The sequence below is a fragment of the Nonomuraea sp. NPDC050663 genome (genome assembly GCF_044456985.1).
GTDB lineage: Bacteria > Actinomycetota > Actinomycetes > Streptosporangiales > Streptosporangiaceae > Nonomuraea.
The window spans coordinates 56,088-112,670 of record NZ_JBITGL010000011.1 but is presented as its reverse complement, the minus strand read 5'-3'; the positions used below and the strand labels follow the sequence as shown (position 1 = coordinate 112,670).

The 56,583-nt window shown below is 71.3% G+C and carries 52 protein-coding genes (2 of these 52 running past the window's edge); 14 read left to right on the top strand and 38 right to left on the bottom strand.

The window, feature by feature from the left end; translation table 11 throughout:
* The 8 genes from ACIBH1_RS31025 to ACIBH1_RS30990 form a co-directional block, all read right to left on the bottom strand.
* On the bottom strand, positions 1-270 hold the 5' portion of the coding sequence (locus ACIBH1_RS31025; protein WP_397317504.1) for an ABC transporter permease. 576 nt of this gene lie to the left of the window's left edge; the window shows 270 of its 846 coding nt (coding positions 1-270); the start codon lies at positions 268-270; the stop codon falls past the left edge of the window.
* Positions 267-1,271, bottom strand: coding sequence for an ABC transporter permease (locus ACIBH1_RS31020; protein WP_397317503.1), 1,005 nt, complete (start codon positions 1,269-1,271; stop codon positions 267-269). The genes ACIBH1_RS31025 and ACIBH1_RS31020 overlap by 4 nt, the downstream gene beginning before the upstream one ends.
* A complete protein-coding gene (locus ACIBH1_RS31015) occupies positions 1,272-2,969 on the bottom strand; it encodes an ABC transporter substrate-binding protein (RefSeq protein WP_397317502.1) in 1,698 nt (565 codons plus the stop codon).
* Between the two features lie 29 nt (positions 2,970-2,998).
* Positions 2,999-4,174, bottom strand: a complete 1,176-nt coding sequence (locus ACIBH1_RS31010) for a Gfo/Idh/MocA family protein (RefSeq protein WP_397317501.1) — start codon at positions 4,172-4,174, stop codon at positions 2,999-3,001.
* Between the two features lie 20 nt (positions 4,175-4,194).
* Positions 4,195-5,811 carry a hypothetical protein gene (locus tag ACIBH1_RS31005; protein ID WP_397317500.1) on the bottom strand — a complete coding sequence of 539 codons (1,617 nt, stop codon included), beginning with the start codon at positions 5,809-5,811 and terminating at the stop codon, positions 4,195-4,197.
* A 56-nt stretch (positions 5,812-5,867) separates the two neighbouring features.
* A complete protein-coding gene (locus ACIBH1_RS31000) occupies positions 5,868-6,749 on the bottom strand; it encodes a carbohydrate ABC transporter permease (protein WP_397317499.1) in 882 nt (293 codons plus the stop codon).
* Entirely contained in the window at positions 6,746-7,630 is an 885-nt protein-coding gene (locus ACIBH1_RS30995) for an ABC transporter permease (protein ID WP_397317498.1), read from the bottom strand. Before ACIBH1_RS30995 ends, ACIBH1_RS31000 begins: the two co-directional genes overlap by 4 nt.
* A gap of 189 nt (positions 7,631-7,819) precedes the next feature.
* Positions 7,820-8,974 carry an ROK family protein gene (locus ACIBH1_RS30990; RefSeq protein ID WP_397317497.1) on the bottom strand — a complete coding sequence of 385 codons (1,155 nt, stop codon included), beginning with the start codon at positions 8,972-8,974 and terminating at the stop codon, positions 7,820-7,822.
* Positions 8,975-9,096: 122 nt separating this feature from the next.
* Here ACIBH1_RS30990 and tdh point away from each other — a divergent pair, with 122 nt between their 5' ends.
* Together tdh and ACIBH1_RS30980 are read left to right on the top strand one after the other, a co-directional pair.
* A complete protein-coding gene (tdh, locus tag ACIBH1_RS30985; protein WP_397317496.1) occupies positions 9,097-10,125 on the top strand; it encodes an L-threonine 3-dehydrogenase in 1,029 nt (342 codons plus the stop codon).
* Complete coding sequence (locus ACIBH1_RS30980) at positions 10,125-11,303, top strand: glycine C-acetyltransferase (protein ID WP_397317495.1); 1,179 nt, start codon at positions 10,125-10,127, stop codon at positions 11,301-11,303. Before tdh ends, ACIBH1_RS30980 begins: the two co-directional genes overlap by 1 nt.
* Here ACIBH1_RS30980 and ACIBH1_RS30975 read toward each other — a convergent pair.
* A complete protein-coding gene (locus ACIBH1_RS30975) occupies positions 11,297-11,611 on the bottom strand; it encodes an antibiotic biosynthesis monooxygenase family protein (protein ID WP_397317494.1) in 315 nt (104 codons plus the stop codon). The genes ACIBH1_RS30980 and ACIBH1_RS30975 overlap by 7 nt on opposite strands.
* A 97-nt stretch (positions 11,612-11,708) precedes the next feature.
* On the opposite strand from ACIBH1_RS30975, the gene ACIBH1_RS30970 reads away from it, so the two are divergent.
* Together ACIBH1_RS30970 and ACIBH1_RS30965 are read left to right on the top strand one after the other, a co-directional pair.
* A complete protein-coding gene (locus tag ACIBH1_RS30970; protein WP_397317493.1) occupies positions 11,709-12,620 on the top strand; it encodes a LysR family transcriptional regulator in 912 nt (303 codons plus the stop codon).
* A gap of 10 nt (positions 12,621-12,630) precedes the next feature.
* Positions 12,631-13,512, top strand: a complete 882-nt coding sequence (locus ACIBH1_RS30965; protein WP_397317492.1) for a LysR family transcriptional regulator — start codon at positions 12,631-12,633, stop codon at positions 13,510-13,512.
* Here ACIBH1_RS30965 and ACIBH1_RS30960 read toward each other — a convergent pair.
* From ACIBH1_RS30960 to ACIBH1_RS30945, 4 genes are read right to left on the bottom strand one after another with little or no spacing between them, the layout of a single operon-like run.
* Positions 13,472-14,683: an MFS transporter gene (locus tag ACIBH1_RS30960; protein WP_397317491.1), complete on the bottom strand. Its 1,212-nt coding sequence runs from the start codon at positions 14,681-14,683 to the stop codon at positions 13,472-13,474. The genes ACIBH1_RS30965 and ACIBH1_RS30960 overlap by 41 nt on opposite strands.
* Complete coding sequence (locus ACIBH1_RS30955; RefSeq protein ID WP_397317490.1) at positions 14,664-15,215, bottom strand: helix-turn-helix domain-containing protein; 552 nt, start codon at positions 15,213-15,215, stop codon at positions 14,664-14,666. Before ACIBH1_RS30955 ends, ACIBH1_RS30960 begins: the two co-directional genes overlap by 20 nt.
* A 53-nt stretch (positions 15,216-15,268) precedes the next feature.
* Positions 15,269-15,631 (bottom strand): hypothetical protein, encoded by a 363-nt coding sequence (locus tag ACIBH1_RS30950; protein ID WP_397317489.1) that lies wholly within the window; start codon positions 15,629-15,631, stop codon positions 15,269-15,271.
* Entirely contained in the window at positions 15,628-16,233 is a 606-nt protein-coding gene (locus ACIBH1_RS30945; RefSeq protein WP_397317488.1) for a hypothetical protein, read from the bottom strand. The genes ACIBH1_RS30950 and ACIBH1_RS30945 overlap by 4 nt, the downstream gene beginning before the upstream one ends.
* Positions 16,234-16,411: 178 nt before the next feature.
* Here ACIBH1_RS30945 and ACIBH1_RS30940 point away from each other — a divergent pair, with 178 nt between their 5' ends.
* The 3 genes from ACIBH1_RS30940 (at position 16,412) to ACIBH1_RS30930 (ending at position 21,008) form a co-directional block, all read left to right on the top strand.
* On the top strand, positions 16,412-18,430 hold the full coding sequence (locus ACIBH1_RS30940; RefSeq protein WP_397317487.1) for a sensor histidine kinase: 2,019 nt from the start codon (positions 16,412-16,414) through the stop codon (positions 18,428-18,430).
* Positions 18,427-19,092: a response regulator gene (locus ACIBH1_RS30935; protein ID WP_397317486.1), complete on the top strand. Its 666-nt coding sequence runs from the start codon at positions 18,427-18,429 to the stop codon at positions 19,090-19,092. Before ACIBH1_RS30940 ends, ACIBH1_RS30935 begins: the two co-directional genes overlap by 4 nt.
* Before the next feature lie 119 nt (positions 19,093-19,211).
* On the top strand, positions 19,212-21,008 hold the full coding sequence (locus ACIBH1_RS30930) for a hypothetical protein (protein ID WP_397317485.1): 1,797 nt from the start codon (positions 19,212-19,214) through the stop codon (positions 21,006-21,008).
* Here ACIBH1_RS30930 and ACIBH1_RS30925 read toward each other — a convergent pair.
* The 7 genes from ACIBH1_RS30925 to ACIBH1_RS30895 are packed head-to-tail and all read right to left on the bottom strand — an operon-like array spanning position 21,005 to position 29,423.
* Positions 21,005-22,681, bottom strand: a complete 1,677-nt coding sequence (locus ACIBH1_RS30925; protein WP_397317484.1) for a GTPase — start codon at positions 22,679-22,681, stop codon at positions 21,005-21,007. The two genes, ACIBH1_RS30930 and ACIBH1_RS30925, sit on opposite strands and share 4 nt — an antisense overlap.
* Positions 22,678-24,498 (bottom strand): ABC transporter, encoded by a 1,821-nt coding sequence (locus ACIBH1_RS30920; RefSeq protein ID WP_397317483.1) that lies wholly within the window; start codon positions 24,496-24,498, stop codon positions 22,678-22,680. Before ACIBH1_RS30920 ends, ACIBH1_RS30925 begins: the two co-directional genes overlap by 4 nt.
* 9 nt (positions 24,499-24,507) lie before the next feature.
* Positions 24,508-25,179, bottom strand: a complete 672-nt coding sequence (locus ACIBH1_RS30915; RefSeq protein ID WP_397317482.1) for a response regulator transcription factor — start codon at positions 25,177-25,179, stop codon at positions 24,508-24,510.
* A 41-nt stretch (positions 25,180-25,220) separates the two neighbouring features.
* Positions 25,221-26,609, bottom strand: a complete 1,389-nt coding sequence (locus ACIBH1_RS30910) for a sensor histidine kinase (RefSeq protein WP_397317481.1) — start codon at positions 26,607-26,609, stop codon at positions 25,221-25,223.
* A complete protein-coding gene (locus ACIBH1_RS30905) occupies positions 26,609-27,301 on the bottom strand; it encodes a response regulator transcription factor (RefSeq protein ID WP_181614047.1) in 693 nt (230 codons plus the stop codon). The genes ACIBH1_RS30910 and ACIBH1_RS30905 overlap by 1 nt, the downstream gene beginning before the upstream one ends.
* A gap of 17 nt (positions 27,302-27,318) precedes the next feature.
* Complete coding sequence (gene lhgO / locus ACIBH1_RS30900) at positions 27,319-28,467, bottom strand: L-2-hydroxyglutarate oxidase (RefSeq protein ID WP_397317480.1); 1,149 nt, start codon at positions 28,465-28,467, stop codon at positions 27,319-27,321.
* Positions 28,464-29,423, bottom strand: a complete 960-nt coding sequence (locus ACIBH1_RS30895; protein ID WP_397317479.1) for an NAD-dependent epimerase/dehydratase family protein — start codon at positions 29,421-29,423, stop codon at positions 28,464-28,466. The genes lhgO and ACIBH1_RS30895 overlap by 4 nt, the downstream gene beginning before the upstream one ends.
* 59 nt (positions 29,424-29,482) lie before the next feature.
* Between ACIBH1_RS30895 and ACIBH1_RS30890 the strand changes: the two genes are divergently transcribed.
* A complete protein-coding gene (locus ACIBH1_RS30890) occupies positions 29,483-29,857 on the top strand; it encodes a hypothetical protein (protein ID WP_397317478.1) in 375 nt (124 codons plus the stop codon).
* Here the strand turns inward: ACIBH1_RS30890 and ACIBH1_RS30885 are convergent.
* The 9 genes from ACIBH1_RS30885 to ACIBH1_RS30845 all read right to left on the bottom strand — a co-directional run bounded on the left by ACIBH1_RS30885 (position 29,829) and on the right by ACIBH1_RS30845 (position 39,784).
* A complete protein-coding gene (locus tag ACIBH1_RS30885; RefSeq protein ID WP_397317477.1) occupies positions 29,829-32,723 on the bottom strand; it encodes an SCO7613 C-terminal domain-containing membrane protein in 2,895 nt (964 codons plus the stop codon). The two genes, ACIBH1_RS30890 and ACIBH1_RS30885, sit on opposite strands and share 29 nt — an antisense overlap.
* A 109-nt stretch (positions 32,724-32,832) precedes the next feature.
* The gene (locus ACIBH1_RS30880) at positions 32,833-33,858 is read right to left on the bottom strand and encodes a hypothetical protein (RefSeq protein ID WP_397317648.1); all 1,026 of its coding nucleotides are present in this window, start codon (positions 33,856-33,858) and stop codon (positions 32,833-32,835) included.
* Between the two features lie 502 nt (positions 33,859-34,360).
* Positions 34,361-34,966, bottom strand: a complete 606-nt coding sequence (locus ACIBH1_RS30875; RefSeq protein WP_397317476.1) for a response regulator transcription factor — start codon at positions 34,964-34,966, stop codon at positions 34,361-34,363.
* Entirely contained in the window at positions 34,963-36,024 is a 1,062-nt protein-coding gene (locus ACIBH1_RS30870) for a sensor histidine kinase (RefSeq protein WP_397317475.1), read from the bottom strand. Before ACIBH1_RS30870 ends, ACIBH1_RS30875 begins: the two co-directional genes overlap by 4 nt.
* Entirely contained in the window at positions 36,024-36,737 is a 714-nt protein-coding gene (locus ACIBH1_RS30865; RefSeq protein ID WP_397317474.1) for an ABC transporter permease, read from the bottom strand. Before ACIBH1_RS30865 ends, ACIBH1_RS30870 begins: the two co-directional genes overlap by 1 nt.
* Positions 36,737-37,609, bottom strand: a complete 873-nt coding sequence (locus ACIBH1_RS30860) for an ABC transporter ATP-binding protein (protein WP_397317473.1) — start codon at positions 37,607-37,609, stop codon at positions 36,737-36,739. Before ACIBH1_RS30860 ends, ACIBH1_RS30865 begins: the two co-directional genes overlap by 1 nt.
* A gap of 71 nt (positions 37,610-37,680) precedes the next feature.
* Positions 37,681-38,382 (bottom strand): ABC transporter permease, encoded by a 702-nt coding sequence (locus tag ACIBH1_RS30855; RefSeq protein WP_397317472.1) that lies wholly within the window; start codon positions 38,380-38,382, stop codon positions 37,681-37,683.
* Positions 38,379-39,053, bottom strand: a complete 675-nt coding sequence (locus ACIBH1_RS30850; RefSeq protein WP_397317471.1) for an ABC transporter permease — start codon at positions 39,051-39,053, stop codon at positions 38,379-38,381. Before ACIBH1_RS30850 ends, ACIBH1_RS30855 begins: the two co-directional genes overlap by 4 nt.
* A 5-nt stretch (positions 39,054-39,058) precedes the next feature.
* Entirely contained in the window at positions 39,059-39,784 is a 726-nt protein-coding gene (locus tag ACIBH1_RS30845) for an ABC transporter ATP-binding protein (RefSeq protein ID WP_397317470.1), read from the bottom strand.
* A 109-nt stretch (positions 39,785-39,893) separates the two neighbouring features.
* On the opposite strand from ACIBH1_RS30845, the gene ACIBH1_RS30840 reads away from it, so the two are divergent.
* Positions 39,894-41,174: a sensor histidine kinase gene (locus tag ACIBH1_RS30840; protein WP_397317469.1), complete on the top strand. Its 1,281-nt coding sequence runs from the start codon at positions 39,894-39,896 to the stop codon at positions 41,172-41,174.
* Between the two features lie 4 nt (positions 41,175-41,178).
* Here the strand turns inward: ACIBH1_RS30840 and ACIBH1_RS30835 are convergent, their stop codons facing one another.
* Together ACIBH1_RS30835 and ACIBH1_RS30830 are read right to left on the bottom strand one after the other, a co-directional pair.
* Positions 41,179-41,832, bottom strand: coding sequence for a response regulator (locus tag ACIBH1_RS30835; protein WP_397317468.1), 654 nt, complete (start codon positions 41,830-41,832; stop codon positions 41,179-41,181).
* 397 nt (positions 41,833-42,229) lie between these two features.
* Entirely contained in the window at positions 42,230-43,543 is a 1,314-nt protein-coding gene (locus tag ACIBH1_RS30830; RefSeq protein ID WP_397317467.1) for an MATE family efflux transporter, read from the bottom strand.
* Positions 43,544-43,619: 76 nt separating this feature from the next.
* Between ACIBH1_RS30830 and ACIBH1_RS30825 the strand changes: the two genes are divergently transcribed.
* Positions 43,620-44,588 (top strand): aldo/keto reductase, encoded by a 969-nt coding sequence (locus ACIBH1_RS30825; RefSeq protein WP_397317466.1) that lies wholly within the window; start codon positions 43,620-43,622, stop codon positions 44,586-44,588.
* A gap of 240 nt (positions 44,589-44,828) precedes the next feature.
* Here the strand turns inward: ACIBH1_RS30825 and thpR are convergent, their stop codons facing one another.
* From thpR to ACIBH1_RS30810, 3 genes are read right to left on the bottom strand one after another with little or no spacing between them, the layout of a single operon-like run.
* The gene (gene thpR / locus ACIBH1_RS30820; protein WP_397317465.1) at positions 44,829-45,371 is read right to left on the bottom strand and encodes an RNA 2',3'-cyclic phosphodiesterase; all 543 of its coding nucleotides are present in this window, start codon (positions 45,369-45,371) and stop codon (positions 44,829-44,831) included.
* A gap of 30 nt (positions 45,372-45,401) precedes the next feature.
* Positions 45,402-46,631: an MFS transporter gene (locus tag ACIBH1_RS30815; protein ID WP_397317464.1), complete on the bottom strand. Its 1,230-nt coding sequence runs from the start codon at positions 46,629-46,631 to the stop codon at positions 45,402-45,404.
* A 20-nt stretch (positions 46,632-46,651) separates the two neighbouring features.
* Positions 46,652-47,101, bottom strand: coding sequence for a MarR family winged helix-turn-helix transcriptional regulator (locus ACIBH1_RS30810; RefSeq protein WP_397317463.1), 450 nt, complete (start codon positions 47,099-47,101; stop codon positions 46,652-46,654).
* Positions 47,102-47,252: 151 nt separating this feature from the next.
* Between ACIBH1_RS30810 and ACIBH1_RS30805 the strand changes: the two genes are divergently transcribed.
* Positions 47,253-47,765, top strand: coding sequence for a DM13 domain-containing protein (locus ACIBH1_RS30805; RefSeq protein WP_397317462.1), 513 nt, complete (start codon positions 47,253-47,255; stop codon positions 47,763-47,765).
* Here ACIBH1_RS30805 and ACIBH1_RS30800 read toward each other — a convergent pair.
* The gene (locus ACIBH1_RS30800; protein WP_397317461.1) at positions 47,755-48,771 is read right to left on the bottom strand and encodes a fatty acid desaturase family protein; all 1,017 of its coding nucleotides are present in this window, start codon (positions 48,769-48,771) and stop codon (positions 47,755-47,757) included. The two genes, ACIBH1_RS30805 and ACIBH1_RS30800, sit on opposite strands and share 11 nt — an antisense overlap.
* A 70-nt stretch (positions 48,772-48,841) precedes the next feature.
* The gene (locus ACIBH1_RS30795) at positions 48,842-50,314 is read right to left on the bottom strand and encodes an NCS2 family permease (RefSeq protein WP_397317460.1); all 1,473 of its coding nucleotides are present in this window, start codon (positions 50,312-50,314) and stop codon (positions 48,842-48,844) included.
* Between the two features lie 69 nt (positions 50,315-50,383).
* On the opposite strand from ACIBH1_RS30795, the gene ACIBH1_RS30790 reads away from it, so the two are divergent.
* Both ACIBH1_RS30790 and ACIBH1_RS30785 read left to right on the top strand, forming a co-directional pair.
* A complete protein-coding gene (locus ACIBH1_RS30790) occupies positions 50,384-50,596 on the top strand; it encodes a DUF2530 domain-containing protein (RefSeq protein WP_397317459.1) in 213 nt (70 codons plus the stop codon).
* 69 nt (positions 50,597-50,665) lie between these two features.
* On the top strand, positions 50,666-52,135 hold the full coding sequence (locus tag ACIBH1_RS30785) for an alpha/beta fold hydrolase (RefSeq protein ID WP_397317458.1): 1,470 nt from the start codon (positions 50,666-50,668) through the stop codon (positions 52,133-52,135).
* 127 nt (positions 52,136-52,262) lie between these two features.
* Here the strand turns inward: ACIBH1_RS30785 and ACIBH1_RS30780 are convergent, their stop codons facing one another.
* Together ACIBH1_RS30780 and ACIBH1_RS30775 are read right to left on the bottom strand one after the other, a co-directional pair.
* Positions 52,263-55,304 (bottom strand): sacsin N-terminal ATP-binding-like domain-containing protein, encoded by a 3,042-nt coding sequence (locus tag ACIBH1_RS30780; RefSeq protein ID WP_397317457.1) that lies wholly within the window; start codon positions 55,302-55,304, stop codon positions 52,263-52,265.
* 31 nt (positions 55,305-55,335) lie between these two features.
* On the bottom strand, positions 55,336-56,130 hold the full coding sequence (locus ACIBH1_RS30775; protein ID WP_397317647.1) for a DUF3027 domain-containing protein: 795 nt from the start codon (positions 56,128-56,130) through the stop codon (positions 55,336-55,338).
* Positions 56,131-56,186: 56 nt separating this feature from the next.
* Between ACIBH1_RS30775 and ACIBH1_RS30770 the strand changes: the two genes are divergently transcribed.
* Positions 56,187-56,583: the 5' portion of an MFS transporter gene (locus ACIBH1_RS30770; RefSeq protein ID WP_397317456.1), read on the top strand. Its footprint extends 1,157 nt past the window's final position; 397 of the gene's 1,554 nt are visible here — the first part of the coding sequence; it begins with the start codon at positions 56,187-56,189; its stop codon lies off the right edge, out of view.

Genomic DNA, 56,583 nt, shown 5'->3' with positions numbered 1-56,583 from the left:
GGTGACGCCGACCACGACCGCCAGCACCACGCCGATGACCGCCGCCACCGAACCGACGACCATCGAGTTGCGGGTCCCGGCGATCATCTGCGCGAGCACGTCGGTGCCCTGGCTCGTGGTGCCGAGCAGGTGGTCGCCGCTGGGCGCCTGGCTGATCGCGTCGTAGTCGATCTTCCACGGTCCGATGCCCAGCAGGTCGTTGAGCCACGGCCCGACGATGGCGATCACGGCGAAGAAGGCGATGATGCCGATGCCGATGCGGACCTTCATCGGCCTGCCTCCCTCGTGCGGGGGTCGATCATCACGTAGACGGAGTCGGCCACGAAGTTGGCCAGCAGCACGGTGAGCGTCGTCAGCAGGAAGACGCCCTGCATGAGCGGGTAGTCACGCTTGCTGACCGCGTCGTAGAGCAGGTAGCCGATCCCGGGATAGGAGAAGACGATCTCGGTCAGCAACGCCCCGCCGAGCACGCCGCCGACCGCCATGGCGAACCCGGTGACGCTGGGCAGCAGGGCGTTGCGGGCGGCGTACCTGAACATCACGCGTCCTGACGACAGGCCCTTGGCCTTGCCGAGCAGCACGTAGTCCTCGCTGACCGTGGTGATCATCATGTTGCGCATGCCGAGCAGCCAGCCGCCGAAGGCGGAGAAGACGATGGTCGCGGCGGGCATGACCAGGTATTCCAGGACGCTGCCCAGGAAGCCCGGCCGGCCGTACAGGTCGGGGTCGTAACCGCCGCCCAGAGGGAACCAGCCGAGCACCAGCCCGAAGACGTACAGGGCGATCAGCGCGACCCAGAAGTACGGCAACGCGGACAGGAAGGTCGACAGCGGCGACAGGATCCCGTCGAGCCGCCCGCCCGGCTTCCACCCGGCGGCGATGCCCAGCCCGGTCCCGATGGCGAACGCCAGCAGCGTGGTCGTGCCCACCAGCAGCAGCGTCCACGGCAGTCCCGCCCCGAGCAGCTCCCCGACCGGGGTCGGGAAGCGGCTGATGGACAGGCCGAAGTCCAGGCGGGCGACGCTGCCGAGGTAGTCCCAGTACTGCTGGAGCAGCCCCGCGCGGGGATCACCGAACAGCTTCTGGATCGCCGCGACCGCCTCGGGCGGGATCGACTCGCCCGACTGCTTCTGCAACTGCCTGACGATGACCGAGGTGGGATCCCCCGGCATGAGCCGGGGGATGAGGAAGTTCAACGTGATGGCCGACCAGGCGGTGGCCACGTAGAAGGCCACCCTCCTGGTCAGGAACCGCCCCTTGCCCTGCTTCATCTACTGGCCCGCGGGCTTGAGGCCCTTGAGGGTGAGGACGAAGTCCGGGCCGAGCGCGCTGTGCGGCACGTGCGAGGCGGCGTCCGCCTCCGGCCAGCCGGTCCAGCGGGCGTTGTTCATCTCGATGAACCAGTCGGCGGTGAACATCGGGGAGAAGGGCACCTGCTCGAGCAGGATCCTCTGAAGCCGGTGACCCGCCTCCTTCTGCTTGGCGGGGTCGCCGACGTTGGTGCGGATCGTGTCGAGGAGCGGAGCGGTCGACTGGTCCTTCCACCGGCCCTGGTTCTGGTACTGCGCGTCCTTGCCGACCGGCACGTAGGTCTCGGGGTCGAGCTGGTCGGTGAAGACCGAGTAGAGGCCGTTGGAGCCGCCGGTCCAGTAGAGGGCCATGTCGAAGTCGCCCTCGTTGAGCTGCGGGTCGTAGTTCTCCTCGGGAGTCGCCACGACCTTCACGTCCAGGCCCAGGTTGGTCTTCCACTGATCCTGCATGCCCTTGCCCCAGGCCATCCAGTTGGAGTACTCCTGCACGACCTTGACGCTCAGCGGGTAGGTCTTGCCGCCCTTGGCGAGCTGGCCGCCCTCGACGCTCCAGCCGCCGTCGGCCAGCGCCTTCTTGGCGCCCTCGACGTCGAGAGCCTGCGGCTTGCACTCGGGGGCCATGAAGTCGGCGTAGACCTGCGGCTCCAGGCCACACGCGTTGGCGGGCTCCTGGCCGGTCGGCGCGAGTTTGAGCAGGGAGGAACGATCCACACTCATCGCCAGCGCCTTGCGGACACCCGCGTCGGCGAAGGGCTCCTTGTCCAGGTTGAACAGCAGCGACTCCTCGCCGCCGGTGTGGAAGGTCCGGTAGACGTTGGCCTCGGGGTTGCGGGCCATGTACTCCTGCTCGGCGTTCGGCCAGGACATGGTCGCGAAGTCGAGGTCACCCTTGAGCAGGCGGGCCTTGGTCTGGTCGTCACCGCCCGCCGCGACGATCTTGATCGCCTTCATGGGGAACCGGCCGCCCCAGTAGTCGGCGCGGGTCTCCAGCGTGAACTGCTGCGGGGTGAACTGGGTGAGCTTGCCCACGCCCGTGCCGACCGGGTCGGGGTTGGTCCAGGTCTTCAGATCCTGGTCCTTCCACAGGTGCTCGGGCACGATCCGGGGCGCGTTGCTGGTGGCGCCGAGGGCGAAGCGGTAGAAGTCGAGCTGGCCGGGCTTCTTCCAGGTGACGACCACGGTGTGCTCGTCGGTGGCCTCGGCCGAGACGTAGGTCTGGCCGCCGGTGTTGAGCTCCGGGTACTTCAGCGGGATGTTCAGCGTGAACGCGACGTCCTTGCCGGTCATCGGCGTGCCGTCGGAGAACTTCACGTCGGTGCGGAGCTTGATGGTGACCTTCTTGTCACCGTCGCTCCACTCCCACGACTCCGCCAGCCACGGCTCCAGCTGGCCGCCCTTGAACACGTTGCGCCGCACCAGCGGCTCGTAGATCAGGCTGGCCTGGGGCGCGATGTCGGTGGAGGGCGAGTAGATGTTGAAGTTACGCGAGTACGTGGTGGCGTTGTTGACCCGCAGGCTGATCGCGTCGGACACGCCGGCGGCGCCGCCACCGGCCGTGCCCGTCTGCTGGGAGCCGCCCGCGGTGCCCGGCGAGCAGGCCGTCAGCAACAACGCCAGCCCCATCGTGCCGACCGCGGCGGATTGCCTGACCTTCTTCATGAGGGGACGTTCCTTTCAGATACGGCTGTTCAGATGCTTCGCTGGCCGCCGTCGAAGTAGGCCACCAGGTCCGGGTCCAGGACGGGAACGTCGTACGGCGTGCCGCCGTCGCGCAGCGACATCGTGGCCATGTAGCCGGCGGCCACGCTCATCCGCGCCGCGACCGGCGAGGTGTCGGTGACCCCGCCCTCGCGTACGAAGCGGAAGAACTCGCCGAGGATGCCGGAGTCTGCGCCGCCGTGCCCGCCCTTGGCGTCGGGCACCCGGTAGGCGATGTCGCAGTCGGAGCGGTAACCCGTGGGCCCGGTGTTCCACACCTTGACGGTGTCGCCGGGACCGTCGCCGAAGTTCTCCAGCCGGCCCTCGCTGCCGATCACCGTGTAGTTGCGGATGTAGTCGGGCGAGAAGTGGCACTGCTGGTAGGCGGCGATGACGCCGTTGTCGAGGCGCATGTTCATCACCGACACGTCCTCGACGTCGATGCTGTGGTGCAGGTCCTTGCGCGCCGTCGGCGGCCAGTCGAACTCGCGCAGCCAGCCGTCGGGCCGGGGCGTTCCCGCCTCGCGGCGCGGCAGGTCGCCGTAGAGCATCAGGTCGCCCATGGCGTTGACCCTGGTGGTGTAGCCGCCCGCGAGCCAGTGGATCACGTCGAGGTCGTGGGCGGCCTTCTGCAGCAGCAACCCCGTGGTCCGGTCGCGCTCGGCGTGCCAGTCCTTGAAGTAGTAGTCGCCGCCGTAGGAGACGAAGTGGCGCACCCACACGGTCTTGGGCTCGCCGATGTCGCCGCGCTGGATGATGTCGCGCATGGTGCGGACCACGCCCATGTGGCGCATGTTGTGCCCCACGTAGAGGCGGGTGCCGGTCCGCTTGGCCGTACGAAGGATGTTGTCGCAGCCCTCGACGGTGATGTGCATGGGCTTTTCCAGGTAGACGGCCTTGCCCGCCTCCAGGCAGTCGACCGCGATGCGCTCGTGCGTGTCATCGGGGGTCATGATGATGATCGCGTCGAGGTCGTCACGGTCGAGCAGTTCGCGATAGTCCTCGGTCAGGAACGGGTCGTCGAACCGTTCGGCGCGCTTCTTGAGCACCTCCGGGTCGGAGTCGCAGATCGCGGCCACCACGGCGCCCCTGCCCGGCCGGTGCGCGTCCAGGGCGAGGTTGAGCCGAAGGCCGAGGCCCAGGACTCCGATACGCAGGTCTTCCACTAGCTTTCCTTCCGGTTCTTTCAGCCCTTGGCGAGAGAGGCTTCGTACTCCGCCTTCATCGCGGCGCCGCCCTTGGCCATCCACGACTTCACGAACTCCGGCCACTCGGACATGGACTTACGGCCCGAAACGATGTCGACGATCATCTCCGAGCCCATCGTGGACAGCTCGCCGCCCTTCTCCGTGTTGGTGTCGGAGAAGTGGCCGGTGGTGACACGCTGCTGCACCATCGGCGCGGCCTTGGTCTGGAAGTCGTGGATGAGCTTGGTGCGCTCGGGCTGGCCGGGCAGGAACAGCGCCGACGGCGAGCCGATGACGAACGAGATGGGCTGCCACGTGGTCGGCACCTCGGTCTCGCCCTTGGAGGTGTAGACGAGGTCGCTGCCGGACCTGGTGAAGTGGGTGCCCTCGACGCCGTAGTTGATGAGCTGGTTCTCCTCGGTGCCGAACGGCGCGGCCATGAAGTTGAGGACGTTCAGCAGCATCTCGATGCGGGCCTTGTCGACCTTGTTGCTGATGGCGGTGAAGCCGACGGAGCCGAGCGCCATGTTGAAGACGGGCTTGGAGCTGGGGGTGGCGGCGAAGGGGACGATCACGCCGAGGTTGTACTTCTGGCGGCGGGAGTCGTTGAGGAAACCCGGGAAGGACTCGACGTAGGCGCCGATCTGGCCGTTGGCGGCCTTGTCCTTGACCGTGGCCAGCGTCGCGTCGGGCCAGAAGAGGTCGGCCTTGAACGCCTTGACCGCGAACTCGATCGCGGCCTGGTACTCAGCCGTTTCGTACTGGTGGGTTAGCTTGCCGTTCTCCAGCTTCCAGGTGTTCGGCGCGCCGTGCCACTGGCTGAACATGTGAACCATGTTCACGTAGGCGGGTTCGAGCGGATACTTGTTCTTGCTCTTGTCGACGAGCGAAGAGGCCTTCTGCAGGAAGTCGTCGGCGCTGGTGAACGTGGTGCCGCCGACGGGCTTCCAGAAGTCCTCGTTGGTGAGCATGACCTGGCCGAAGCGGCTGTAGGCCACGGCGACGCCGTAGATCTTGCCGTTGGTGACGGCCGACTTCCAGGCCACGTCGCCGAGGTTGGCCAGGTTCGGGTACTTCTTGACCGCGTCGCCGCTGAGGTAGGGGGTCAGGTCGTGGAACTTGGCGGCCAGCAGTTCCGGCACCCGCTGCAGGCCCTGGTTCGGCGGGAACCACACCAGGTCGGGCAGGTCGTCGGAGGCGATGATGGCGTTGAACTTGTCGGGGTAGCCGTCGCCGACGACGATGTTCATCTCCCACTGGGCGTTGAGCGACTTGTTGAGCGCCTGCAGGTAGGCGCTGTCGGCGGTGGCCGGCGGGGCGACGTCCCAGGTCTGGGTGAGCGAGGTGATCTTGCTGCCGTCGCCGGGCGGGGTGGCGACCGACTTGACCAGGGTGTCCGGGTACTTCAGGTAGGCGGGGTCCTGGCCGGCGTCGATGGGCAGGTCGGGGGTGGGGATCTTGGCCGCGGTGAAGGTGGGGAGCAGGAGCTTCTTGGACAGGTCCGCGCCGCCCTTCTTGACGGCGCCTGCCGTACCGCCTTCGCCGCTGCACGCGGCGAGCCCGGCGACGGTGACTCCGGCGGCGACGAGCCCGAGGAAACCACGACGAGAAAGCACTGGTTCTCCAATAAACACAGCATCCCTTGGGATGACAGTCCGACGAAGGAGGGCTGTTAGCCCTTAATGGCGCCGGTCAGGACGCCCTTGGTGAAGTACTTCTGGAGGAAGGGGTAGACGATGATGATCGGGATCAGCGCGATGATCAGGACCGCCATCTGCACCGAGGCCGCCGGCAGGTTGCTGATCACGGCGATGTCGGCGCCGGCCTGGGCGTTGCCCCGGAAGATGTACTGGCGCAGCACCACCTGGATCGGGTGCTTGGCCTGGTCGTTGAGGTAGAGGATCGCGTTGAAGAAGGTGTTCCAGTAGGAGACCGCGTAGAACAGCCCGACCACCGCGATGACGGCCTTCGACAGCGGCAGCGCGATGCGCCACAACATGCGCCACTCGCCCGCGCCGTCCATGCGGGCGGCCTCGAACAGCTCCTCGGGCAGGTTCTGGAAGAACGCCCTGACCACGACCACGTTGAAGGCGTTGACCAGCACCGGCACGATCAGCGCCTGGTAGGTGTCGATCATCCCGAGTTCCTTGACCATCAGGTAGCTCGGGATCATGCCGGGGGTGAACAGGAAGGTGGCCAGCACCATCAGCAGGATCGGCTTGCCGAACAACATGCCGCGGCGCGACAGGGCGTAGCCGAGGAAGACGGTGCAGAGCAGGCTGGCCGCGGTGCCGATGACGGTGATGCTGATGCTGATCAGCACCGCCCGGGTGACCGCGCCGCCCGACAGCACGACCTTGTAGGCCTCCAGCGTGGGGTGGAGCGGCAGGAGCACGTAGCTGCCGCCGTTGGCGATGCTCTCTTCGCGGCCGGTCAGGCTGGTGCCCAGGGCCAGGCCGAAGGGGTACAGCACGGCCAGCGTGATCGCGGTGAGCACGACGAACTTGAGGGTGCGCCCGGCGATCGTGGGGCGCTCCATCCATGGCGGCCTCATCGGTAGATCCCCTGCTCTCCGAACTTGTGGGCGAGCTTGTTGGCCGCGTAGATGAGGGCCGCGCCGATGACGCCCTTCATCAGTCCGGCCGCGGTGCTCGCGCCCCAGTCGCCGTTGATCACGCCGTGGTAGTAGACGTAGGTGTCGATGACCTCGGACGCCGCGGCCCCGACGGCGTCGCGTTGCAGCACCATCTGCTCGAAGCCGACGCTGAGGATGTCGCCCAGGCGCAGGATGAGCAGCATGAGGACGACCGGGCGGATGCCGGGCAGCGTCACGTGCCACAGGCGGCGCTTCCAGTCGGCGCCGTCGATGGCCGCGGCCTCGTACTGGTTCATGTCGATGGCGGTGATCGCGGCCAGGAAGATGATCGTTCCCCAGCCGCAGTCCTTCCAGATGACCTGGGCGGTGGCCAGGAGCTTGAAGGTGTCCGGGTTCGACATCAGGTTGCCGATGGTGATCCCGTGCGAGTTGAGGAAGTTGGAGACGGTGCCCGCGCCGCCGATGACCTGCTGGAACATGGCCACCACGACCACCCACGACAGGAAGTGCGGCAGGTAGACCACGCTCTGGATGAAGCGCTTGATGCGGTGGCCGACCAGGGAGTTCAGCAGCAGGGCCAGCGCGATCGGCGCCGGAAAGAAGAGCACGAGCTGCAGCGCGGTGATCTGCAGGGTGTTGCCCACCGCGGTCCAGAACTCCGGTTCCGCCAGCAGCATCGTGAAGTTGTCGAGCCCGACCCATGGGCTCTCGTTGATGCCGAGGAAGGGCGCGTAGTCCTTGAAGGCGATCACGTTCCCCAGGACGGGGACGTAGAAGAAGATCGCGAAGTACAGCACGCCCGGCAGGCAGAGCGCGAGTAGGGTCCAGTCCCGTCTCAAGCGCTCTCGCAGGCTCCCGCGCTGAGGACGGACCTCGGTCTCGACCTCCAGCGGCGGCGGTGCCGTCGTTGCAACCACGTCCACCTCCAGTGCTATGGCAGTGGCTGGAGGCTAATGCTCATTTATGAAAACAACTAGTGTTAATCGAGCAGAATCTACCGATTCGTGATGACTCTGTGACAGATCTAGCTAGGAAAACAGCAGCTTGTCTGCGTTATTCAGCGCCAGCTTGAGCGCTCCGACCACGATCGACTCCACCCCGAGCCGCGAGGCGACGACCTCGGGCGGGTAGAGGCAGACGCGGTTCAGGTAGGCCTGGATCGGCCCGGTCAGCAGCTCGCCACCGCGCGACAACGCGCCGCCGATCACCACCATCTCGGGGTCGAGCGGGTTGACCACGGTCACCAGACCCTCGGCCAGGCCCGTGGCGAACGCCTCGACCGTCTTGACCGCCCTCGGGTCGCCCTCCAGGGCACGCGTGAAGGCGAACTCCGCCGCCTGGCCCGGGGAGCGCAGCTCGCCGGGCTCCACGGACATGGCGTAGTCGACGACGTGGCTCCAGACCTTCCACAACCCGCCCGGCTGCTCGCCGAGCTCGCCCGAGGCGCCGTGGGAGCCCCTGTACGGCACGCCGTCGATGAGCAGGCCCAGCGACATGCGGTTGCCCGTGAACAGGTAGACGACGTCACGACGGTCGACCGCCACGCCGCGCCAGTGCTCGGCCAGGACGGCCAGGCGCATGTCGTTCTCGACCAGGACCGGGGCGGGGATCATGCGGGAGAGCTCGGCCTGCAGTTCGAGGCCGGTCCAGCCGGGCAGGGCGATGCTCTTGACCACGCGGCCGCGGGCGTCGACCACGCCCGTGGTGCCGACGCCGACCGCGGCGAACCGCCCGGCCCCGCGCTCGGCGAGGGCGTCCGCGTCACCGAGGGCGGCGGCGGCCTCCTCCACCAGCCCCACGATGGCGGCCATGCGCTCGTCGGCCGGCATCTCCGGGTAGACCGCCATCCGGTGCGTGGCCACGACCTGGCCACCGAGGTCGGCCACCATCGCGAACAGCCGGTAGGCGCCGACGCTCACCCCCACCACGTGACCGGCGGAGGCGCGGAAGCGGAAACGTTTGGCCGGGCGGCCGCGCTGGCGCTCGGCGCTGTCCTCGCCGCACTCCTCGGCCCAGCCCTCGGCCAGCAGCTCCTCGACGACCGCCTCGGCCGTCGGGCGCGAGACCCGGGCGGCCTTGGCCAGCTCGGCGAAGGTCGCGCTCTCCGCGCCACGCAGGTGGCGGAGGATGGCGGCGGTGTTCAGCCGCCGCAGGAGGGAGGCGTCGCCGCTCTGCTGTCGCACGCAAACATCCTACTTATTCAAGCAAGTTACGAAATCTGTCGGCGGCGTGAAGCTGCGCTGTGGGGGCACTTAAGAAACCCTCGATGGACACCGGGTGAGGGTCCTGGAGGAAGATGGTTGGCATGAAAGCGCTGGTCAAGGAGCGAGCCGAAGCGGGACTGTGGCTGGTCGACGTACCCGAGCCCACGGTCGGACCGGGTGAGGTCAAGATCAGGGTGCTGCGCACCGGCATCTGCGGCACCGACCTCCACATCCGGAAATTCGATGACTGGGCGAAGAACACCCTGAAGCTTCCGCTCATCGTCGGCCACGAGTTCAGCGGCGAGGTCGTCGAGGTCGCCCCCGGCGTCGACGACATCAAGCCCGGCGACCTGGTCAGCGGCGAGGGCCACCTGGTCTGCGGCAAGTGCCGCAACTGCATGGCCGGCCGCCGCCACCTGTGCATCAACACCGTCGGCCTGGGCGTCAACCGCGACGGCGCCTTCGCCGAATACGTCACGCTGCCCGCGAGCAACGTCTGGGTGCACCGCGTGCCCGTCGACCCCGACATCGCCGCGATCTTCGACCCGTTCGGCAACGCCGTCCACACCGCGCTGTCCTTCCCCATGGTCGGCGAGGACGTCCTGGTCACCGGCGCCGGGCCCATCGGGCTCATGGCCGCCGCCGTCGCCACGCACGTCGGCGCCCGCAACGTCGTCATCACCGACGTCAGCCCCGAGCGCCTCGACCTGGCGGGCAAGCTCGGCGTCAGCCTCGCGCTGAACGTCGCCACCAGCGACCTGCGCGAGGGCATGGGCCAGCTCGGCATGAAGGAGGGCTTCGACGTCGGCCTGGAGATGTCGGGCAACCCGCAGGCCATGCGCTCGATGATCGCCCACATGACCCACGGCGGGCGCATCGCCATGCTCGGCCTGCCCGCCGAGGAGTTCGCGATCGACTGGGCGACCGTCGTCACCTCGATGATCACCATCAAGGGCATCTACGGCCGCGAGATGTACGAAACCTGGTACAACATGTCGGTCCTGCTGGAGAAGGGCCTCGACCTCTCCCCCGTGATCACCGACCGCTTCTCGTACCGAGACTTCGACGCCGCCTTCGACACCGCCGCGAGCGGGCGCACGGGCAAGGTCATCATGGACTGGAGCAATTGATGTTCGACAACGTACGCGGCCAGCTGCGCGAGACGCTCTCCGAGATCACCCAGGCGGGCCTGCTCAAGCCCGAGCGCGTCATCAGCACCCCGCAGAGCGCGTCGGTCGAGGTCGTCGGCCGACGCGTCCTCAACTTCTGCGCCAACAACTACCTCGGCCTGGCCGACAACCCCGAGGTGATCGAGGCGGCCAAGGAGGCGCTCGACCGCTGGGGCTACGGCATGGCCTCGGTGCGCTTCATCTGCGGCACCCAGGACGTCCACAAGGAGCTCGAGCAGCGCCTGTCCGGATTCCTCGGCCAGGAGGACACGGTCCTCTACAGCTCGTGCTTCGACGCCAACGGCGGCGTCTTCGAGACCCTGCTCGACGCCCAGGACGCGGTCATCTCCGACGCGCTCAACCACGCGAGCATCATCGACGGCATCCGCCTGTCGAAGGCCCAGCGTCTCCGCTACGCCAACCGCGACATGGCCGAGCTCGAAGCCCGGTTGAAGGAAGCGGGTACGGCACGCCGCAGGCTGATCGTCACCGACGGCGTCTTCTCCATGGACGGCTACGTCGCCCCGCTGCGCGAGATCTGCGACCTGGCCGAGCAGTATGACGCCATGGTCATGGTCGACGACTCCCACGCCGTGGGCTTCGTCGGCCCCACCGGCCGCGGCACCCCCGAGCTCCACGGCGTGATGGACCGCGTCGACATCATCACCGGCACGCTCGGCAAGGCGCTCGGCGGCGCGTCGGGAGGCTACGTGGCCGCCCGCAAGGAGATCTGCGACCTGCTCCGCCAGCGCAGCAGGCCCTACCTCTTCTCCAACTCCCTGGCCCCGGTGATCGCCGCCTCCTCTCTGAAGGTCCTCGACCTGCTGCAGACCACGAGCGAGGCGCGCGAGCAGCTCAAGGCCAACACGGCCAGGTTCCGGGCGAAGATGACGGAGGCGGGCTTCGACATCCTGCCCGGCGACCACCCGATCGCCCCGGTCATGATCGGCGACGCCGCCCAGGCCGCCGCCATGGCCGACCGCCTGCTCGAGCTGGGCATCTACGTGATCGGATTCTCCTACCCCGTGGTGCCGCAGGGCCAGGCCCGCATCCGGGTCCAGCTGAGCGCGGCCCACTCCACACAGGACGTCGACCAGGCGGTGGAGGCCTTCATCCAGACGCGTGGCGCGGCTCAGTAGGCGTCGATGACCTGGGCGATCCTGGTGGCGTACTGATCGAACCACCGGGATCGGCCCAGCGACTTGGCCTGCTCGTGGGTGCGGTGGCGGCGCCACTCGTCGATCGCCTCCAGCGATCGCCAGTACGACACGGCCATCGCGAAGCCGGGCTGGGCGCAGACCTCGATGCCGTGGAACCCGTCCAGCCCGCTCGCCGCCCGCATGGCGGCGTCGGCCATCCGGCCGTGTCCGGCCAGGTCGTGGCGGAGCACGGCGGGCGCGATGACGGCGTAGTACGGCGGTGACGGCAGGGTGACGATGCTGGACAAGGTGCCTCCTCGTTGGGTTCCAGGCGACAGTACGATCGCCACCGGATAAGCCGGAAGCGGGTATCCGCCGCGATCCCCATAAGCAAGACTTATGCCTATGGAGAACCTCCAGCGGCTGAGAGTCCTGCGGGCCGTCTCCCACCACGGTTCCTTCACGGCGGCCGCCGCCGCGCTGGGCATGACCCAGCCCGCCGTCTCCCAGCAGGTCACCGCGCTGGAGCGGGAGGTCGGCACGCTCCTTGTCCAGCGCACGACCACCGGCGCCACGCTGACGCCCGAGGGCGAGGTGGTCCTCCGGCACGCCAGGCGCATCCTGGCCTCCTGCGACGACGCGAGACGCGAGCTCGACCAGATCCGCTCGGGCGAGCTGGCGGCGATCCGGGTGGCCGCCTTCCCCACGGCCTGCAGCGCCCTGCTGCCTCGGGCGGCGGCGTTGTGGCGGCGGCGCTACCCCACGCGCCCGTTCGAGTTCACCGAGTGCGACTCCTCCCAGGCGCTGGAGCTGGTCCGCCACGGCAAGGCCGACCTGGCCATCGCCTACGACTACGCCGCTCACCCCATCGAGCTGCGCCCGCTGACGGTCCAGGTGCTCCCCGACGACCCCCTGCTGCTCGTCGTGCCCACCGCGCATCCCGTCGCGTCGCAGCCCGTGGCGGAGCTCGCCGCGCTGGCCGGCGAACCGTGGATCAGCGGCACGTCGTTCGCGTGCGCGGAATCGCTGCGCGCCATCTGCGGCGTCGCCGGCTTCACCCCGAGGGTCGCGCTCGACTCCAACCACTACACGACCACGCTGGCCCTGGTCGGCGCCGGGCACGGCCTGGCCCTGGTGCCCGTCTCGGCCCTGGCCGGGCTGCCCCGCGACGTGGTGGCGCGCCCGCTCCGGCCCGGCCCGCCGCCCCGACGGCTCTGGTCCGCCACGTACGGTACGGCCGACGAGGCCCTCGGCCACCTGACCGACTGCCTCGTGGCCACCGCGCACCGATACGCCGACGCCGCGGGCGGCGGCTAAGCTCGGCCGCGTGATAGACACGCGCCGCCTGCGGACCCTGCGCGCGGTGGCCGACCACGGCACGGTGACGGCGGCCGCCGCGGCGCTGCACCTCACCCCGAGCGCCGTCTCCCAGCAGCTGGCCGCGCTGGAGCACGAGGTGGGACACCGGCTGCTGACGCGCGACGGCCGCGGGGTGCGGCTGACCGCGGTCGGCAGGATCCTGCTGGAGCACACCAACGAGGTGCTCGCCCAGCTCGAACGCGCCCAGGCCGAGGTGGCCGCCTACGCCTCCGGGCAGGAGGGCGAGATCACGGTGGCGTCGTTCGCCACCGCCATCAGCGTGGTCCTGGCCCCGGCGATCAGGGAGCTGCGCGACAAGGCGCCCGACATCACGATCAAGGTGCGCGACGCCGAGGGCGACCAGGCGCTGACGCTGCTCCTCGACGAGGAGGCCGACATCGCGATCGCCGTGGAGTATCGCGGCGCGCCCGCCTCTGGCGACCCCCGGCTCACCAGGATCCCACTCTACGCCGAGCCGTTCGACCTGGTGCTGCCGCACGACCACGCGCCGGTCACGCGGCTGGCGGACCTCAAGGACGAGCCCTGGATCGGGCCCTATCCCGGCAATCCGGTGCACGACCTGCTGACGGTGGCGTGCGAGCGCGAGGGGTTCACGCCCGCCTTCACGCACTACTCCGACGACTTCCGGGCGGTGGTGGCGCTGATCGGGGCGGGCGCCGGGGTGGCGCTGGTGCCGCGGCTGGCGCTGCGGCACCTCGACCTGTCGCTGGTGACCGTACGAGCGGCTCCCGGGCCCGAGCGGCGTGTGTTCGCCGCCGTCAGGCGGGGGGCCGAGCACCATCCGCTGCTCACGCCACTGATTGAGGCTCTCGCGACCCGGACCCCATGATCTCGGGTACGGCAGGCGTCCGGATCAGCATGCCCGCGCAGCTGGAGAGCGTGGCAGCCGCGACGACGCCGAACATGATCCGCCAGTCGACGAACCCGATCAGCGCCGCCCCCACCGCGTTGGAGACGGTCTGGGCGCCGTTGACCAGCATGCCGGAGGCCGCCGCGACCCTGCCCTGGAGGCGGGCGGGCGCGTAGAGCTGCTGTGCCGTACCAAGGGCGACGAAGACCAGGGGCAGGCCCGCGCCGAACAGGACGGTTCCCAGGGTGTACAGCGGCCAGAGCGGCACCTGGAAGAGCAGCACGCCGATGCCGGCGACGAGGAAGCCGAGCGCGGCGGTCCTGGCCTCGCCCAGCCGTTTGACGAGCGTGCCCGACCCCAGCCCGCCGACGATCGAGCCGGCGCCCTGGATGATCATGAGCACGCTGAAGTAGGCGGCCTCGTAGCCCAGGCCCTGCTCGATGGCGGCGAAGGTGCCCGACTCCAGGAGTCCCGCCCCGGCCACGAAGAGCACGCACATCAGGCTGAGCCTGCCGAGCAGCGGCACCTGCCGCAGGTGGCGCAGTCCGGCGGTGAGCGACCGGCGGAAGGGCTCGGCCGGTTCCGGCTCGGATTCGACGACCTTGACGGAGGCGACGCAGGCGATGGCCACCACGAAGGTCAGCGCGTCGGCGACGGCCAGGACCCAGCCGCCGAAGGCCAGGTAGATGCCCGCTCCCGCCGCGGGCGAGACGATCCTGAGCCCCTGGTGCACGGTGACCAGCAGGCCGCGGGCGGCGGCGGCGTTCTCCTCGGGGAGCAGGTCCTTGAGCAGCGCGCTGAAGGCGGGGGTGGAGAAGAGCACGCCGTAGCAGAAGGCGACCAGGTAGATGATCCACACGTCGTGGGCGGTGCGCACCAGCAGCAGCGCCAGCACGATCACCGCCATCGCCGCCATCATGCCCATGAAGAGCTTCTTGCGGCTGACCCGGTCGACGATGTGGCCGAGCAGGGGCGAGAGTAAGCCGGGCGCGTTGATGAACAGGAAGACCAGCCCGGCGGCGGCGTCGGAGCCGGTCAGGTCCTTGGCCCAGACGGCCAGCGACAGAAAGAGCATGCTGTCGCCGAAGCTGGAGACCGCGTCGCCGAGGAGGATGCGCCGGAAGCGGGCGTCACGGAGCAAGAGGTTCATTGGGCGCTCCGTGCATGAAGACCCGGACGGCCTTGGCGCCCTCCGGGATCAGCGAGTGGTCCTTGATGCGGGCGAAGTACGGCGCGAGCAGTTCCCAGAGCTGCCCGCCGACCTGTTCGAGCTCCTGCGGGGTCATCGCCGCGGTCACGCCGCCGACGAACGCCGCCTTCTGCCATTCCTCGGGCGCCGTGGTCCTGATGTCGGACCAGGCGGCCATGCGGGCGGCCTCGCGCTCGATGAAGACCTTCTCCAGCTCCAGCGCGGCCGGGTCGCCGTCTGCGCTCGACCACTGTTGCTCGTGGTCGGTGACCTGCCACAGGCGCTCGCGTTTGTCCTGCGACGGTTCGGCCTCCTCCACGTAGCCGTACTTGGCCAGCTGGCGCAGGTGGAAGGAGCAGGAGGCCTGCGAGGTGTCGAGGTGCCTGGCGCAGGTGGCCGCGGTGGCGGGTCCGATGCGGCCGAGCAGGTCGAGCAGGTCGATACGCAGGGGGTGGGCCATGGCCCGCAAGGCCTTGGGGTCGGTGATGCGCACGAAGCCAAAGATAGCTTTGACATCTTCGGAATGTCAAAGACTTCTTTGGCTTCTCAGCCCTTCAGGACCGCCCAGGGCAGCACGCCCGAGACCGTCAGACCGCCTCCCGCCACGCCGTTGACCGACACGCGCCCGCCCGCCCGGCGGAAGGCCTCCTTCACCGCCTTCAGCCGGTCGACCGGCCACGACTCCCCCACGTCGTCGTGGCTCACGGTCAGGCGTGCCCCCCTGACGCCCGTCGTGAGCGCGACGCAGACCACCGGCGGCGGCGCGCCCTCCTCCACCGCCGCCAGGATCGCGCCCAGCGCCTCCCCCATGCCGTCGGTGCCCAGCTCCCCGGCCAGCGGGGTCCAGACCTCGACGGCTATCCCCGTACGCTCGCTCCAGTCGGCGAGCAGCGTCTGCGCGGTCGTCATGCCTGGACGCTAGGCCGGCCCGTGTTGAGGTCCTGTTGAGTCGGCGTTGACAGGGCCAGGCGCACGCCGATGACCGCGTAGGTGCCGATCAGCCAGGCCGCGCTGACGTAGGTCGACGCCGTCGCGCCGGCGACGATCGTCGTGAGCATGGTGACCGGGAACCACATCCCTGCCACCAGCGGTAGCCAGCGCAGCATGCCCTGGAAGCGGCCGGTGACGGCGATCGCGATCCCCAGCACCAGCGTGCCGAGCTGGCTGAGCGGCCAGCAGGCGTCGAGGATCAGCAGCCACATCGGGAAGTCGTCGTAGGTCACGTAGCCGAACGACAGCGCGTTGACCAGGAAGGCGCCCGGCAGCAGGACCAGCAGGCCGAGCGGGACGATCCTGCCGATGCGCGTGCCCGTGGCACCCGCGGCGTACACGCGCCACACGAAGGCCCACAGGCCGGTCACGTACATCATGCCGGTGATGGTGTCGAGGGTCTGGATGCCGAGCAGGACGTCCTCGCCCACGATGATGGTGGCCACGCCCCAGGCGGTCGCGCCGAGGGCGAGCAGGACCCCGGCGATCCGGTCGGCCGGGCTGGACAGGCTCTGTGCCATGAATGTCTCCTTCGTCGAGAGTGCGCGTCCACGGTCTCCGCCACGGGTCCCGGGCCACCAGGGAGCGCCGCCACGGTCCGGGCTCGACGAGGTCCCGGGCAGTCCGGGACAGGTGTCCCGGACACGATCGGGATACCGGTCACCTGCGACGACAAGCCGGACATGTCACCCTGGAGTCGTGTTCCGGTACCACCCGCGCCCCCACGCCCGGCCCGCCGCCGTCGTGGCGGTGCTGACCGTCGTCACCGCGCTGACCTCCACCTGGCTCGACCTCTCCTCCGGCTCCGCCGCCCGGCCGGAGCCGCTCGACTGGGCGATCTGGTCGTCCACGGTGCCCGCCCTCGCGCTGGCCGCCGCCGGATACGTGCTGTCGACCCGCCTGCCGCGCCACCTGATGACCTGGCTCCTGCTCGGCAGCGGAGCCGTCGCCGCGGCCAACGGCCTGGGCGCCGCCTACGCCGTGTGGTCGCTGGAGGCGCACGGCGGCACGCTCCCGCTGACCGCCGCCGCGCTGTTCGTCGGCGCGCGGCTCGGACCGCTGCTCAACCTGGTCACGCCGCTGGTCCTGCTCTACTTCCCCGACGGCAGGCTGCCCGGCCGCGGCTGGCGCGTGCCCGCCGCGCTGACGCTGGCCGCCGCGGGGGTGAGCGTCGCCGTGTTCATGACCATGCCGTGGCGGCTGCTGTCCGAGCACGGCACCACATGGCCCGGCGTCGACCTGCCCCTCCCCGACCTGCCCGACTCGTTGTGGCTGGGCGTCATGCCCGCCCTGCCCGTGCTCCTGGCCGCCGGTACGGCGCTGCCGGTCGTGGCGTTCGTCAGCCGCTTCCGCGGCTCCACCGGGGCGTTGCGCGCCCAGCTGCGGTGGATGGCGCTGGCCGCGGTGATCAACGGCCTGCTCATCCTGCTCCCGCTGGCCTGGGACGGGCTGCCGCAGGACCTGACCTTCGTGCTGTCGCTGGTGGCCATCGCCGCCGCCGTCCTCATCGCCGTGGGACGCTACCGGCTCTACGACATCGACCCGCTGCTCGGCTGGACCCTCCTGTACGGCGGGCTGGCCCTCGTGGTCGTCGCCATCGACGTGCCCATCTTCGTGGGGCTCGGCGCCCTCATCGACGAACCGGCCGCCGCCGTGCTCGCCGCCGTGGCGGTCGCCGTGATCTACACGCCGGTGCGGGAGCGGGCCAGGCGATGGGTCAACCGGGTGGTGACGGGCCGCGCCGAGCCGTACGAGGTGGTGTCGGCGCTGGCCAGAAGGCTGGAGGAGGCCACCAGCCCCGACGGGCCCCTGCACGAGACGGCGCGCGCGGTCTCCCTCGCCTACGGCTCGTCGTACGCCAGGGTCGAGCTCGACACCGCCGGCGGCGCCACGCTGGCCGCCGAGTGCGGCGTCCCCCGCGACGACGCCGTCGTGCTGCCCATCACCTACCGCGGCGAGTCCATCGGCCGGCTGTCGCTGGTGCCGCGCGGCCGGCTCGCCGAGGCCGACCAGCGGCTGCTCGCCGACGTCGTACGGCAGACGGCCGCGGCCGTCAGGGCGATCGCGCTCACCGAGGAACTCCAGTCCAGCAGGGCCAGGCTCGTCTCGGGCATCGCCGAGGAGCGGCGCAGGCTGCGGCGCGACCTGCACGACGGCCTGGGACCCTCGCTGGCCGCCTCCGCGCTGAAGGTCGAAGCCGCCTCCAACCTGCTCGGCCGCGACCCCGCCACCGCCCAGGAGGTGCTCGGCCAGATCCGCTCCGACCTCGGATCGGTCATCGACGACGTACGCCGACTGGTGCACGACCTGCGACCGCCCGCGCTCGACCGCTGGGGGCTCGTCGAGGCCGTGCGCCAGGAGGCCGCCAGGTTCGGCGGCGGAGGGCTGGAGGTGCGCGTCCACGCGCGCGGCGAGGCCGCGGGACTGCCCGCCGCCGCCGAGGTCGCCGCCTACCGGATCGTGTGCGAGGCTCTGGTGAACGTCGTCAGGCACGCGGACGCCGCGACGTGCGAGGTGCGCCTCGCCATGACGGGCATGAGGCTGGAGGTCGAGGTGATCGACGACGGCCGCGGCATCACGCCGGGGTCGGCGCCGGGCGTGGGGCTCATCGCGATGCGCGAGCGGGCACGCGAGCTGGGCGGCGACTGCGTCATCGCGCGCCGCGCCGACGGCGGCACCCGCGTTCACGCCACGCTGCCGCTGGGGGTGACGGTGTGAGTGCGGGCTCCATCCCCAGGGTGCTGCTGGCCGACGACCACCCCGTCTACCGCGACGGCCTGCGCCTGATGCTTTCCTCCACCGGCCAGGTCGAGGTCGTCGGCACCGCCGCCGACGGCCACGAAGCCGTCGCCCGCGCGCTCGACCTGCGCCCCGACGTGGTCGTGCTCGACCTGCAGATGCCCGGCCTCGACGGCCTCAGCGCGACGGAACGCATCCTGGCCGACGCCCCCGACACCGGCGTCCTCGTCCTGAGCATGCACGAGGACGACGACACCGTGCTCGCCGCCATGCGCGCCGGCGCCCGCGGCTACCTCCTCAAGGGCGCCGACCAGACCGAGATCCTGCGCGCCATCACCGCCGTCGCCGGCGGCGAGATCATCTTCGGCCAGGCCCTCGCGACCCGCGTCAGCGGCTACTTCTCCCGCCTGGCCCACGGCGGCCTCACCCACGGCGAGCCGTTCCCGCAGCTGACCCCGCGCGAACGCGAGGTCCTGGAGCTGATCGCCGCCGGGCTGAGCAACTCCGAGATCGCCGAGCGGCTGTTCCTGTCGCCCAAGACCGTGCGCAACAACGTCTCCAACGTCTTCGCCAAGCTGCAGGTCAACGACCGGGCCCAGGCGATCGTCCAGGCGCGGGAAGCCGGGCTCGGCAGGCGCTGAGCCCCCAGGCTGTCCCTGGCGGCACGGGACACCGAACGGGTCAGCGTGCCCTGGTGACCCGGGACCCGCTGCCCCGATCGTGGGTGTCCCGATCATCGCCTACCAGGAGGAACATCCCCGTGAAGAGGACAGCGTTGCTGCTGAGCGCCATGCTCATCGGCGGCCTGCTGGCCGCGCCGCCCCCGGCGTCCGCCGCCCCCGCCAAACCCGCCGTGGCGAAGGTCAGGGCCGCCCCCGCCCGCTACGCCGGCGCCTGCCCCGTCACCGTGGGCTTCTCGGCGACCGTCGCCGCCCGCGGCACCGTGCGGTACCGCTGGGTGCGGGAGGACGGAAGCAGGAGCGCCATCAAGACCGTGCGGCCGGGCGCGTCGGGGAAGGCCGTGGTCAGGGACCGGCGCACGTTCGAGAGCTCCGCCTCGGGCTGGCAGGCCGTCCAGATCGTCGGGCGCAAGGGCCTGTCGGCCAAGGCGCGCTTCACGGTGGCGTGCGAGGGAGCGCCCGTCGTCTACACCACGGCCAGCCCGCTGCCCGCCGACACCGCCGGTCCCGTGGTGGCCGCCGCCGACGTCCAGGTGAGCCACGGCGGTACGGCCTGCCCGGTCACGCTGACCTTCACCGGCACCCTGCAGGTCTCGCGCACCCCGGCGCGGGTCTCCTACCGGTGGGTCGACAGCTCGTACGGCGAGAGCGGCGTGCGTCACCTGGACTTCCCGTCGGGAGGGCCACGGGTGCGCACCGTCACGCTGCCGATGACGGTGGAGACGTCGCGGAGCGGGTGGAAGGCCATCGACATCGTGGGCGCCGGGCACGATTCGCGCCGCGCCGTCTACGCGGTGACCTGCGGCCCCACCACACCGGCGCCCACGCCCTCCTCGACCCCGTCGCCTTCGGGAAGCCCGACGCCCTCGGGAAGCCCGACGCCTTCGGCAAGCCCGTCGCCGTCTGGAAGCCCGACGACATCGCCCACACCCACCCCCGGCGCCGCGATCCAGGTCAACACCAGCCTGTGGACACCGGGCGGCGACGCCAACCTCTGCCCGGTCGGCGGCATCACCGCCTACGCCGACCTCGTCTCGGACCGGCCCGCGACCGTCACCTACCGCTGGCTCGTCAACGGCGAGGCGCGCCCCGCCCAGACCGCCGCCTTCGGCGAACCCGGCAGGCGCACCGCCACCATCGGACCCCTGAGCGTCGACCGGACCACCGAGGTCACCGTCGAGCTCCAGGTCCTCGACCACAACCGGCCACGCTCGTCCATCACGAGGCAGGTCACGTGCTACGACGCCGTCGCGACCGGGATGGCGATCTCCCCGCAGAACTACGAGGGCGACTGCACGACCGACGCCGGCAAGCGGATCCGGATGAGCGCCGAGATCGCCGCCCGTGGCCGTACGGTCCGCTACCAGTGGCGCACCCGCGACGGCGCGGTCCTCGACGGCAAGACCCACGAGGTGAGCGTCAACGGCGCGACCACCGTCTCCGTCGTCGCAGAGCCCGGCCCGTCGAGCAACGGCTACCGGCTGCACATCGTGGAACCGGCCGCCGCCAAGGACTCGGCGACGGTCGACTTCGTGCACGACTGCTGGAACTCCACCGTCGCCTCCGTCCGCGCGACGAAGACCGGCGGCGGCTGGCCCGACTGCGGGCGCAAGCCCGTGGAGTACACGCTGTCGGCGCGTTTCCACACCAACCGGGCGGCTCCGACCCGCTACCGGTGGCTGCGCTCCAGCGACGCCACCGCAGGCCGCTGGGTCGCCGAGCCGTGGCAGCGGCTGACACCCGGGCACGGCGCCTCCACGCTGGTCGAATACCGCTGGAAGTCGTACCGGAGCGAGTCAGGCTCCTGGTACCTGGAGATCGACCGGCCGTACGCCAAGGTGACGGAGCCGGTGACGTTCGCCCACACCTGTCCCTAGCCGCGGGCGGTCTTCAGCGCCTCCTCGAAGGCGCCGAAGCGCGCCAGCTCCTCCGCGACGGGTTCGAGCACGTAGGCCGCGGACACCTCACCGACCGCGGCCTGCAGCGACCTGGCCGCCCGGCTCGCGCGCCGTCTCCCGCCGAGCCAGGCGGCCAGCCGCGACAGCAGGGCGACCAGCAGCCCCGCGACCGCGCCGCCGAGCAGCAGGACGGTCGGCCAGGGCAACTCGCCCACGGTCGGCGTGGGCGGCTCGGGCAGCTGCAGGTAGCCCATGGCGAACAGCACGCCCAGCCACACCACGCCCGCCACCATGGTCGCGAAGATCAGCCACTGCAGCAGGCCCACCGCCTTCCACCAGCGGGGGCGGCGCGCGGCCTCGACGGAGGTCTTGGCCACCGCCTTGTCGAGGGCGGCGGGCAACTCGCCCGCCCTGCTCGCCGCCGCCCGTCGCACCGCCGCGCCCCAGGCCACGGGCAGGCCCTCGCCCGCCTGGCCCGCGACGTCGCGGATCGCGGTGTCGACCTGCGCGGTCTGTACGGCGGAGGCGGCCGGGATCGAGCTGCGGCCGCCTCCCTCGACCCGCAACCGCCGCAGCGGATCGGGACGGAAGCGGCGCAACCACCGCGTGACGGGCCAGCCGGTGGCGGCGATAGCACGGTGCGTGTGGGCCTTGGCCACGGCGTTGACGACGAGAGGGACACCGGCGGCGTCGGACAGGGCGCGGGTGAGGCGCCTGTCGAGCCCGGCCGTGCGCTTGTCGAGGGCGGAGGTCGCCCGCTTGTCGGGAACCGCGGTCGTGCGCTTGTCGAGGGCCGCGGTGCTCTTGTCGCCCGCCTCCCCGCCGGAGGCCGTCACCGGGGCGAGGGTGTCGGCCGAGGCGGCGAGGGCGTCGGCGGCGGTGACCGTGTCGGCGGCGAGGCGCTCCGACCAGGCGCGGCGCTGCACCGTCCGGTCGGCGAGCAACGTGCGCAGCTCGCCGAGCCCCGCCCCGGTGCGGGCCGAGACGCCGAGCACCGGCACCCCCTCCAGCCCGTCGTCGGCGAGGAGGCGCCGCAGGTCTGCCAGGCACCGCTCGACCGCGTCGGGCGGAAGCCGGTCGACCTGGTTGAGCACGACCACCATGACGTCCCGGTGGCGCGCCAGCGGCCGCAGGTAGCGCGAGTGCACGGCGGCGTCGGCGTACTTCTGCGGATCGACCACCCATACCAGCAGGTCGACCAGCTCGACGAGCCGGTCGACCTCCAGCCGGTGCGACAGCTCGATCGAGTCGTGGTCGGGCAGGTCGAGCAGGATGAGCCCGTCGAGCCCGTCGCCGGCGACCTCGTGGCGGGCGGGCACCGCCAGCCAGTCGAGCAGCGGCCCTGACCCTTGCCCGTCCCACAGCGCGGCCTGGGCGGAGGAGGTCGTGGGGCGGCGCACGCCGACCTGGGCGAGCTCGGTGCCCGAGAGCACGTTGAACAGCGACGACTTGCCGCTGCCTGTGGCTCCGGCGAGGGCGGCCACGGTGTGGTCGACCGACAGGCTCCGCCGTACGCCCGCCCGGTCGGTCACCGCGAGCGCCCCGGAGACGGCCGTCGCGGGCAGCCGCCCGTCGGCGAGGTCGGCGGCCTGGGTCAGGGCGGTCAGCCGGTCGTCGAGCGAGGGGCCGTCCTTGCGCCGCAGGAGTTTCATCGGCCTTCCTCCGGACGCGGCAGCTCGGCGGTGACGGCGGAGGCGTCAGGCGGAGGCTCGGCGGTGACGGCGATGGCGTCAGGCGGAGGCCCGGCGGTGACGGTGGAGGCGCCAGGCGGCAGCTCCGCCCGGTGGTCGCGTACCGCACGGGCGGCCTCTCGCAGCGCGGGCGCCACCCCTTCCGGCGGCTCCAGCCCGTCGAGCAGCGCGTAGTAGCGAGCCGCCTCCATGTCGAGCAGTGCCCTCACCCGCTCCCTGAGGTCTTCGCGAGCCTTGGCCGTCAGCGTGCGCACGGCCTGGTCGCCGAAGACCGCCTCCAGCAGTTTCTGCGACAACACGCTGGTGCCGCCCGCGATCCCCACCTCGATCCCGGTCAGCCCTCCGGTGGAGGCGAAGACGGCCAGCATGAGCAGCAGCCCGGCCCCGTTGACCCCGAACGACGCGACCCTGGCGGTGGTGCGCCGCGAGGCGCCCTCTTCGCGCACGAGCTCCAGCACGTAGTCCTGCCATCCTCGGACCAGCGCCTCGGCGCGCTCGCCGACGTCGGGCGCGGCTCGGCCGAGGCGGGAGGCGGCGACGGCGCCGACGGAGTCGAGCAGGGCGGGCCCGCCGGGCGCGGCCGACCAGCCTTCGATCGCCCGCTCGGCCGCCTGGTCGGCGCTGCCCCTGATGAGGGTGACGACGCCGCTCTCCAGGGCGACCCGCAGCTTGGCGGAGGCGGCGGGCCTGCCGGTGAAGGCGCCGACGATGCGGTCGCGCAGCCGGCCGACCCTCGACTCCAGGGAGCGCATGAGGTCGCCGGTGCCGATGAAGTCCTGCCAGCGGGCCATCACCTCGCCTCGCAGCAGGGAGCCGTCGCGCAGTCCCTCGTCGAAGGCCGACATGCCGCTCCCGTAGGCGCCCGAGACGATGGAGCGCAGCCCTTCGAAGCCGTCCTGCTGCCGCTCGACGGCGTCGGCGAGCGCGGGCACCCTGGTCGACAGGCTGTCGAGCGCGCCGGAGAGGGTCTGGCGCACGATCCGCGCGCGTTCGGCGGCGTCGGCGGCCAGGTCGGTGAGCCAGGCGACGATGGGCTCGACGGACTCGCGCGGCAGCCTCGCCTTCTCGGTGGGCAGGGCGGCTTCCGGCACGGTGAACAGGGGCGTTCCGGCCAGGCCGTTGTCTTCCAGGAGGCGGCGCAGGTCGGCGGAGACGGCTTCGATGGCCTCGCCCGGCACCCGGTCGAGGACGACGGCCAGGGCGGTGGAACGTTCGCGTGCCGTACGGAGGAAACTCCACGGCACCTCGTCGGCGTAGCGGGCGGCGGTCGTGACGAACAACCACAGGTCGGCCGCCGCGAGCAGTTGCGCGGCCAGTTCGCGGTTGGCGGTGACCACGGAGTCGATGTCGGGCGCGTCGAGCAGGGCGAGGCCGGGCGCGAGGGCGGAGGCGACCGTGACGCGCAGGGTGCCGGGTTCGGAGCGTCCGGTGCTGCGCGGCAGGCCGGGCAGGACGTTCTGGGCCATGAACCAGGCCTCGTCGGAGGCGCTGACGACCAGGGTGGGCGAGAGGGTGGTGGGCCGGAGCACGCCCGGCTCGCAGACGTCGTCGCCCACCAGGGAGTTGACGAGCGTCGACTTGCCCGCCCCGGTGGATCCGCCGACGACGGCCAGCAGCGGCGCGTCGATGGCGCGCAGCCGTGGCAGCAGGTAGTCGTCGAGCTGCCCGGTCAGCTCGCGTGAAAGTGACCGCGAGGTCGCGGTGTCGCCGAATTCCAGCGGGAACAGCTCGCGGTCGAGGCGGCCCCGCAGCTCCTGCAACGCACCGAGCAGATCCATACCCCAAAACTACGCTGGCGGTTCCCTGAGGACGTAACCGACGCTGCGCAAAGTGTGGATCAATCGGGGTTCGACGTCGTCGACCTTGCGGCGCAGGTACGACACGTACGATTCCACGACGCCCGCGTCGCCGCCGAAGTCGTAGTTCCAGACGTGGTCGAGGATCTGCGCCTTCGACACCACCCGACCGGCGTTGGTCATGAAGTAGTGCAGCAGCTTGTACTCCGTCGGCGACAGCCGTACAGGACGGCCGGCCCGCCACACCTCGTGGGCGTCCTCGTCGAGCACGAGGTCGGCGACCTGGAGGCGCTGCCCTGGCACCAGCTCTCCCCTGGTACGGCGGAGCACGGCGCGGATGCGGGCCTGGACCTCCTCCAGGCTGAAGGGCTTGGTGACGTAGTCGTCCCCGATGCCGAGCCCGAGCAGCTTGTCCTCGGTGCCGTCGCGGGCGGTCAGGAAGACCACCGGGTTCGACAGGCGCTTGGCCACCTCGAAGCCGTCGAGGTCGGGCAGCATCACGTCGAGGACGACCAGGTCGGGCTGCATACGTTCGGCGACCTCGATGGCCTCGTAGCCGTCGGCGGCGGTGACCACGTCGAAGCCGGAGTAGCGAAGGCTGGCCGACAGCAGGTCGCGGATGCTCGGCTCGTCGTCGACCACGAGGATGAGCGCCTCAGTCATTCCAGCAGGGTGCCAAAGTCACCTGAGGGAAAGCTGAAGCCTCACTCCAAGGCGAGTGGGAGTTCGACGCGGAAGGTGGCGCCGGAGCCCGCGCGGCTGCTGACACTGACGGTGCCGTCGTGCGCCTCGACGAGGGCGTTGACGATGGCCAGGCCCAGGCCGCTGCCGCGGTCCTCGCCGGTGCGGCGCGAGCGGGCGGAGTCGGCGCGGTAGAAGCGCTCGAAGACCCGCTCGACCTGCTCGGGGGTGAGTCCGGGCCCCTTGTCGACGACCTCCAGGAAGACCCGGTCGCCGGTCAGGCCGACGCGGACGGTGACGGGGGTGGCCTCGGGGGTGTGCACCAGGGCGTTGGACATGAGGTTGCCGACGACCTGGCGCAGCCGTACCTCGTCGCCCGAGACGATGAGCGCGGCGCCGCCGACCACGTCGAGGCGGATGTCGCGGTCGGGCGCCAGGATGCGGGCGTCGTGGACGGCGTCGGCGGCCAGGGCGAGCATGTCGACGGGGCTCTTGCGCAGCGGCCGATGCTGGTCGACGCGGGCCAGCAGGAGCAGGTCGTCGACGAGCAGGCCCATGCGGGCGGCGGCCTCCTCGATGCGCTTGAGCATCGCGGCGGAGTCGGCGTCCGGGTTCTGCCTGGCGAACTCGGCGAAGCCGCGGATCGAGGTGAGCGGGGTGCGCAGCTCGTGGGAGGCGTCGGCGACGAAGCGCCGCATCCGGTCCTCCGAGCGCCTGGCGGCCTTCTCCGACTCCGAGCGGGCCTGGAAGGCCGACTCGATCTGGGCCAGCATGCTGTTGAAGGCCATCGAGAGGCGTCCGACCTCGGTGCGCGGGTCGCTGTCCGGCACGCGCCTGCCCAGGTCTCCCGCGGCGATGGCCTCGGCGGTGCGCTCGATCTCGTGCAGCGAGCGCATGCTGCGGCGCAGGGTCGCGACACCGACGACGGCCAGCACGGCGAGGATGACGCTGCCGCCGAGCACCTCGATGAGCACCAGCTGGCGGGTGATGTCGGAGACCTCACGCAGGTCCACCGCGACCAGGAGCTGAGACTCGCCGACGGGCATGAGCTTGGCCCGCCACTCGCCGCTGCCCGAGACGGCGCGGACGGTCACGTTCTCCCCCATGGCCGGCGGCAGGCCGGGCGGCGGCTGCGCGTCGACGTCGCGCAGCTCCTTCACCATCGACTCGCGCGTGCCGTCGGGGCGGACGAGCTGAACGACGACGTCCTCGGCCAGTAAATTCAGCTTCGGGTCGAACTTGTCGACCTTCAGCTGGGCCTTGTGCATGACCTGGTCGACCTGCAGGTCCACGCGCTCGATCAGGTACCCGTGCAGCATCGAGACGCTGGCCACGCCGATGAAGACCAGCCCCACCGACAGCAGGGCCAGCGTGAGCGCGGTCAGCTTGATCCGCAGGGGCAGCGCGCGCATCAGGAGTCCGGTGGGGTGCGCAGGACGTAACCCACGCCCCGCAGGGTGTGGATGAGCCGGGGATTGCGGTTGTCGATCTTGCGTCGGAGCACCGACACGTAGGACTCCACGATGCCCACCTCGCCGCGGAAGTCGTAGTCCCAGACGTGGTCGAGGATCTGCGGTTTGGACAGCACCCGCCCGGCGTTGGCCATGAAGTAGCGCAGCAGCTTGAACTCGGTCGGCGACAACGACACCGGCCGGCCGCCGCGCCAGACCTCGTGGCTCTCCTCGTCGAGCTCGATGTCGGCGAAGGTGATCCTGGGCGGCGGGCCGCCGTGGTCACCGCTCGTACGGCGCAGCACAGCGCGGATGCGCGCGACCGTCTCCTCCAGGCTGAAGGGCTTGGTGACGTAGTCGTCGCCGCCGATGGTCAGCCCGTGGATCTTGTCCTCGAGCGCGTCACGCGCGGTGAGATAGACCACAGGGGTCGCCGATCCGATGCTGCGCAGGCGGCGCACCACCTCGAAGCCATCCATGTCGGGCAGCATGACGTCGAGCACGACGAGGTCGGGCCGGTGGCGCTGCACGGCGTTGACCGCGTCCACGCCGTTCTTGGCCGTCGAGACGTCGAACCCCGCGAACTTCAGGCTCGCGGAGAGCAATTCGAGAATGTTCAGGTCGTCTTCGACGACCAGCAGTCGCGCTTCCATCGCCTACCAGCATGCCGTCAACCGGAGAGTGCTGGAACAATCCCCGCAATATGTTTGGCGATTGCCAGGCTAGACGTAGCCGCTGGAGAAGGGGCGTTTCTCACCAGAACGATCGGCCCGTGGACGTCGACGACGAAGTCGTCGACCATCCGGCCGTCGCGCGCGACCGCCTGAGCACGCACGCCTCCCTCGGCCCTGCGCAGGTCGGCGGCGGTGAGCGCGGGCACGTAGCGCTGGGCCGCGCGGACGAAGGCCCCCTTGACCAGCGAGCCGTACAGTTCCCTGACGCCGGTGCGCCAGTGCTGCCCGGCCAGCCGCCAGGTGCCCGGCCATCGCAGCGCGCGCAGGTCCATGACGGCGTTCGGGCCGACCAGCACCTCGCCGTCGATGTGACGGGTCAGGTGCACGCCCAGGAACGGGTACCTCGGGTCGGGAACCGGGTAGATCAGGCCCCTGACCAGGGATCTGGCGTGCTCGCCGAGGGAGAAGTACTCGCCCTTGAACGGCACGATCCGCACGTCGCCCTGGCGCCCGGCCATGGCCGCCACCCGGTCGGTGCCCAGGCCGGCGCAGACCACCAGGCGGTCGAAGGTGAAGCGGCGCATGGCCGCGACGAGCTCGACCTTGCCGGCCCGCTCGCGGATGGCCCGCACGGGGTGCGACAGCCGGACGGAGCCGCCCAGCTCGGCCACCTCGCGCGCGAGGCTGCGGGCGACGGCGGGGAAGTCGCAGATCGCCGTGTGCGGCGAGTGCAGCGCGGCCACGCCGACGGCGTGCGGCTCGATCTCGCGCAGCGCCAGCGCGTCGAGCTCGGTTAGCCCCGGCACGCCGTTGGCCCTGGCCCGGTCGGCCAGGGCGCGCAACCCCGACCGCTCGGCCGTCGTCGAGGCGACGACCAGCTTGCCGACCTCTTCGTACGGCAGGCGGTGCTCCTGGCAGTAGGCCCGCAGCAGCGCCACCCCCTCGCGGCACAGCCGCGCCTTCAGCGAGCCAGGCGTGTAGTAGATGCCGGCGTGCACCACTCCGCTGTTGTGGCCGGTCTGGTGGGCGCCGACCTGGTTCTCCTGCTCCAGCACGGTCACCACGGCGCCGCGGGTGCGCGCCAGCTCCCTGGCCACCGCGAGGCCGACGATCCCCGCGCCGACGACTGCGATCCTCTCCGTCACGGGGCCAGTCTGCCGACTTCGTGTGCTTTCAGGTGACCCTCGGCGGCCAGCCAGCGAAGTGTGTCCGAAATGGTGTCGAGGGTGGGGCGCAGCTTGAGTCCCTCGTGGTTGTCGGCGGGGACCATCGTGAGCATGAGGTCGGCGGCGTCGCGGGTGAGGGGATATTCGATGGGCACGGCCTTCTTGACCTGGTCGAGCCCGCTGCCCATCGCCCTCAGGAGGCCTCCTGGCACCTTGTACCTCCTGACCTTCCTGCCGAGGGCCTGCTCGCATAAGAGCGCCATCTCCGGCCAGGTCACGAAATTTCCGGCGAACATCAGCCGCCGCGGGGTTCCCGGACCGAAACACCCCGCCAGCGCCGTCGCCAGGTCCCGCACGTCGATCACGCACACCCCGCCCGGCACGATCGGCCAGCCCTGCCGCACGCCCGCCCTGATGCCCTCGTTCAGCGCGTCGAGCGTGGGCTGACCTGGACCGGCGACCCCGCCGGGATAGACGATCGTGACCCCGCCCAGACCGCGGGCGTAGGACTCCCCCGCCGCCTTCGAGCGGCCGTAGTCGTTGCGGGGGCTGGCCAACGGGCTGTCGACGGTGATCGTCGAGCTCGACGGCGGCACGAACACCGCCACCGTCGAGACGTGCACGACCGGGTCGAGGCCGAGCTCCACCGCCTGGCCCAGGACGTTCTGCAGCCCGAGCACGTTGGCGCCGTGCAGGTCGGCTCCACGTCCGGTCACGCCCATGTCGGCCGCCGCGTGCAGCACCGCGTCACAGGTGGCCAGCGCCCGCCGTACGGCATCGGCGTCGCGGATGTCGCCCTGCAGCACCTCCGGGGCGATCCGCCGGGCCCGCTCCGGGTTCCTCGCCAGCAGGACGCACTCGTGGCCCGCCTCCCGCAGGGCCGACACCGCGTGCGACCCGACGAAGCCCGTTCCGCCCGTCACCAGGACTCTCATGAGCAGAACCTAGCGCTTGCTAGACTCGTCGCGGAATCGAACATGAGTACGATGGTTCCATGTACGTGCCGCCCGAATGGCCGCAGGAGGTCAGGCCGCCCAGCGTGCCCGACTGGGAGACCTCGGCGGTGAACTGGTTGCTCGACGCCGTGCCGCCCGACTACCGGGCCTACGACGTGCTGCGCCGCCACCCGCTGGCGCTGGCGCGCATGGCGATCCACCACGTCGACGCCGCGGTCACGGCCGCGCGCGCCGGATACCGCGGCGCGCAGGTGGAGCTGAAGGGCCACCTGCCGCCCCACGCGATCGACGCCGTGCTCGACGTCTACCGCGAGGAGGGCCCCCGCCTGGTCAGGCTCGCCCGCTCGATCGAGGTGGTCGAGCGGGCGCTGCGCGGCGAGGGCTTCACCGCAACCCTGCGACAGCGGTCCTGAGCCTGACCACGTCGCGCTTGCGTGCCTCGTAGGTCGCGCCGACCACGATCAGCAGCAGGCCGCCCACGGCGATCGGGATCCACTTCGGCACCACGACCATCAGCTCGGCCACCCACGGCGACAACTCGCGCACCGCGACGACGCCAAGGGTGAGTGACCCGAGCACGACCGGCGCCTGCAGCCGCATGCGCGTGCCCGACACCACCACGGCCAGCGCCGCGGCGCCGAGCATCAGCGACCGGACCGGCGTGGGCTCGGCCAGCAGCGACGGGAGGAAGGTGAACAGCAGGCCGGTGCCGTAGGCGCGCCACGACGACAACTCGCGCGCGTGCCACCAGCCGATGCCCAGCAGCACCAGCGAGAAGGGCAGCGTGTAGGCCTCGACCACCTCGACGCCGTCGGCCCACAACCGCATCCACGACGCCGACAGCAGGAAGGCCGTGCCGAGGTAACCGATCGCCCGGTTGCGCACGGCGAAGCCGACGGCGATCGTGACCACGCCGACCCCGGCGCCCACCAGGCTCGCGGTGCGCAGGCCCGCCGCCTCGGCCACCGCGAACACCTCCGCCGCCGCCAGCCCGGCGGCCAGCGTGACCGCCAGGGGCTTGGCCCGCCCCACGTGAGCGGCGACCGCGGCCAGCACCGCGAGCAGCGGCAGCACGGCCAGCGTGGCGTCACGCTCGGCCAGCGACGTGACCGCCGCGATCGAGCCCAGGCCGGTCGCCACCGCCGCGAGCACCACGCCCGCCCCCGCTGGGCGCGGCCCAGGCCGCATCGCGACGGCGCCCGCCGCGAACGTCCCGGCGAGCAGGACGACCAGCTGCGCCCAGTACGGCAGGGCGACGGTGACGGGCACCGCCGCGACCACGACGGCTCCCGCGGCCACCCCGGCGGCCAGGATCCAGGGGCCGGGCACGCCCCGCACCTTCATGGCGGCCACGGCGACCGCTCCGGCCAGCAGCAGCGCCCCCAGCGCCATCGGCCGTGTCGTCACGATCGTGTTCCAGCCGTCCCAGGAGAAGATCACGTACTGGAGAGGCGAGGTGACCGCCTCCAGCACGACATCGATCACCACGAGCGCTGACAACCCGGCCAGGACCTGGGCGGGCGACACCTTGATCTTCCGGCTCCTGCCGTACTCACCCAGCAGCGCCAGCAGCGACGCGACGGCCAGCCCTGCCGCGCACGCCTCCGCCGTCCGCATCCCCGCGTGACCCAGCAGCGCCCACACCAGCCCGCCGCCCGCCAGGGCCGCGCCGACCAGCGCGGGCGTGCGGCGATGCAACGGCGCCCACAGGGCCAGCAGCAGCGCCAGGCAGGCATAGGTGGACCACTCCCCGGCCACCGCCCAGAGCACCGCCTCCCCGGCGCAGATGCCGGCCGCGAAGGCGAACTCCGGCCTCGTCCTGGCCAGGAAGGTGCACACCGCCGTGAGCGCCAGCGGCACGCCGACCAGGAACGCCAGGCCCACGGAGAAGCCCTGCAGCCCGATCGGCAGGCTCGGGGCGAACGCCGGCGCCGCCACCAGCCCGGCCGTCAGGCCCGCGCCCGCCACCCCCCACCACGCCTCGGAGCGGCGGCGCGTCAGCGCCCACGAGGCAGCCGCGAGCAGCAGGAACGCCACGACGGCCGGGCGTGCGGCGGGGACGGTGGACCAGCCGCCCGTGACGAGATGGGAGACCGGGACGAACAGGGCCTTCAGCACCGGCTCGGCGAGCGGCAGGACCGCGACCCCCGCCAGCACCGCACCAGAGATCATCCCGGCGCGCCGCAGCCCCGGGCGCAGCCTGGTCGCCGCCAGAGCGATCGCCAGCGCCGCGACCACGAACGGCAGCACCTGCCAGCCGTCAGGCAGCGCCGTACGCGGCAGAACTGCCAGGGCCGGCACGCCCGCCGCCGCAGCGAACGGGATCGCCACCTGGCCCGCCTTGGTGGCGTGCGCGGCGAACAACGCGACCGCCGCCAGCAGCAGGTAGGCCATGGCGTACGGCAGAGCCCCGGCCACGTTCGCCTCGCCGAGCGACAGCAGCGCGCCCAGCCACGCCACCGTCCACGTCAGGCACAGGCAGACCGCGGTCACGACCTCGACCGCACCCTTCCAGGCACGGTCACGGCCGCCGACGAAGAACCAGATCACCACGTCGACGGCGGCCGTGACCGCGAAGGCACCGCTCAGCAGCTCCTCCGACGGGCTGATCGCCGCCAGCGGCAAGGGGATCTGCGCCAGCACGATCGCGATCGGCAGGGGCGCCTTGAGCCTGGTGGCCCGCGCGTAACCCGCCGCCGCCGCCGCCACCAGGCCGATCAGCAGCGCCGCGTAATCGTCGCCGGCCATCCCCGGCAGCAGACCCACGCGCCTGGCCGCGTACCCGTCGAGCAGCAGCAGGGCCACACCCAGCACGCCGATCGTCTCGGCCGTCGCATTGAGCCCACGCTTGAGCAGCAGCAACGGCACCGCCAGCGTGATCGCCGTGAGCGCCGCCATGATCGCGCTGCGGCCCGCCAGTCCCAGGAAGCCCCAGCTGACCACGGTGAAGACGATCGCCGCCACCGCCATCAGCAGGCCGCCCAGGATGAGCAGCGTGTTCTGGGCCGTGCGCCGCGACACCTCAGGCCGGGGCGCCGGCGGGAGCGGCACCGGGCGCACGGGCTCCGGCATCCGGAGCGGTTGCTGCTGCCTGAGCAGGCCGATCAGCTCCACCCTGCGCCTGCCGAGCACCTCCTGCCTGGCGCGCAGCCTGGACAGCTCGGTGTCCACCTGCCACAACTCGGCCGCCGCGGGTCCCGTCAGGGTCAGCGCGCAGCGGGGGCAGGCGGGGGCGGCGGCGGGAAGGGCCGCACCACAATCGGGACAAACCGGTGACATGGTGCGAGCATGTCGCACGATCATTGCAGGGCGCTTGAGGATTCGTGCTCAATTCGCCCTAAGCACTTCAACGGGTGACCACCCCAGCGCACGCCAGCGTGTCCGGGCGTCAGCGTGTCCGGCGCGCCAGGAACACGATGACCCCGATCGCCCCCACGGCCGCCGCCACCCAGGTCAGCACGCCCCCGATCGACAAGCTCGCCCGCTGCACCGGCGTGTCCGCCGCCGCCTGCGCGGGCTGCGTCACCACCGGCACGGGCGAACTCGCCGACGCCTCCGGCAACGCCCGCTCGGGCACCGGCACCCTGTACACCGGACTCGCCGGCCCCTCGGTCCCCGTCAACAGCCCCTTGCCGTCACGCGTGAACGCGATCGACTCCGCCTGCTCCAACTGCGGCATCGACACCTGGGTGATCCTCTCCCCTTCGGCGTCGAAGATCGTGGCGGAAAAGTAGGTCCGCACCACATAACTGTTGCCGTCAGGCGCGTACGCCGCATCCGTCGCCATCAACGGCGCGCCGGCCACCCGCCGCAGCACATTCGACCGATCGGCCCGCAACCGCCTGGGCGCGGCGTAGACCCCACCGGAGAACTCCTTGGACACCACATACAACCGGCCGGTCCTCGGGTGCACCATGATCCCCTCGGCGTTACGCCCACCATCCTCGTAGCGGAAGCGGAACCGCGTCGCAGACACCACCGCGTCCTTCAACACGGCCGGCTCCATCACCCGATAGACCGACACATCGGGCCAGGCGCCATCGAGGTTGTCGCCGATGTCGGCGAACCACAACACCCCGCGACCCGTCTCCGGATCGGTCGAGGCCGCCATCGCCTCCCAATCACGCGCCTGCGCACCCCGCACCGTGAACCGCGCCTTCGTCCTGCCGTCCTCACCCACCGCGAAGAACTCGGGCGCGGCCGAGCTGTCGTTGTGCGTGTAGTAGACGCCCTCGTGCCCTGGAGAAAGGGCCAGACCGCTGGACTCGGTGATGCGCCTGTCCTTGAACGTGAACAGCCGCTCCTCATCATCGTCAGCGCCGCCCGTGGTGGCCTGAGCGGCCATGGGCGTCAGGCAGACCAGCACGGTGGCGATGAGCAACCGGGTCAGGACAGCCGCCGGCTGCCAGGTCATCGTCACGCCGCTCCCCCTCACCCATCACGGCGATTCAGTCCCAGGCTAGCGCGAGGTTCGACAGCCGGGCCCGAACGCAACGAACACCATCAAAGGCGGCGAGAGACGCCGGGCCCACTCGGGCCGAGCCTTTCGCTACTCGCCCCGACCCCACGCCCTTCCGGGCCCCTCGCCCCGAGCCCCCTGGTCCGCGCCCCTCACTCCGCCGCCCGCCGTGCCCTCTGCCCGCGCCCTCTGCCCGCGCCCTCAACCCCCGCCCTCAACCCCCGCCCTCAACCCCCGCCCTCAACCCCCGCCCTCAACCCCCGCCCTCAACCCCCGCCCTCAACCCCCGCCCTCAACCCGGGGCCTCAACCCCACGACCGAGCGCCCATCGCGCCCTCAGCTCCACGACCTCTTGCCCTCTCAACCCACGACGGCGGGTCGCTGCCAGAGGTCGTCCGCCCGCGCAGGACCAGGGGCGGGCGGGTGGGCGGGCGGGGGCGGGAAGGCGGGGGCGTTGTCACAGCCAGCCGTTGTGCCGGGCCGTGCGGGCGGCCTCGATGCGGTTGCGGGTGCCCGTCTTGCTGATCGCCGAGCTCAGATAGTTGCGCACCGTGCTCTCTGACAGGTGCAACCGCGAGGCGATGTCCGCCACCGTCGCCCCGTCGGCGGCCACGGCGAGGACCTCGCGCTCGCGGTCCGTGAGCGGGCTGGCCCCGGCGCTCAGCGCGGCGGCCGCGAGCGCAGGGTCGATGACCTTCTCGCCCGCCAGCACCTTCCTGACCGCCTGCGCGAGCTCCTCCACGGGTCCGTCCTTGACCAGGAACCCGGCGGCCCCCGCCTCCATGGCGCGGCGGAGGTAGCCCGGCCGCCCGAAGGTGGTCAGGATCAGCACCTGGCAAGAGGGCAGCCGGTCGCGCAGGTCGGCGGCGACGTCGAGTCCGCTGCGTCCTGGCATCTCGATGTCGAGCAGCGCCACGTCGGGCCGTTCGGCGAGGGCGGCGTCGAGCACCTCGTCGCCCGCCGCGATCTGGGCGACGATCTCGATGTCGGGTTCGAGCCCGAGCAGCAGCGCGAGGGCGCCGCGCATCATCCCTTGGTCTTCGGCCAGCAGCACTCTGATCACGGCAGCTCGATCCGTAGCAGGAATCCGTGGTCGCCGCTGGTGCGCAGGGTGCCGCCCGCGGCCTCGACTCGTTCGGCGAGGCCGCGCAGGCCGTGCCCGGAGGGGTGGGCGGGTGCTCCCGAGCCGTCGTCGTGGATCTCCAGCACGGTCCCATCTTCTCCGCTGCTCAGGCGGATGAGGCAGTGCTTCGCTCCGCTGTGCCGTACGACGTTGGTGACGCCTTCGCGCACGGCCCAGCCGAGGAGCGCGTCGAGTTCGGGCGCGTGCCGTACGGCGGGGGCGGTGACGGTGACGTCGATGCCCGCGTCGGCGAGGGCGTGGCGGGCGGAGTCGAGTTCGGCGGCCAGCCCGCGCCCGCGGTAGCCGGTGACGGCGGCGCGCACCTGGGTCAGCGCGTCGCGGCCGAGTTGTTCGATGTCGGCGGCCTGCGCGGCTGTCGCGGCGGGGTCGCGGGTGGCGAGCCTGCGGACGGCCTCGGCCTTGACGACCATGACCGACAGCGTGTGCCCGAGCAGGTCGTGCAGGTCGCGGGAGAAGCGCAGCCGCTCCTCGGCGACCGCGGCCAGCGCCAGTTTCTCGCGGGTCGCCTTGAGCTCCGCGATGGTTTCGTGAAGGTGGAGGATGACGGCCAGCACCGCTCCGGCGCCGAGTGTGCCCCAGCCGAACGCCATGATCTCGCCGAGCCCGCCGCCGTCGAGCCAGACCAGCAGCCCGGTCAGGGCGACGAACGGGAACATGACGCGGCTGAACAACCGGGGAGGCGCGGTCATCGCGCACCCCAGCCCGACGAGGGGGAACAGGTAGAACCACTCCTGTCCCCACGCGAATCCCGCGCCCACCACGACGGCGGCCAGCGCGATCAGGCAGGCCAGCGCATCGCGCCGCCGCCCGGCGAAGGCCAGCAGGACCAGCGCCGCGTAGAGCCCCACCGCCACGGCCAGCACCGTCCAGGCGAGCCAGGCCGGCTGGAAGGCGCCCAGAGCGGTGTCCCAGGCCGGTGCCAGCCCCAGGAAGACGAAGCCGACCAGCGGCTTGACGTCTGGCGGGCGGTAGTCCATCAGCTCAACCTAGCGCGGCGGTAGCCGAAGACCGCGTAGCCGCAGAAGATCACCAGCCACCCGCCGAGCACGACGAAGGCCATGGCCGACGGGCTGCCGCCCAGGACGATGTCCCAGGACAGCTCGGCGTAGCGGTTGGTCGGCGTCCAGCTCGCCAGCGTCGCCATCCAGCCGGGGAAGTCGGAGATGGGCAGCCAGAGCCCGCCCATGATGGCCAGCGCCAGGTTGAGCACGCTGTTGGCCAGCGGGGCCGCCTTGCCCGACAGCAGGAAGCCGTTGCCGAGCGCGAACAGCACGATCGGCGCCACCCCGAGCCACAGCAGCGTCCCGATCGACAACCACTGCCATGGGGCGAGCTCGACGCCCTTGACCAGGCCGCCGACGGTCAGCACCGCCACCACGGCGGGCAGCACCACCAGCATGCCGACCACGGCCCTGGACACCACGACCTGCACGGGCCCGAGCGGGGTCACCCGCAGTTGACGCAGCCAGCCCACGGCGGCGTCCTCGGCGACCCCCGAGCCGTTGTTGAAGGCCGCGCCGGACGCGCCGAAGGCCGCCATCGCGACGAGCATGTACAGCCCGCCGTCCTCGTCGATGAGGCCCAGGCTGGAGAAAATCAGATACATCGCCACCGGCAGCGTGATCGCGATGACCATGTAGCCGCCGTCGCGGACCGTGCGCCGCAGTTCGAGCCCGATGTAGCCGAGCATCACGCCACCTCCGTCAGGGCCAGGAACGCCGACTCCAGGTCCACCCCGGTGACCTCCAGGTTGTGTACGGCACGCGCCCGCGCCAGCGCCATCACCGTGGCGTCGGCGTCGCGGGTGTGCAGCCTGGCCCGCTCGTTGCGGATCTCGACCTGGACCACGCCGGGCAGCCCGGCCAGCTCGGCCGCGGTCAGCTCCTTCATGTCGACGGCGACCGTGCTGCCGCCGACCACCTGCTTGATCTCGGCGCTGGTGCCGTCGGCGATGACCCGCCCCCGCGCGATCACCACCACCCGGTCGGCCTGCTCGTCGGCCTCCTCCAGATAGTGCGTGGAGAACAGCACCGTACGGCCGCGCTCGGCGAAGGCCCGCATGCCGGTCCAGAACCCCTGCCTGGCGCGCACGTCGAGCGCTGCGGTCGGCTCGTCGAGCACGATCAGCTCGGGGTCGCCCACGAGCGCCATCGCGAAGCGCACCCGCTGCACCTGCCCGCCGGAGAGCCGGTCGGCCCGGCGGTTGCCGAGCCCGTCGAGCCCGGCCAGCTCCAGCGCGTGGCCGACCGGCATGGGCGCGGGGTAGGCGCCGGCCACGCAGCCGACGAGCTCGCGTACGGTGACCCGTTCGATGAGCCGGCCTTCCTGCAGCATCGCCCCGACCTTGCCCTGCCGTACGGCCTGGACGGGGTCGAGCCCGGCCACCCGCGCCTGGCCGGAGTCGGGTTCGACCAGGCCGAGCATCATCCCGATGGTGGTGGACTTGCCCGCTCCGTTGGGCCCGAGCAGCGCGACCGTCTGGCCGCGCTCGATCGTCAGGTCCATCTCGTCGACGGCCCGCGCGCGGCCGTAGCTCTTGGTCAGCCCGTTCAGCTCAATCATGAGTTCAACGCTAGAAATACCGGCCGTTGTACGGCAGAGCCGTCGATCCATGCTCGGCCAGGACAAATGTCCTACCGGCTGACCCGGCGATGGAACTGCCAGATCCCCGCGGCCATGAGCACCGCCGCGAACACCGCCAGCACCCCGATCGGCGGCCACGGGTTCCCGCCCGACAACACGGCGGTGAAGCCCTTGTGCCCCCAGGCGTGCGGGGTCAGGTGCGCGAAGGTGCGCAGCGGCTCGGCCATACGTTCCAGCGGCGGGAAGAGGCTGCCGCCCAGCGTCGGCAGGCCCAGCCCCAGCACCATGGCCAGGCCGAAGACCATGCCCTCGCCCTTGAACGACGACCCGATCAGCATCGCCGCGCCCGCCCCGACCAGGACGAACAGCACCAGCAGCGCGGCGGCGGGCACCGGATGGCCCCACCTGGCCCCGAACAGCAGGCTGGAGCCGACCATGATCACCAGGCCCTGGAAGAGCGCGATCAGGACCTGGCCGAACGCCTCGCCCAGCACGATCTCGGCCGTGGAGGTCGGCGTGGCCCTGATGCGGGCGATCACGCCGGACCGCAGCGCCTGCTGCAGCGCCAGCGCGATGATCAGCGGCATGAAGAAGACGAACATCAGCAGCAGGGAGGAGGCCTGCACGCCGAGCCGGCTGCCCTGCCCCAGCAGGTAGACCAGCAGCAGCGGCATCACCACCATGTAGAACAGGTTGCTGCGGACCCGCAGGGTCCGGCGCAGCCCCTCCACGCCCATCCAGACGATCTTCATAGCGTCAGAGTCCTCCTCGCTCCGGCCAGCGCGATCGACCCGGTCACCAGCGCGATCCCCGACAGGACCGCCACGGGCGCCAGCACCTCGGCGTCCGGGCCCAGGCCGCGCAGGAACCAGTGGTGCGGGGTGAGTCGGCTCAGCCACTCCAGATCGGGCAGCGGGAACAGCGCGCCGCCCGCGATGCCCAGGACCACCGCCAGGGCGCTCTGCTGGTTCATCGCCTGCTCGGCCGTACGGGCGAACGCGGCGGCCACCGACGACAAGCCGCAGGCCGCCGCCACGAGCGCCACCACCAGCACGGCGACCTGGAGCGGCGGGCCCCAGTCCGCGCCCAGCAGCAGGCTCGTCGCCAGGATCAGCACCGCCATCGACGCCAGCGCCAGCACCATCCCCGCGACCAGCTTCGCCACCAGGATCGTGCGCCTGCCGACGGGCGCGGCCAGCAGCCTGGCCAGGGTGCCGTTGCGCTTCTCGGCCAGCAGCCCCGACATGCCCGAGGCCAGGAAGAACAGGAAGAACGTGGCCGAGCCCGCGGCCAGCTCAGTGCTGCGGCCCACGCCCGCCAGCGTCAGCACGAAGGTCAGCGTCAGCGGCAGGACCAGGCCGAACATCAGCAGGTAGCCGTCCCTGACCTGCTGCCTCAGGTCCTTGACCAGGATGGCCAGCATCGCGGTCAGTCCCGCAGCGCGCGGCCGGTCAGGTGCAGGAAGACGGCCTCCAGGTCCGCCTCCCCCGCCTGCTCGCGCAGCTCGTCGGGAGTGCCCTCGGCGATCAGGCGGCCGTGGTCGAGGATGCCGACCCGGTCGCACAGGCGCTCGGCCTCCTCCATGTAGTGCGTGGTGTACAACACCGCCGCGCCCTCGTCGGCCAGGGCGCTCACGGTGCCGAGGATGGCGTTGCGGCTCTGCGGGTCGACCCCGGCCGTGGGCTCGTCGAGCACCAGCAGCCTGGGGCTGTTCAGCAGGCCGATGGCGATGTTCAGCCGCCTGGCCATGCCGCCCGAATACGTGGACACCACCTCGTCGGCCCGCTCGGTCAGGCCGGTCGCCGCGAGGACCCGATCCACCCTGGACCTGTCACGCAGGCCGTACAGCCGGGAGAAGAAGCGCAGGTTCTCCCTAGCGGTCAGCTCCATGTAGGCGCCGACCTCCTGCGGGACGTAACCGATCAGCGCCTTCGTCCTGGTCGAGGGCTCCTGGCCGTCGACCAGGATCTCGCCCGCGTCCCTGTCGACGACGGTGACGATCATGGAGATCGCGGTGGTCTTGCCCGCTCCGTTGGGTCCCAGCAGGCCGTAGGTCTCGCCCTCGGCGATGGTGAAGCTCAGGTGGTCGACGGCGATGGTCGTGCCGTATCTCTTCGTGAGGCCCGCGCAGGCCAGGACTGGTGATCGTGCCATGCCACCCAGTCCAGCCGCGCCACCCGGTCACCTGCCCTGGCCGACCGGCCACGCCCCCTGGCCATCCGGCCAAAGCCGCGACGCGGCGCCCGCACGTAGGCTCTGGACCATGGCCCCCTGGCTCCTGCCCGGCGAGCCGTCCCCAGGCACGGCCCGCCGTACGGCCAGGGACTGGGTCGCCGACACCACCGTGTTCGCTTTCGCCGCCTGGATGTGGTTCACCGGGAACCAGGACTTCCCTCCTCCCGGGGTCGACTTCGTGCCGCCATGGATGGTGGTGGTCAACCCGTGGATCGGCGCCCTCGCCTGCCTGGCGCTCTGGTGGCGCAGGCGCGCCCCCGTGGCGCTCGCCCTCGCGCTCGCTCCGTGCCTGGTCGTGGCCGCCTCCAGCCTCGGCGCGGCCACAGTCGCCCTGCTGACCGTGGCCACGCACCGGCACTGGTCACGCGCCTGCGCGTTCACCGCCCTGTACCTGCTCATCGCCAGCTACTACGCGCTCTTCGCCGAGCCGCCCGGCATGTCCCGCATGGCCGTGGTGGGCTGGACGGCGATGTACTTCCTCGTCCCGCTCACCCTGGGCCTCGTCGTGCGCGCCAACCGGCTCACCATGGACAGCATCCGGCGCGAGGCCAGGGTCCGCGAACGCGAACACCTCGTGCGGCTGGCCGAGACCCGGCGCGCCGAGCGCGAGCAGCTGGCGCGCGAGATGCACGACGTGCTGGCGCACCGCATCTCGCTGCTCAGCGTGCACGCCGGCGCCCTCGCCTACCGTACGGCCCGCGCGGGCGACGGCCAGGCGCCGCCGCTGGAGACGGCGGAGGTGGACGAGGCGGTGCAGGTCATCCAGACCAACGCACGCCTGGCCCTCGACGAGCTCGGCGAGGTGCTGTCGATCCTGCGCACCGACCCACCCCGCCCCGACTCCCCCGGCACCGCCCCTGCCGTTCCTCGGGGCGATGATGCTCACCACAGCGACCTCCCCCGCCCCGAGCAGGCGCCCTCGCGGCCGTCGGGGCTCGACCGGCTCGTCGCCGAGGCGCGCGCTGCCGGTCAGCCCGTCCACGTGACCAGCTCCGGCCCCCTCGACGGGCTCCGCCCCTCCGCGCAACGCACCGCCTACCGCGTCGTCCAGGAAGCCCTCACCAACGCCCGCAAGCACGCGCCGGGCGCCGCCGTGACCGTACGGCTCGACGCCACCGAGGGCACCGGCCTGCGCGTCCGCGTCTCCAACCCCGTCACCCCCGGCCCCGCCACCCCCCGCCCCGACGGCGAGCCCGGCAGCGGCTACGGCCTGGTCGGCCTCGCCGAGCGCCTCCACCTCGAGAACGGCACCCTGGAACACGGCATCAGCGGCGGACAGTTCGTCCTCACCGCCCACCTCCCCTGGTGAGACCTCACTCCGCGATGGCGTCGTGCGCCAGGACGGCCAGCTGGATGCGGTTGGCCAGCCCCAGCTTGGCCAGCGAGCTGGAGATGTGCACCTTGACCGCGCCCACCGACAGGTAGAGGCGCTCGGCGATCTCGGCGTTGGACAGGCCCTCCGCGACCGCCCGCGCCACCTCCTGCTCACGCTCCGACAGCTTGCCGAAACGTTCCCTGGCACGCAGGGTGCGCGAATCGGCGCCGGTCGCGACGTGCGAGATGAGACTGCGCGCGACACCGGGCGACAGCACCGGCTCGCCCGCCGCCGCCTGCCGTACGGCTTCGACGATCTTCTCGGGCGGGGTGTGCTTGACCAGGAACCCGGCGGCGCCCGCGCGCAGGGCGTCGAGCACCGTCGCGTCGGCGTCGAACGTGGTCAGCACGATCACCGACGGCCCCTTCCGCGCGGCCAGCGCCCTGGTGGCGGCGATCCCGTCGAGGTACGGCATGCGGATGTCCATGAGGACCACATCTGGACGCAGCCGCTGCACCGCGTCGGGCACGTCGGCACCGTCGGCCGCCTCACCGACCACCTCGATGTCGGCCGCCCCGCGCAGCATCAGCCGCAGCCCGGCGCACACCAGGGGGTCGTCGTCGACGAGGAGGACGCGGATCACCTCGGTCATGCTGCCAAGCTAACTCCCCACCCGCCCCAGCGCAGGAGCCAACGCAGCCACCCCACGCAGGAGGAGCCGGCTCGGCCACCCCACGACACCGACTCATGCGGCCGCGCGGTCACGGCACCTGAGCCGGGCGCCGTGGTCACGGCACCTGAGCCCGGGGGCCGTGGTCACGGCACCTGAGCCGGGGGCCGCAGACGCGACGCCTGCCCAGGCGGCCGGGATCACGGCACCACGCCTCGGGGCGACCACGGTCACGCACCGCCCCGGGCCGCCATGGCCCCGGCGGCCGGTCGTGGTCACGGAACCGGCTCAGGTAGTCGTGGTCACGGAACTGGCTCACCCAGCCGTGGTCACGGAGCCGGCTCAGGCGGTCGTGGCGGGCACGGAGGCCGTCGTCGGCTCAGGCGGTCGTGGCGGGCACGGACGTCGTCGTAGCAGCCTCGCGTCCGCCCAGCCGGGCGCTGTGCCGTAGGAACCCCGAGCCCTGCAGCACCACCAGCGCCACGTTGTTGCCGATCAACGCCACCCACAACCCCGTCAGCCCCCACGTAGCCGCCACCGGGTGCGCCGCCACCGCCAGCACACCGTAGGCCACTGCGAAGGCCGCGAGGCTCCAGCTCGACCGTTTGAGCCCCGCCAGCCCGAACCCCATGACCGCCTGGGCCGCGTCGGCCAGCGTGGAGACCACGAGCAACGGCACCAGCGACAGCGCCAGCGCCTGCACCGCGACGTCAGGCGTGAACAGCCGGAAGATCCACTCCCCGAACAGCAGCAGCACCGACCCGCCGAGCCCCGCGCCCGACAGGCCGAGGATGAGCGCCGCCCGGTTGACCCTGCGCACCTCGGCCGTGGTCGTGGCCCTGGCCACCTCGGGCACGCTCGCCTGGGCGACGGCGAGCGCGGCGAGGAACAGCAGCCCGATCGCGGAGTTGAGCACCGCGTGCGCCGCGGCCCCGATGAGCCCGGTGCGCGCCGCGGCATAGGTCACCACGGCCAGCACGCCGAACTTGATGAGGATCGTGCCCGCCAGCGGCAGCCCCACCCGCGCCAGCTTGACGATCTCGGCCACGCGCGGCCGCCCCGGCCACTGCGAGAGGCCGCCCAGGCCCGGCACCCTGCGCAGGCAGAGGACCGACACCTGGATGCTCGCCATCGCTGACACCACCATGGCCAGGCCCGCTCCCGCGGGGCCCATCACGGGGACCAGGGCGAAGGTGAGCACGATGTCGACAACGGTGCCGGTCAGGCTGGACCAGAGCACCTGCCTGCTGCGGCCCAGCGCGATCAGGACGGAGTTGGCCCCTCCGCTGGAGGCGAAGACCAGGACGTAGAGCGCCAGCAACCACGGGAGCGCGCCCATGGCGTCGACGACCTCGGCGGGCGCGCCGCTCACGCGCGCGATCAGGGGGACGCAGGCCACCAGGGCCGCGCCCACGGTGCCGACCGTCAGGGTGAGCCAGCGGGCGTCGCGCAGGATCGGCAGGGCGGCGGCCGGGTCGGCCCGGTGCGGCGCGATGAACGGCACCATGCCGCGCAACGACCCCGCCACGGCCGCCGTCGCCGGGCCGAGCACGGCCATGGACAGCGCGAAGGCCGCGAGCGACTCGGTGGCGTGGTGGCCCAGGGCGATCGTGAAGACCACCCCGCCCACCATCGAGGTGATCATGGACAGGAAGAGGGGGACCGCGGAGCTCAGGAGGGGGCGGAAAGGCACGGGGGCAAGTCCACCACACGCCACCGACGAAATGCGCTCGCCTGGAGTTCACTCCAGGTGCTTAGGCTGGAGGGTTATGGACTATGTGAATCTCGGACGAAGCGGACTCAAGGTCAGCCCTCTCTGCCTCGGCACGATGAACTTCGGGCCGCAGACGACGGAGGACGACTCGTTCGCCATCATGGACCGGGCCCTTGAGGTCGGGATCAACTTCTTCGACACGGCCGACGTCTACGGCTGGAAGATGGGCGAGGGAATCACCGAGAACATCGTCGGCCGCTGGTTCGCCCAGGGTGGCGAGCGCCGCGAGAAGACGGTGATCGCCACCAAGTTCAACGGCCGGATGAGCGAGTGGCCGAACGACGGCCTGCAGTCGGCGCTGCACATCCGCCGCGCCTGCGAGGCCTCGCTCAAGCGGCTGCAGACCGACTACATCGACATCTACCAGGCACACCACATCGACCGCACGACCCCGCTGGACGAGTGGTGGGAGGCGATCGAGGTGCTGCGCCGGCAGGGCAAGATCATCTACGCGGGTTCGTCGAACTACGCCGGCTGGCACATCGCCAAGTCGCAGTCGTACGCCGAGCGCCGCGGCCTGTTCGGTCTCGTCTCCGAGCAGACCCACTTCAACCTGCTCACCCGCACCCCGGAGCTGGAGCTCCTGCCGGCGTGCGAGGACTTCGGCATCGGCGTCATCCCGTGGAGCCCGCTGGCCGGCGGCCTCCTCGGCGGCGTGCTGCGCAAGATCGACAAGGGGCGCTCCGCCGCCGACCACATGGTCAAGCAGCTGGAGAAGCACCGCGACAAGATCGAGCGCTACGAGAAGCTCTGCGACGAGCTCGGCGAGGAGCCGGCCTTCGTGGCACTGGCGTGGCTGCTCAAGCAGCGGGCGGTGGTGGCGCCGATCATCGGGCCGCGCACGCTGGAGCAGCTCGACGGCGCGCTGCGGACGCTGGAGATCGACCTCGACGAGTCGGCGCTGGCCCAGCTCGACGAGATCTTCCCGGGGCACCGCACGGCACCCGAGGACTACGCCTGGTGAAACCGAGGTCCTGGCTCCGCCGTACGGCCGCACAACGGGTCGTACGGCTCACGCCAGGACGGCGCATGCCCGCGGCGACCAGGACAGCAGGTGCCCGTGGCAGCCAGGGAGGCTCGCACGTGACCACGACCGCGGGGCCGTACGGCTCACGTCAGGACGGCGCCGAGGACGACGATCACGAGCAGGAGGCCGAGCACGAGGGGCAGCAGCCAAGGACGAGGACGATCCACGCAAGGGAGCCTAGCCGAGCGCCCAGGATGCCAGTGACTCGTACCTGAGCGGCGGCCCCAGGTGACTACGCACCAAATGCACCTCGGACGCCCGCCACGGCGAGCCCGCGAACGGTCCGAGCGCCTCGATCAGCGGCCGCAGGTCCTGCTCGGCCTTGGAGCGGGCGAGCGTGAGGTGGGCGTGGAGCCGCTTGTCGTCGGTCTGCACGGCCCCCGCGCGCCGCGCCCCGGCCTTGACCGAGTCGGCCAGCCGGTGCGCGGGGTCGCCGGTCATCCCCGTCCACAGCACCCTGGCCCGGCGAGGCGACGAGAAGGCCCCGAAGCCCGCGAAGGCCACGTCGAGGGCCTGGTGCCTGGACACGGCGCGCGCGAGCCGTGTCTGCAGGTCCGGCAGCGCCCGGTCCGGCACCTCGCCGAAGAATCCCAGGGTGACGTGCCAGGTCTCGCGGGCGGGCCAGCGTAGCCCCGGCACCCGGCCGGAGAACGGCGCGACGGCCCGCTCGACCTCGTCGAGAACATCCTCGGGCGGGATCAGCGCGGCGAACAGTCTCACGGCTGCCACGTTAACCCCGCCCGGGTCGACTCATGCTCCGACGGCGGCGGCGAGGGCCGGGCGATGCACCCGGGCCCCGATGATCTTGCTCAGCAGTACGGCCAGCCCGGTGCCAACGAGCACCAGCGATCCGGCCAGGACGACGCCCACGCGGGGGCTCGCCAGCTCCGACAGCCAGCCCAGCATCCAGGCCCCGACGGGTGCGCCCGCGGTGAAGGCCAGGAAGTAGATGCCCATGACCCGGCCGCGCATCTCAGGCGAGGTGGCCAGCTGCACGCTGGCGTTCGCGGCGGTGTTGACCGTGATCAGCGCGACGCCCGCGGGGACCAGCACTGCCAGGTAGAGCGCGTACGACGGCATCAGCCCCGCCACGGCGGTGGCCACACCGAACGACACGGCTCCGCCGTACAGGAGCTTGCGCGACGGGCGGGTACGGCGGGCGGCCAGCAGGGCTCCACCGAGCGCTCCGACGGCGAACATCGTCGAGGCGAGTCCGAACGACGACGCGCCCGAGCCGAAGACCTCGCGGGCCATCAGCGCGATCGAGGTCATGAACGCCTGGGCGAACATCGACACGAAGCCGATGAGCAGCACGGGGAAGAGCAGCGCCTCGTTGGCCAGCACGTAGCGAAGGCCTTCTCGCAGCTGCCCCTTGGCCCTGGGCACCGGCTCGGCCGGGTTCAGCTCGGTCTTGCGCATGAAGACGAGGCTGGAGATCACTCCGGCGAACGTCAGCGCGTTGAGCAGGAAGATCGGCCCGGCCTCCATGGCGAACATGAGCACACCGGCGACCGCCGGGCCCACGACGCGGGCGAGGTTGAAGCTGGAGGCGTTCAGCGCGATGGCATTGGGCAGGTCTCTGCGGCCGACCATCTCGACCACGAACGCCTGGCGCGTGGGCACCTCGGCGCAGGAGATCAGGCCGAGCACGAGGGCCATGACGTAGACGTGCCAGACCTGGGCGGTGCCGGTGACGGCGAGCACACCCATGGCGAGGGCCAGCACGGCCATGAGCGCCTGGGCGACGATGAGCAGCTGCCGCTTGGGGTAGCGGTCGGCCATCATCCCGCCGAACATCCCGAAGATCACCATCGGGGCGAACTGCAGCGCGGTCGCCGTTCCCAGCGCCACGCCGCTGCCGTTGGTCAGGTCCAGGACCAGCCAGTCCTGGGCTGTACGCTGCATCCAGCCACCGACGTTGGAGATCACGCTGCCGATGGCGAACAGGCGGTAGTTGAAGATCTTGAGAGACCGGAACATTCCGGTCTCGATATGTTCGCCTAGATCTTGCTGAGCTTCTCCAGAATCGGCGCGGCCTGTCGCAGAACCGCCCGCTCCTCGGGAGTCAGCTCCTTCAACCGTTGCGTCAGCCAGGCTTCCTTCAGCCTGCGCTCCTCCTTCAACAAGGCCTCGCCCTGCGCGGTCACGCTCACGGTCACCTGACGCCGGTCGGTTGGGTGCGGTGTGCGCGCGACCAACCCGCGCTCCTCGAGCGCCCCGATCACCCGTGTCATCGATGGGGGCTGCACCTTCTCGAGCTCGGCCAGCTCTCCGGGCGAGATCCCGGGATGCCGCTCCACGGCGGCCAGCGTCGCGAACTGCGTAGGTGTCAGGGAGTGTGCCGCTGCCTGTCGTCGAAGTCGCCTGGTCAGCCTTGCGAGCGACACGCGCAAAGCCGAAGCCAGGCCTGCGTCGCTGCGCAGGTCCAACTTTGGGGGATTCGTTAGCATGAGTCATTACCCTTGCTAACTATCACAACTGCCACGCATATTCCCCTTAGATTCGGATATGTCTCACCATTTGATACCCACTCCGGGCCCTCGCGTGAAGCCGTAAGCAGCACGTAATCACATGACTTCGCTCACGTTGGATCCTGAGGGCATGAAGAGACTCCTGCTGGCCGGGCTCGTCGTCGTGGTGAGCGTCGGACTCTACCTGTTCCAGCCGTGGCGGCTGTTCACCACCGTCGAGGTCGACGAGGCCCTGCCCACGAGCGCGCCGACGACCACCTCGGCGACCACGAAACCCGCCGCGAAACCCGCCCCCAGCACCGAGGTGCTGGCCACCGGCGCCTTCCGCTCGCACGAACACAGCACGAGCGGTGAAGCACGCGTCCTGCGCCTGCCCGACGGCAGCCGCGTCCTGCGCATCGAGAACCTGCGCACCTCCGACGGCCCCGACCTGCGGGTATGGCTCAGCGACCAGCCCGTGACCGGCAGCTGGTTCAACCTCGACGACGGGAGATGGCTGGAGCTGGGCGAGCTCAAGGGGAACAAGGGCAACGCCAACTACGCCATCCCCGCCTCCGCCGACCTCGACCGCTTCACCAGCGTCACCATCTGGTGCAAACGCTTCAAGGTCTCCTTCGGCGCGGCCTCCCTCGTCACCGCATGACGGGTTCCGAGGCGGGCTTGGCGCGCAGCCGCGCTCCGATGGCGTGCATGTGGCGCAGCGCTATGCCGTACGACTCGAACAGGCCCGCCTCCGCGTAGGAGATGCCCAGAGCGTCGCAGTGGGCGCGCACGAGCGGCTGGGCCTTGCGCAGGTTGGGCGTGGGCATGCTCGGGAACAGGTGGTGCTCGATCTGGTAGTTCAGCCCGCCGAGCAGGACGTCGATGAACCTGCCGCCGCGCACGTTGCGCGAGGTGAGCACCTGCTTGCGCAGGTAGTCGTAGGAGTCGGCCCCGGTGAGCACCGGCATGCCCTTGTGGTTGGGCGCGAACGTGCAGCCCAGGTAGACGCCGAACACCGCCTTCTGCACGAGCACGAAGACGATCGCCTTGCCCGCGGGCAGCACGGTGAAGACCAGGGCGAAGTACCAGACGAAGTGGGCGAGCAGCAGCACGGTCTCCAGGCGGCGATCCCGCAGCCTGGACAGCGCGCGGACGCTGGAGACGTGCAGGTTCCAGGCCTCCAGGGTCAGCAGGGGGAAGAACAGGTAGGCCTCCCACTTGGCGATGAAGCGCGACAGCCCGCCCGCCCGCGCGGCCTGGTCCTCCGACCACACCAGCAGCGACGGGTCGACGTCGGGATCGTGGTCCTCGTGGTTGGGGTTGGCGTGGTGGCGGGTGTGCTTGTCCATCCACCAGCCGTAGCTCATGCCCACACCGAGGTTGCCGGCGATGCGTCCGGCCACGGCCGACGCCCGCCGGGTACGGAACACCTGCCGGTGCGCCAGGTCGTGGGCGATCAGCGCCACTTGGGCGAAGGCGATGGCCAGGACGATGGCGACGAGGAGTTGCCACCAGGAGTCGCCGAGCGACACGAAGGCCGCCCAGCCGCCTGCGAAGGCGAGGGCGACCAGGGACAGCCGCAGGGCGTAATACGCAGGACGCCGGTCGAGCAGACCGGCGTCCTGGATCACGCGGGACAGGCGGGCGAAATCGCTACCGTGAGTCACCGCACAAGTGTGGCGATCACGGCAGACCGGGTAAACCCCGCGCGCCCCCGCAATCGCGGTAGTGCCCGCCCTACTGAAGGCCGAGCAGGACCTTGACGGGGCCGAGCGCGAAGTAGAGGGCGAACAGCGCCGCCACGACCCACAGGAGCGGGTGCACCTCGCGGGCCTTGCCGCGCACGGCCTTGATCAGCACATAGCTGACGAAGCCCGCGCCGATGCCGTTGGCGATGGAGTAGGTGAACGGCATGAGCACGATGGTGAGGAAGGCCGGGATGGAGATCTCGAAGTCGTCCCACTCGATGCTCTTGACCGAGGTCATCATCAGGAAACCGACCACGACCAGCGCCGGAGCCGCCGCCTCGTACGGCACGACGGAGACCAGCGGCGACAGGAAGGTCGCCAGCAGGAACAGCAGACCGGTGATCACGCTGGCCAGACCGGTGCGCGCGCCCTCGCCGACACCGGCGGCCGACTCCACGTAGGTGGTGTTGGAGGAGACCGAGCCCGCGCCACCCGCGGCGGCGGCGATCGAGTCGACGAAGAGGATCTCGCGGGTGCGCGGCAGCGTGCCGTCCTCCCTGACCAGCCCGGCCTGGGTGCCGACGCCGACGACGGTGCCCATGGTGTCGAAGAAGTCGGTGATCAGCAGCGTGAAGACCAGCAGCACGGCGGCCAGCACGCCGACCTTGCCGATGCCGCCGAAGAGGCTGAACTGGCCGAGCAGCGACAGGTCGGGCAGGCCGAAGACGTCGCCGAAGGTCGGCACGTTCAGCTGCCAGCCGGCCGGGTTCTTGGTGCCGTCGGCCAGGGTGGCGGGGCCGACGTTGGCGAGCGCCTCGACGACGATCGCGAGGATGGTCGCGCTCACAATGCCGATGAGGATCGCGCCCTTGACCTTGCGCACCAGCAGCACGATGGTCGTGAGCAGGCCGACCACGAAGACGAACATCGGCCAGCTGATGATCTCGCCGGCGATGCCCATGGTCAGCGGCGGGGCGGCGTTGCCGCGCACGAAGCCCGAGTCGACGAAGCCGATCAGGGCGATGAACAGGCCGATGCCCACGCTGATCGCGGTCTTCAGCTGGGCGGGGATCGCCTGGAAGACCGCCATGCGGAATCCGGTCAGCACCAGGACGGCGATGATGATGCCCTCCAGCACCACCAGGCCCATGGCGTCTTCCCAGGACATGTCCGTGGCGATGCCGAAGGCCACGAAGGCGTTGAGGCCGAGGCCGGCCGCGATGGCGAAGGGCGCGCGGGCCACCAGTCCCATGAGGATGGTCAGCACACCCGCCACGAACGCGGTCGCCGCGGCGATCATCGGGATGTTGGGCGCCGAGCCGTCGCCCAGGACCTGCCCGTCGGCGTCCTTGCCGAAGCCCAGGATGAGGGGGTTGAGCACCACGATGTAGGCCATCGTGAAGAAGGTGGCCAGTCCGCCGCGGATCTCGCGGGAGACCGTCGAGCCACGCTCGGAGATCGAGAAGAATCCGTCAAGACCGGAGTTCGTGGACGAACCGCCACGAGGATTAACAAATTTCACGCGCGAAGAGTGACAGGGCGGCTGATCGTGCGAAAGGTCCGGTGATCGGATCGAGATAGTGTTGATGCCGTGGAGAAGCAATGGCATCCGGATCCCGAGCCGATCGAGACCAACGACCAGGCGACGATCTGGGTCGGCACCGCCGCGTGGGCGATCGCCCTGGTGGCGCTGTTGATCTTCCCGCCCGCCCCCGCGCAGCAGTGGTGGGTCTGGACCTGCGTGGCCGGCATCGTCGGCGGACTGTTCGGCATCTGGTTCGTCCGCACGTTCCGGCGTAGTTGACACCTGTCATACGGAACTCCTGTTTTCCACCACTACATGGGTCAACGCCGGATCAACCATGCTTAAAGCATGAAGAAAACGCTGACCACCACGATCCTCTGCGCGCTCGCCCTGGCCGCCTGCAGCACGCAGACGCCGCCGCCCAAGCAGGCCCAGAAGGGTGGCAGCACCAGCACCCCCGCGCCGACCAGCGCGATCGCATGGGCTCCTTGCACCGACGTCCAGGGCCCCGACGGCAAGACCATCAACGATCCCGGCATGGAGTGCGCCAAGCTCCCGGTGCCCCTTGACTACGCCGCCCAGGGCGGCCAGAAGATCGATCTGGCGCTGGTCCGCATCAAGGCCACCGGCACCAAGCAGGGCTCGCTGGTCTTCAACTTCGGCGGCCCCGGCGGCTCGGGCATCGACACCCTTCCGCTGGCCAAGGCCCTGTTCGCCGGACTGAACTCCAGCTACGACCTGGTCAGCTTCGACCCGCGCGGCGTCGACCGCAGCGCCCCGGTCAAGTGCGGCGACACCGAGAAGTACGTCAGCGAGAGCTTCGAGGACGACGACAAGATGGCCGAGCAGTTCGTCGCCGACTGCCAGAAGGACTCGGCCAAGGTCCTGCCCCACCTCGGCACCGTCAACGCCGCCCAGGACCTGGAGCAGATCCGGGTGGCGGTGGGCGATGACAAGCTCAACTACTTCGGGATCTCGTACGGCACGCACCTCGGCGCCGTCTATGCGACGAAATATCCGGAAAAAGTGGGCCGCTTCGTCCTCGACGCCGCCCTCGACCCCACCGTCACCTTCGAAGAGCGCGCCATCGCCCAGACCAAGGGATTCAAGCAGGCCTTCGAAGCCTTCGAGAAGGACTGCGCCGCCCGCGCCTGCAAGCTCGGCGGCGACGTCGAGTCGGCCGTCGACAAGCTGATCGACAAGCTCGAGACCAAGCCGCTCAAGGTCAAGGACCGCGAGCTCACCGCCGACCTGGCCAGCACCGGCATCTTCGCCGCCCTCTACGCCAAGCAGACCTGGCCGCTGCTGGAGCAGGGCGTGACCGCCGCCCAGCAGGGGGACGGCACCATGCTGCTCCTGCTCGCCGACTCCTACACCGGACGCAAGCCCGACGGCACCTACTCGACGATGATGGCCAGCATGCCCGCGATCAGCTGCCTCGACAGCTCGGAGCGGCCCGACGAGGCCAGTGTCGACCGGGTCGAGCAGGCCACGGAGAAGATCTTCCCGCTGGTCGCCTCCGGCGGGCTGGGCTCGATCTGCCGCCACTGGCCGGCCAAGGGCAGCGACGAGGCCAAGCGCATCGACGCCACCGGTTCCGCGCCCATCGTGGTGGTGGGCGGCAAGGGCGACCCCGCCACGCCGTACGAGTGGGCTCCCAAGCTCGTCGCCCAGCTCAAGACCGGTGTGCTGCTCACCTACGAGGGTGAGGGGCACGGCGCCTACCTCAGCGGGAGCAGCTGCGTGACGCGCGCCATCGACGCCTACCTGCTCAAGGGCGAGGTCCCCCAGCAGAACGCCACCTGCCCGGCCTCCTGACCCCCGACGACGCGTGCCCGGGCCGGAAAGGCCCGGGCACCGTCTCATGCCCTACAACAAGATCGACCCCGGCCGACAGGGTACGGAGCCCTACGACAAATCGGCCGCGCCGTCACGTCACGGAGCCCTACGACAGATCGGCCTCCGCCAGCAGCAGCGGCACCGCGTCGGGGTCGCGCAGCAGCGCCGCCACCGCGAGCCGGTCACCCCACTGCCCCGTCGCCCACGCCAGCCCGCGCGCCAGCCCCTCGATGCCGGTGCAGTGCACCTTCCCGTCGAAGAACCTCCACGCGCACTCCACCCCGTCGACCAGCAGCTTCTCGTGCAGCACGTAGGTCGCGGGAGCGGCGGGCAGCAGCGAGCGCACCTGCGCGGGCACCTGCTCCTCCGCCCCTGACGAGGTCACCTCGCCGGTGGCCAGCTCCCCCGCCAGCGGCAGGTCGAGCAGTTCGGACAGCGCCTCGGCCAGGTCGAAGGGCGCCAGCACCAGCGGCCGGTCGGCCACCAGCTGGAGCAGGTCGGGCGCCTCCACGACCACCGCGTCCTCGGCGTCGGCCACCACGATCACGCCGTCGCGCACGGCGCGCACGCGCTCGGGCGGCGACACCCGCGACGGGTCGACCCCGGCCAGCGCCATCCACAGCCCGCGCAGCTGCGCCCGGTCGAGTTCGACGGCCGGGTCGGCCATGCGCTCCAGCAGCTCTTCTGGCCCGCCGTGCGACTCCAGCAGGGACGCCAGGGTGGTGCGCACGCCGATCATCGCCAGCGCCGCCTCGTCGAGGCCCGCGGGCGCGTCGCCGTACAGCCCGTGGAGCAGCGGGTCGGCGCCGGGCAGGCGAAGCCGGCGCGGCCGCCTCCCGTCGAGCACGGGGTGCTCGGCCAGCCACCACGCGGTGTACGACGGCACCTCGGCCCCCTGCACCCGCAGCGGCATCAGCGCGCCCCGCAGCGGCGGCCTGGTCAGCAGCGCGAGCGCCGCGGGCCAGTCGGCGACCAGTTCCAGGTCGCGCACCGCGGTGAACTCGGGCGCGACCGGCGGCAGGTCGCTGTCGAGGACGTCGAGGACGTCGTCGAGCCAGTCGTCCTCGCCGTCGAGGTCGTGGTCGCAGTCGTCGGGGTCGAGCAGGACGTCGGAGTCGTTGACCACCGCGAACCCGTCGAGGACTCCGGCGGCGACCAGCGCCCGCGAGCCGTACCTGGAGACGAGCTCGTCGTCGGCGAGGGGCCCCTCTTCGAGGATCGCCGACAGCGCGCCGCCCGGCAGGAGCAGGTCGCCGGCGGAGTAGAGGTCGCCGTCGGCGCCGCGCAGCGCGAGCTCGGCCAGCCACGGCAACTCGCCCGCGGCCAGTCCGGCCGCGTCGACCAGCGCCAGCACGGCCCGCGCGATCTCCTCGTGGTCGGGGTTGTCGAGCGATTCCGACACCGCCGCCTTGGTGACCGGGTCCTCCAGGACCGTGCGCGGGGTGGCCTCGGCGGAGCCCAGCCGCAGCAGCAGCGGATGCGCCGCGTCGGGATGCACGATGCGCAGGCCGAGCGGGCCCAGGTCGAGGCTGCCGCTCAGCATCAGCGTGCCGCGCGGTCCGCGCACGAGGCGGCCGTCGGCCAGCGGCACCGGCAGCGCGCCGAGCGACTCGGGGTCGTCGGCGGGCAGCACGTCGTAGAGCTCGCGCCACCACGACGGCTCGCGGCCCTCGACGGCCTCGCCCGACAGCAGGTCGACCACGTCGGCCAGGCCGACCTGGCGCACGCCCAGCGTCGCGAGCGCCGGGTGCCTGGACGGCCAGCCCGCGGGCAGCAGGCCCGGCACGATCTCGGCGATCCGTTGCAGCAGTTCGGCGGAGCCGGGCACCACGGCGGCCTCGCGGCCGGTGACGACCCAGCCGTCTTCGCCCTGCTCGCGCACGGGGTGTTCGACGGTCCACCCGGCGTCGGGGTCGTAGAGCGCGGAGTCGGCGAAGGTCGGCGTCTGCACGGCTGGGGCGGGCGCCGACAGCGCGGGCAGGAACGGGGCGTCGGGCAGCCTGCGCAGGATCGCGCGGCGGATCATCGCGTCGAGCTCGCCCTTGCCCATCAGCGCGGGCACGAGGTCGAGCAGGCGCGGGGTGCGCGGCAGGTCCTGGACCAGCCGTACGTAGGCCTCGGCGGCGCGCTCGACCAGGAAGTCGGTGAGCGGCCCCTTCGCGACGTGGCGGCGGTCGGTGGCCATCGGGAAGGAGGCGATCAGCAGCGCGGGCAGGTCGAGCGGCTCGTCGGAGGGGGTCGGCGCGTGCACGACGGCCCGCACGCTCGACGGCAGGGCCAGCGCCCGCGTGCCCGCTCCCAGGCTCCTGCCCTCCAGGGCGCCGTCGACCTCGGCGGGCACCGCCCACCTGATCGACCAGTACGGCCTGGCGCGCTCTTCGGTCGGCCGGTCGGCGAACAGCTCGGCCACCTGCCCGGCGGTGAACTCACCCGACTCCGACCACACCTGCCAGGAGCCGGGCTCCACGACGCGCTCCTGCCCGTCGAGCTCGATCTCGATGCGGGTCAGCGCGGGCATGCCCAGCAGCAGCGCCGGGCTCGCCTCGTCGAGCATCCGCCGCACCGCCTCGGCCGCCTGGGCGTCGCGCAGCGGCAGCCGTACGAGGGTGTCGAAGCCGTCGGGCACCGGCAGGGTCTCGGTGATGTACGGCAGGCGCAGCAGCGGCACGTGCCCGCCGCGGTCGGCCAGATGCCCGGCCAGCTCGGGGACGGCGGCCACGGCGTCGGCCGTCTCGGAGCGAGACCATCGCACGCCCGCGGCCCCGCGCGAGCCGATGGCCGGGGAGTCGGAGACCGACACGACGGCCGCGAACCCGACGCCGAACCGGCCCACGGCCCCGGCGTCGTCGCGCTTGGCCGACACCCGCAGCGTCGACAGGCCCTCGACGCCGGCGGCGTCGAGGGGCGCGCCCGTGTTGGCGGCGAACAGCACGTTGTCGCGCAACGACAACCGCAGCACGCCGGGCTTGCCGGCCCGCAGCGCGGAGTCGGCGGCGTTCTGCGCCAGCTCGACGATCAATCGATCGCGGTAGCCGCCGAGCGCGAAGTCTTCCTCGGCGTTGGCGTCCTCGCGGAACCGGGCGGGTGAAGCCTTCCAGGCCGCCAGCACGGCGGTCCGCATGCGATCTGTGCCGAAGATGTCATCCATCACAAGGTCGGTAGGTTAGCGGCCCCCACCGTCAAGAATGACCGAGCTCCTCGCCCTCGCTGTCGCCGTCGACGGAGCCGAGATCGTCGTATCCCAGGTCATCGAGGATCGGCACGGGCTGCTCGAAGGTCGGCGGCGTGACCGCGGCCTCGGAATGTGCGCCGCAACCGTGATCGGCGGAGACCACCTTGCCGTCGTCGGGGGCGTATTCATTGGCGCACACCCCGAACTCCGACTTCAGCGCGCCCGCGAGCGGCCAGAAGAAGCCGCAGGTGGAGCATTGCGCGGGCGCGGCGTGCGCGATCGGCGTGTGCGGCCCGTGATCGCCGGAGTACCAGCGCCTTGAGGCCCGGTCGCGTCCGATGGCCGAGAGCACGCGGGCTCGGCCGAGGCCGTACTCGAAAACCGCCTGGTGGTCGGTCTCGTCGTCGTCGGACTCGTTGTAGCCCGGCACGAGCCGATCGTCGTCGTCGGCGGTCGGCAGCAGGTCGCCCACGCCCAGGTCGCCGGGGCGCAGCCGCTCGCTCCAGGGCAGCCACTGGGGCGCCAGCAGGGCCCCGGTGCCGGGAAGCAGCACGGCCTCGCTCACGGTGACCTTCTTCGCGCGCGAGGCGCGCGTGACCGTCACCGCCCAGCGCCAGCCCCGGTAGGACTTGTCAAGGCAGGCGAAGTAGTGGGTGACGATCCTGTCGCCCTCGCCCTCGACGCCGAGATGCTCGCCCACGGGGCTCGGCGCGGCGAGCTCCTCGGCCGCCTCGCGCGCCAGCTCCACGGCGGCGACGCAGGCCTGATCGGGCGCGGCGGCACGGCTCCTGGTCCGCATCATCGGTTGGCTCACACTCCATTGTCACCTATTCCGGCAACCGGGTAAGACTGTTAAGCGTGGCGGATGGATGGGAGAAGGCGGGCGAAGTCTCGCGGCGCGTCGGTCGCGGTCTCGCCGACGCGGGCCGCGCGACCGCTCGGGGCGCGCGCAGTACGGCACGCGGCACGGCTTCTGCCGCCAGGAGTACGGCACGCGGCACCGCTGCCGCGGCCAAGGGCACCGCTCGCGGCGCCCGCCGGGTCGGCCAGGCCACGCGCCGCCTGACCCACGCCAACGGCGCCGATCGCACCGGGCTCGGCCGCCTCATCGAGCTGACGGCCACGCACAGCGTCGGCGACGCGCTGGTCACGGGCGCCCTGGCGACCACGATCTTCTTCGGCCTGCCGGTCGGCGAGGCGCGCGGCTCGGTGGCGCTCTACCTCGTGATCACCATGATCCCGTTCGCGCTGGTCG

What these genes read in the sequence shown, in the direction of transcription:
- ACIBH1_RS30945 (WP_397317488.1), bottom strand. Translation starts at nt 16,233, where the DNA reads ATGGCACAGAGCCTGTCCAGCCCGGCCGACCGGATCGCCGGGGTCCTG.
- ACIBH1_RS30905 (WP_181614047.1), bottom strand. Translation starts at nt 27,301, where the DNA reads ATGGAAGCGCGACTGCTGGTCGTCGAAGACGACCTGAACATTCTCGAA.
- ACIBH1_RS30855 (WP_397317472.1), bottom strand. Translation starts at nt 38,382, where the DNA reads ATGAAGATCGTCTGGATGGGCGTGGAGGGGCTGCGCCGGACCCTGCGG.
- ACIBH1_RS30950 (WP_397317489.1), bottom strand. Translation starts at nt 15,631, where the DNA reads ATGACGACCGCGCAGACGCTGCTCGCCGACTGGAGCGAGCGTACGGGG.
- ACIBH1_RS30860 (WP_397317473.1), bottom strand. Translation starts at nt 37,609, where the DNA reads ATGATTGAGCTGAACGGGCTGACCAAGAGCTACGGCCGCGCGCGGGCC.
- ACIBH1_RS30880 (WP_397317648.1), bottom strand. Translation starts at nt 33,858, where the DNA reads ATGACCTGGCAGCCGGCGGCTGTCCTGACCCGGTTGCTCATCGCCACC.
- ACIBH1_RS30890 (WP_397317478.1), top strand. Translation starts at nt 29,483, where the DNA reads ATGTACGTGCCGCCCGAATGGCCGCAGGAGGTCAGGCCGCCCAGCGTG.
- ACIBH1_RS30835 (WP_397317468.1), bottom strand. Translation starts at nt 41,832, where the DNA reads ATGACCGAGGTGATCCGCGTCCTCCTCGTCGACGACGACCCCCTGGTG.
- ACIBH1_RS30815 (WP_397317464.1), bottom strand. Translation starts at nt 46,631, where the DNA reads ATGTTCCGGTCTCTCAAGATCTTCAACTACCGCCTGTTCGCCATCGGC.
- ACIBH1_RS30840 (WP_397317469.1), top strand. Translation starts at nt 39,894, where the DNA reads ATGGCCCCCTGGCTCCTGCCCGGCGAGCCGTCCCCAGGCACGGCCCGC.
- ACIBH1_RS30825 (WP_397317466.1), top strand. Translation starts at nt 43,620, where the DNA reads ATGGACTATGTGAATCTCGGACGAAGCGGACTCAAGGTCAGCCCTCTC.
- ACIBH1_RS30810 (WP_397317463.1), bottom strand. Translation starts at nt 47,101, where the DNA reads ATGCTAACGAATCCCCCAAAGTTGGACCTGCGCAGCGACGCAGGCCTG.
- ACIBH1_RS30805 (WP_397317462.1), top strand. Translation starts at nt 47,253, where the DNA reads ATGAAGAGACTCCTGCTGGCCGGGCTCGTCGTCGTGGTGAGCGTCGGA.
- ACIBH1_RS30920 (WP_397317483.1), bottom strand. Translation starts at nt 24,498, where the DNA reads ATGGATCTGCTCGGTGCGTTGCAGGAGCTGCGGGGCCGCCTCGACCGC.
- ACIBH1_RS30895 (WP_397317479.1), bottom strand. Translation starts at nt 29,423, where the DNA reads ATGAGAGTCCTGGTGACGGGCGGAACGGGCTTCGTCGGGTCGCACGCG.
- ACIBH1_RS30780 (WP_397317457.1), bottom strand. Translation starts at nt 55,304, where the DNA reads ATGGATGACATCTTCGGCACAGATCGCATGCGGACCGCCGTGCTGGCG.
- ACIBH1_RS31015 (WP_397317502.1), bottom strand. Translation starts at nt 2,969, where the DNA reads ATGAAGAAGGTCAGGCAATCCGCCGCGGTCGGCACGATGGGGCTGGCG.
- ACIBH1_RS30970 (WP_397317493.1), top strand. Translation starts at nt 11,709, where the DNA reads ATGGAGAACCTCCAGCGGCTGAGAGTCCTGCGGGCCGTCTCCCACCAC.
- ACIBH1_RS30785 (WP_397317458.1), top strand. Translation starts at nt 50,666, where the DNA reads ATGAAGAAAACGCTGACCACCACGATCCTCTGCGCGCTCGCCCTGGCC.
- ACIBH1_RS30915 (WP_397317482.1), bottom strand. Translation starts at nt 25,179, where the DNA reads ATGACTGAGGCGCTCATCCTCGTGGTCGACGACGAGCCGAGCATCCGC.
- ACIBH1_RS30910 (WP_397317481.1), bottom strand. Translation starts at nt 26,609, where the DNA reads ATGCGCGCGCTGCCCCTGCGGATCAAGCTGACCGCGCTCACGCTGGCC.
- ACIBH1_RS30850 (WP_397317471.1), bottom strand. Translation starts at nt 39,053, where the DNA reads ATGCTGGCCATCCTGGTCAAGGACCTGAGGCAGCAGGTCAGGGACGGC.
- ACIBH1_RS30870 (WP_397317475.1), bottom strand. Translation starts at nt 36,024, where the DNA reads ATGGACTACCGCCCGCCAGACGTCAAGCCGCTGGTCGGCTTCGTCTTC.
- tdh (WP_397317496.1), top strand. Translation starts at nt 9,097, where the DNA reads ATGAAAGCGCTGGTCAAGGAGCGAGCCGAAGCGGGACTGTGGCTGGTC.
- ACIBH1_RS30845 (WP_397317470.1), bottom strand. Translation starts at nt 39,784, where the DNA reads ATGGCACGATCACCAGTCCTGGCCTGCGCGGGCCTCACGAAGAGATAC.
- ACIBH1_RS30885 (WP_397317477.1), bottom strand. Translation starts at nt 32,723, where the DNA reads ATGTCACCGGTTTGTCCCGATTGTGGTGCGGCCCTTCCCGCCGCCGCC.
- ACIBH1_RS30960 (WP_397317491.1), bottom strand. Translation starts at nt 14,683, where the DNA reads ATGAACCTCTTGCTCCGTGACGCCCGCTTCCGGCGCATCCTCCTCGGC.
- ACIBH1_RS30775 (WP_397317647.1), bottom strand. Translation starts at nt 56,130, where the DNA reads ATGATGCGGACCAGGAGCCGTGCCGCCGCGCCCGATCAGGCCTGCGTC.
- ACIBH1_RS31020 (WP_397317503.1), bottom strand. Translation starts at nt 1,271, where the DNA reads ATGAAGCAGGGCAAGGGGCGGTTCCTGACCAGGAGGGTGGCCTTCTAC.
- ACIBH1_RS30865 (WP_397317474.1), bottom strand. Translation starts at nt 36,737, where the DNA reads ATGCTCGGCTACATCGGGCTCGAACTGCGGCGCACGGTCCGCGACGGC.
- ACIBH1_RS31000 (WP_397317499.1), bottom strand. Translation starts at nt 6,749, where the DNA reads ATGAGGCCGCCATGGATGGAGCGCCCCACGATCGCCGGGCGCACCCTC.
- ACIBH1_RS30925 (WP_397317484.1), bottom strand. Translation starts at nt 22,681, where the DNA reads ATGAAACTCCTGCGGCGCAAGGACGGCCCCTCGCTCGACGACCGGCTG.
- ACIBH1_RS30980 (WP_397317495.1), top strand. Translation starts at nt 10,125, where the DNA reads ATGTTCGACAACGTACGCGGCCAGCTGCGCGAGACGCTCTCCGAGATC.